The organism is Acidimangrovimonas sediminis (assembly GCF_002871005.1).
Classification (GTDB): Bacteria; Pseudomonadota; Alphaproteobacteria; order Rhodobacterales; family Rhodobacteraceae; genus Acidimangrovimonas; species Acidimangrovimonas sediminis.
Window position 1 is genome coordinate 171,079 of record NZ_PHSN01000010.1, and the last position, 57,671, is coordinate 228,749.

The window sequence follows — 57,671 nt, forward strand, 5'->3', positions numbered from 1 at the left end:
ACCCGTATCGCGGGCGAGTTCCGGCTGATGTCGGACCTCGTGCTGAACCATTGCTCCAGCCAGTCGTCCTGGTTCAGCTCCTACCGCCAGGGCCATGCGCCCTATGACAAATTCTTCCGCGAGGCCGACCCGAACGCCGACCTGAGCGAGGTCGTCCGCCCCCGCGCCCATGCGCTTTTGCGCGAAGTGCAGACGGCGAACGGCCCGCGGCACGTCTGGTGCACCTTCAGTCACGACCAGGTGGATTTCGACTTCGCCAATCCCGAGGTGCTGATCGAGTTCCTCAAGGTGCTGCGCTTTCACGTCGACATGGGCGTGCGCACGGTCCGCCTCGACGCCGTGGCCTATGTCTGGAAGCAGGAGGGCACCAGCTGCATCCACCTGCCCCAGACCCATGCGATCGTGCGCCTCTTGCGCCTGATCGCTGACCACGATGTGACGCCGATTGTCCTTATTACGGAAACAAATGTCCCGAACGCCGAGAACCTTTCCTATTTCGGCAACCGGAACGAGGCGCACGTCGTCTACAATTTCTCGCTGCCGCCGCTGATCCTGCATGCCCTCCTGAACGGTACGTCGCGGGCCCTGCGCAAATGGCAGATGGCGATGCCGCCGGCACAGCTTGGCTGTGCCTACCTGAATTTCACCGCCTCGCATGACGGCATCGGCCTGCGCCCGGCTGAAGGCGTGATCCCGCCCGATGAGCTCGCTACCATGGTGAAGACGGTGCAAGGCTTTGGCGGCCTGTTGTCGATGCGGCGGATGTCGGACGGGTCCGAGAAACCCTATGAGTTGAACGTCGCGCTCTTCGACGCGCTCAAGGGCACAGTGGCGGGCGAGGACGATCTGCAGATCCCGCGGTTCCTTTGCAGCCAGGCGGTCGCCATGGCGCTCGAGGGGATCCCAGCCTTCTACATCCATTCGCTGATCGCGACGGGCAACGACACCCAGGGCGTCGAAAAGCAGGGCTACAACCGTGCGATCAATCGGAAACGCTGGGATTACGGCGAGTTGCGGGCCCTTCTTGATAACCCCGAAACGCCGAACCACAAGGTCCTGAAAGAGATGATGCGGATGATCCGCATCCGCTCGTCCCAGCCCGCGTTCCACCCGAACGCGACACAGTTCACGCTGCAACTCGGCGACGAGATCTTTGGCTTCTGGCGCCAGAGCCTCGACCGCGCGCAATCCATCTTCGTCCTCGCGAACGTCACCGACCGCGAGGTCACGATCCCCGCGCTGTCGCTCAACCTGATCGACGGGCGCGACTGGTCCGACCTTCTGACAGGCGACAAGATCCACGAGACCCGGGGCGAGATCACCCTTGCCCCGTACCAGTCGCGCTGGATCTCCAACGGGTCGGCCTGATGCGGCTTGCGGTCTTCACAGATCTCGACGGCACCCTCCTGGATCACGAGACCTACGATTGGCAGCCCGCCGCCGGGGTACTGGCGCGGCTGGTCGGGATGGCGGTTCCGGTGATCCTCGCCTCCTCCAAGACCGCGGCAGAGATCGCGCCCCTGCGCAGCGCCATGGGCCTTGGCGCATTTCCCGCCATCGTCGAGAACGGCGCGGGGGTGCTGCCCGGCGGGGCCGACCGGCCCGACACCGCCCGCACCCATCCCGCGCTGATGGCGTCGCTGGCCGACGCACCGCCCGGCTTCCAGGGTTTCACCCTCTGGGGCGCCGAGGAGATCGCCCGCCGCACCGGCCTCCCGCCCGAGGCCGCGGCCCGGGCGGCGGAGCGCGACTTTTCCGAACCGGGGGTCTTCGAAGGGCCGGAAGAGGACCTGAAGAAATTTCTCCAATATCTTGAAACAAAAGGCATAAAAGCGACGCGCGGCGGGCGTTTCCTGACCCTTTCCCTCGGCGGAACCAAGGCCGACCGCATGGCCGAGATCGCCGCGGCCCTTGGCACCGACACCACGGTCGCCCTGGGGGACGCACCGAACGACATACCCATGTTGCAGGCGGCGGATTATGCTGTCGTCATCCCGAACCCCGCGCATGCGGGCCCGTGGGAGGGGCTGGGACAAGGCCCCGACGGCACCCGCCTGCGCGCAGCCCCGGACCCCGGCCCCAAGGGTTGGGCTTCGGCCCTCGACGGTCTACTCTCGGACCTCGACATCTGAAAGGACAGGCCTTGGCGGATTACCACCAGACCGGCAGCGTGGCCACGCTGCACAATCTTCACCAGCGCCCGATCGAGGATCTGGAACGGCGACTGAACCTGTTCGCCGCCCATCGCAAGATCACCCTGATCCTGCCCTCGCTGTTCTCCGAGCTGGAGACAGACGCACTGGCCGGCATCGTCGAGGAGCTGAAGGGCGCAAGCTACATCAACCACATCGTCATCGGCCTCGACCGCGCCGACGCCGACCAGTTCGCCTATGCGAAGGACTTCTTCTCGGCCCTGCCGCAGCAGCATGACATCCTGTGGAACGACGGGCCGCGGCTGACCGGCATCCAAGACATGCTCCGCGCCGAGAAGCTGGCGCCGGAGGAACCCGGCAAGGGCCGCAACGTCTGGTACTGCATGGGCTACACCCTTGCCTCGGCCAATTCCGACGTGGTCGCGCTGCACGATTGCGACATCGTCACCTACAAGCGCGAGATGCTGACCCGCCTGGTCTACCCGGTCGCGAACCCCGAATTTCCCTATTCCTTCTGCAAGGGCTATTACCCCCGCGTAGCGGCACACAAGCTCAACGGCCGGGTCACGCGTCTCTTGGTCACGCCGCTCCTTCTGACGCTGCAAAAATGTTGCGGGCCATCGGATTACATCGAATACCTCAAGTCGTTCCGCTACCCGCTCGCGGGCGAGTTCGCCTTCCGCACCTCGATGCTGCCGGACATGCGGATCCCCTCCGACTGGGGGCTGGAGATCGGCGTGCTGTCCGAGGTGTTCCGCAATCTCTCGCGCCACGCCGTGTGCCAGGCCGACATCGCCGATGTCTACGACCACAAGCACCAGCCGCTGAGCGAGGAGGACGCCACCACCGGCCTGTCGCGCATGTCGATGGACATCTGCAAGTCGCTCTTCCGCAAGCTGGCCACCGACGGTGTCACCTTCTCGACCGAGCTGTTCCGCACGATCAAGGCGACCTATTACCGGACTGCCCTGGACCTTGTTGAGATGTATTACAACGACGCCAAGATGAACGGCCTCTCCGTCGACCGCCACACCGAGGAGAAATCGGTCGAGCTGTTCGCCGCCAACATCGTCGAGGCGGGCAACGTCTTCCTCGAGAACCCGATGGAAACCCCCTTCATCTCGAACTGGTCGCGGGTGCAATCGGCCAACCCCGACATCCTGCGCATGATGCGCGAAGCGGTGCGGCGCGACAACGAGGGCTGATCGCCCTTTCATTGTTCCGCAAATACGCAAGCAACGCCCGCCGCCCGCGCACCCGGGTCCGAGTGCCGGGTGTGCGTGCCGGGTGTGCGTGCCGGCACCGGGGGGGGCGTTGCGCCGCCGCCCTTGCCTGCGTACGCCGCCCTAGCGATCAGTTCACCCCGCCCGGCGCAGTCTGCGGGCCCGCGACGCCGCGCCCTGCGGCCCGCGCGCCCCGAGGATCAAGCGCAGGGAGATCACGCGCATGGAAAACTCCACCAACCTGGGCCTGCCGTACCTGCAGCCGAGCCAGGCCCAGAAGCATGTCACGATGAACGAGGCGCTGCGCCTGCTCGACGCATTGGTGCAGCTGGGCGTTGCCAGCCGCACCGAAGCCACGCCGCCCGCCAACCCCGCTGAAGGCGCGCGCTCGATCGTTGCGGCGGGCGGCACCGGCGACTGGGCGGGCCACGACGCGGCCGTGGCCGAATACGTCGAGGGCAGCTGGACCTTTCTCACCCCCCGGCCCGGCTGGATCGCCTGGGTCGCGGACGAGGGCCAGCTCGTCACCTTCAACGGCACCGCCTGGGGCACGGCGGTCAGCGGGCAGACTTCCTCGGCCGTCTTCGGCGTCAACACGGAGGCCGATGCGACCAACCGGTTGTCGGTGAAGTCGGATGCCGTGCTGATCAGCCATGACGACGTGACCCCGGGGACCGGGAACGCGCGGATCGTGGTCAACAAATCGGGCGCCTCGGACACCGCCTCGGTCCTGTTCCAGACGAATTACGCGGGCCGGGCCGAGTTCGGGCTGACCGGCGACGACGACTGGCGAGTGAAGGTCTCTCCCGACGGGTCGGCCTGGATCGACGCGCTGCTGGTCGATGGGACGAACGGCTACGTGGGGCTGGGCGTCCCCGCGCCCTCGGTGCCGCTGGAAGTGGCGGGACCGGTCCGCGTGGGGCAATACGCGGTGGCGGACCTGCCGAATGCCACGACTGCGGGCGCGGGCGCGGTGATCTTCGTCACGGATGCGGCGGGCGGGTCGGTGCTGGCCTATTCGGACGGGGCGGCCTGGCGGCGGAGCACCGACCGGACGCTGGTGGCGTAAGGCAGGCAGGGGGGCGCTGCCCCCCTGCACCCCCCGGGATATTTCCGCTCAGAAGAAGATCAGGCGTCGCGGTGGAGGAGGCTCACCCCGTTCGCGAAGAGGTGGATCTTGGCGGGATCGGCAGTGATCTTGAGGCTGCGGCCGCGCAAGCCGGTGTGGATGCCGGGGAGTTTCGCGATCACCGGGTCGGCCTCGGGCGTGCCCCGGCGGAAATAGAGCTGGGTCACCTCGCCCAGGGCCTCGACGATCTCCACCTCGCCCTGGTAGGCGAAGGTGGCGTCTTCGGTGGGGCGCATGTCCTCGGGGCGGATGCCAACCTTGACCTGAAGCCCCTTGTCCTCGGGGCGGGTCGGGATCTTCGTGGCCAGCGTACCGGCCCCTTCGGGCAGGCACACCACCGTCTCGGGGCCGGTCTCGATCACCTCACCGGCCATCAGGTTCATCGCGGGCGAGCCGATGAACTGGGCCACGAATTCGTTGCGCGGGGTCTCGTAAAGCTCGAGCGGCGTGCCGACCTGGGCGATGCCCTTGTTCGCCAGCACGACGATGCGGGAGGCGAGGGTCATCGCCTCGACCTGGTCATGGGTGACGTAGATCATCGTCGAGTTCGGCATCGCCTCCTTCAGCTGCGCGATCTCGATCCGGGTCGCGACCCTGAGCGCGGCATCGAGGTTCGAGAGCGGCTCGTCGAAGAGGTAGACCTTGGGGTCGCGCACGATCGCGCGGCCGATCGCCACGCGCTGGCGCTGACCGCCCGAGAGCGCCTTGGGCAGGCGGTCGAGATAGTCCTCGAGCTGGAGCACTTTTGCCGCCCGGGTCACGGCCGCGTCGATCTCGGCGCGCGACTTCTTGGCGATCTTCAGTGCGAAGGCCATGTTGTCGCGCACCGACATGTGGGGGTAGAGCGCATAGCTCTGGAACACCATGGCGATGCCGCGCTGCGAGGGCGGCACGTCGTTCATCCTGACGCCGTCGATCGTCAGCGTGCCGCCGGTGATCTTTTCCAGCCCCGCGATCATCCGCAAGAGCGTGGACTTGCCACAGCCCGAGGGGCCGACGAAGACGATCAGCTCGCCTTCGGCAATGTCGAGGTCGATGTCGCGCAGGACATTGATCGGCCCGTAGGACTTCGCGACGTCGTTGAGCTTCAGCTCTGCCATGATCTCCCCCTCAGACGGCCTTCAGCATGAGTACGCATTGCCACGGACCGAGCGCGGCATGCCCATCCTGCCCGGCGGTGGCGTTCAGTTCGGACCCGATGGCGTGCCAACTGCCCTCGGGCAGCGCGACCTCGGCCGGGTCCGCGCCGAGGTTGAAGGCGCAGAAGATCTCTTCGCCCTCGTGCAGACGACGGAAGCGGATCACGCTGCCCTCGACCGTCAGATCCTCCATCGTCCCCTTCATGAGCGCGCGATGGCTGTGGCGGAAGCCGATGGCGCGGCGGTAATGGTGCAGGAGAGAGCCGGGCACATGCTCGGCCTCGGCCACCGCCAGCGGCAGATGTTCGCGCGCGACCGGCAACCAGGGCATGCCTTCCGAGAATCCGGCGTTCGGCTGCTCGGCATCCCAGACCATCGGCGTGCGGCAACCGTCGCGGCCCTTGAACTCGGGCCAGAACTCGATCCCGTAGGGGTCCTGCAGATCCTCATAGGCGACCTCGGCCTCGGGCAGGCCCAGTTCCTCGCCCTGGTAGAGGCAGACCGAGCCCTTGAGACAGAGCATCAGGGTGACATAGGCGCGAAGCGCAGCGGGCGGCAGGTCCCAGCGGGTGGCGTGGCGCACCACGTCGTGGTTCGAGAACGCCCAGCAGGCCCAGCCGTCCTTTGCCACCCTGGCGACGCGGGCCATCACTTCGCCCACCCTCTCGGCGTCGGGCAGGGTCTTCGACAGGAACTCGAAGGCATAGCACATTTGCACGTACTCGCCGTCCCTGGTGTATTCGCCGAGGATCTCGAGCCCGCGCTGTGCGTCGCCCACCTCGCCCACCGCGGCGATCGCGGGGTATTCGTCCATCACCGCGCGGAAGCGGTGGAGGAAGGCAAGGTTCTCGGGCCGGTTCTTGGAATAGAGGTGGTTCTGCCAGTTGTAGGGGTTCACCTTGGGCGCGATGTTGTCGTTGCGCTCCTCCACCGGCAGGGCCGGGTTGTTGCGGAATTCCTTGTCGTGGACGTAGAAGTTGATCGTATCGAGACGGAAGCCGTCGACCCCCCGGTCCAGCCAGAAGCGTTCCACGCCCAGAAGCGCATCCTGCACCTCTTCACAGTGGAAGTTCAGGTCGGGCTGCGAGGCGAGGAAGTTGTGCAGGTAGTATTGCTCGCGCTTGGCGTCCCATTGCCAGGCCGAGCCGCCGAAGATCGACAGCCAGTTGTTGGGCGGCGTGCCGTCGGGTTTCGCATCGGCCCAGACGTACCAGTCGGCACGCGCGTTGTCGCGGCTCGACCGGCTTTCGGTGAACCACGGATGTTCGATCGAGGAATGCGACAGCACGAGGTCGATCATCACCTTGAGGCCGAGGTGATGGGCGCTCTCGATCAGCACGTCGAAATCCGCGAGCGTGCCGAACATCGGGTCGACGTCGCAATAATCGCTGACGTCATAGCCGAAATCCTTCATCGGCGAGGTGAAGAAGGGCGAGATCCAGATCGCATCGACGCCCAGCGAGGCGATGTAGGGCAGTCGCCCGACGATGCCCAGAAGGTCCCCCACCCCGTCACCGTTGGAATCCTGGAAGCTGCGCGGGTAGATCTGGTAGATCACCGCGCCGCGCCACCAGTCCCGGTCGGCGGTCTTCGTGTCGGCCATCGGCATCGTGTGGCTCTTCGTCGTGTGTATGTTCATGCGTGTCCTATTTGACCGATCCGGCCAGCAGCCCCCTGACGAGGTAACGCTGGGCCGAGAAGAAAACGAGGAGCGGCACGGCGATCGACACGAACGCCGCCGCCGCCAGCACCCCCCAGTCGCCGCCACGCGATCCAAGAAGGTCGTCGGCGATCTTCACCGTCATCACCTTGGTACCGGTGTTGGCAGGTAGGAAAACCTTGGCAACCAGCAGATCGTTCCATGTCCAGAGGAACTGGAAGATCGCGAAGCTCGCGAGTGCCGGAAAACTGAGCGGAAGGACGATCTTGGTGAAGACCTGGAAATCGGTCGCCCCGTCCACCTTGCAGCTTTCGATGATGTCGCGTGGCAGTCCGGCCATGTAGTTCCTGAGAAGATAGATCGCGAGGGGCAGGCCAAAGGCGGTGTGCGCCAGCCAGATGCCGAGGAAGCTTTGCCCGATGCCCACGTCCTGGTGCAGGCGCAGAAGCGGCACCAGTGCCAGTTGCAGCGGCACGACCAGAAGGCCCACGATCCCCGCGATCAGCAGGCCGCGGCCCGGAAACTGCATCCACGCCAGGGCGTAGGCGGCGAAGGCCGCGACGAGGATCGGGATAACGGTGGCCGGGATCGTCACCGTCAGCGTGTTGAAGAAAGCCTGCTGCATGCCGTCGGCGAACAGCACCTCGCGGTAATTCTGCAAGGTCATCTTCGGGGGCGTCTTCGCCTGATAGTAGATGCGCGGGGCGTAGTCGGGCTTTTCGTTGAAGGTGACGGTGTAATCGCCGTTCGGCATCACCTTCATCGTGCCCTGATCGCCCCGCATCTGACCGGTCGTTCCCGCCTTGAACTGCGCAGGCTTCATCCCGATCACCCCGAAGGCCGAGATCGCCCCGCCGCCGTTCTTCAGCAGGTTCCCGGTCAGGACGTATTTCCCGCCCTCCTCCTTCATGCCGTCGAGGGGGGCCTGCCCCCGGTAGGATTGCGCGACCGGGAAGGCCGCGTCCCACCAGCCCGACCGCGCGATCTGGTCGGGCGTGCGGAACGAGCTTACCAGCAGGCCCAGCGTCGGCACCAGCCAGATCACGACAAGCGCGACGACGGTGATGTTGACGGCCCATGTCAGGGCGCTGCGGCGTCCGGCGATGCCTTCCATCAGTCCAGCTCCTTCCGCGCCTGGCGGATGTTGTAGATCATTACCGGCAACACCACGATCATGATGACGATGGCGATGGCCGTCGCGCGCCCGTCGTCGCGGAACATGTATTGCATCATGTAGCTGGGCAGGATCTGGGTGCCGAAATTGCCGCCCGTCGAGGCATAGACGATGTCGAAGATCTTCAGCGTGAGGATGGTGATCGTGGTCCAGACCACCATGATCGTCGGCCAGATCTGCGGCACCATGATCCGAAAGAAGATCTGGAACGGGTTCGCGCCGTCCAGCACCGCGGCCTCGACCGTCTCCTCGGGGATGCCGCGCAGCGCCGCCGACAGGATCACCATGGCGAAACCGGTCTGGATCCAGATCAGGATGACCATCAGGAAGAAGTTGTTCCAGAACGGTATCTGCAACGGGTCGATCGGGCTGGTGGCGCCGAAGAAGGCCCGGATCGCGTTCAGAAGGCCGATCTGGGCGTTGTTGGCATAGACGAACTTCCAGATCAGCGAGGCGCCGACGAAGCTGATCGCCATCGGCATGAAGATGATCGACTTGGCAATCGCGCCCCATTTGAGCCGGTCGGTCAGCTGCGCCACGATCAGCCCGAAGAAGGTGGCCCCCGCCGGCACCACGAGCACCCAGAGAAAGTTGTTCAGAAGCGCGGTGCGGAACCCGTCGTCACCCCAGAGCGCCCGGTAATTGCCGAACCCCAGGAAGACGTCGCCGTCGCGGTTGTAGAGCGATCGGATGAACGACCCCACCACCGGATAGACGAGGTACAGCGTGACCGAGAACAGCGCCGGGAACAGGAAGAGCCACGGGCGCACCATGTTCGCCCGCGCGATGTTGCGCCCCGGGTCGCGGCCGCGGGCGGGAAAGATCACCCGGTCGAGGACAAGGTTCGAGACCCAGAAATAGGCCACGCACCCGCCCACGCCGAGGCAGATGGTGATCAGGCCCTGCAGGAACGGCGACATCTCTCCCCCCTTCTCTCGCCTCGAGGCGCCCGGGGACCGGACGCCCGCAAGATCAAGTGCTTACTTGATGGCGTTCCAGCGGTCCTGGATGTCCTTGGCGACCTCCTCGGCGGACTTGTCGCCGGTGGTGAAGGCGACCATGCCCTTCCAGAACGCATCGGTGCCGATCTCGCCCGGCATCTGGTCCGACGCGTCGAACCGGAACGAGGTGGCGTCGGTCAGGATCTTGCCCTCGTGGCGCAGCACGTCGTCGGCATAGGCCGCGGGCTTGACCTGCTTGTCAGGCGTCAGGAACCCGCCGTCGGCCATCCAGACCTCCTGCGCGATCGGCGTCTTCAGCCACTGGATGAAGACCTCGGCCGCCTTGTTGTCCTTGGTGATGCCAAAGAGCGTCCCCGCCCCCTCGACCGGCTTGCCGAGGTCGGGCTTGTCGCCATAGGGCGGGAAGTAGAAGAAGTTCACATCCTTGCCGACATTCGTGCCCTTCGGAAAGAAGGTGGTGATGAAGGAGGCCTGTTTCATCATGTAGCACTTGGGCGGATAGGTGAAGAGCCCCTTGGGCGCGTCGCGGAAGTCGGTCGTGGCGGCCGCCTGCGGCCCACCGGCCACGAACTTCGGGTTCTTCGCGAACCAGCCGTAGGTCTTGATCGCCTCGACGATCTTGGGATCGGTGAACTTCACCTTGTTGGTCACCCAGTCGTCATAGACCGAGGGCGGCTGCTGGCGCAGCAGGATATCCTCGACCCAGTCGGTCGCGGGCCAGCCTGTGGCGGCCCCCGACCCCAGGCCGATGCACCAGGGCGTGCCGCCGTCCTTGACGATCTGTTCGGTCAGCTTCTTGAGGTCCTCGAAGGTCTTGGGCACCTCGTAGCCCATCTCGCGGAAATTCTCGGGCACGTACCAGACCATCGACTTGAGGTCGGCCTTGTAGGGGAAGGTGAAGAGGTGGTCCTTGCCGTCCTTGCCCTTGTGGGTGGACAGGTCGGCCCAGCTCTGCCCGGCCGCGTAGTTCTTCTTCAGCCAGGCGGTGTCGGCATCGGGCAGCGGCGTCAGGTATCCCTGCCGCGCCATGTCGGCGGCAAGACCCGGCTGCGGAAATACCGCGACGTTGGGCGCAGTGCCGGCCTTGGCCGAGATCACGATATCGCTCTCGAAGCTTTCCGAACCGGAATAGCTGACCTTCGCCCCCGTCGCCTCGCGGAAGTAGTTCAGCATCATCTCCACATGGTCCTTGTCGCCACCGGTCCAGGGACCGGTGATCGTCAGCGACTGACCCTTGAGGTCGTGATCCTTCGCGAAGTCCTTGTAGCTTTGCCAGTCGAAGCGGTCGGGCTGGCTGCCCACGGGGTATTTCAGATCGGCGGCATTCGCCGCCCCGGCGATGCCTGCCACGGCCAGCGCCATCGCGCCCGCATACAAGACCTTCTTCATGCTTTCCTCCCTTTCACCAGCCGCCAGGATCTTTGCCCAAAGCGCTTTGGCTTTCCAGCCTCGCCTATCGCGTGTGTCGGGTCAATTCCGCAACCGGCGTTTCGCGGCGGTCGCGAAAGTTTTACCGGCACTTGGCCCGAAAACTTCGCCGCCGGACCTTTGACTTCGCCGTGATCGTCACACTATCGTCCCCCGGCGGTAGCGCCCGTGTCAAAGCGCTTTGACGGATCCTGAGTAATGAATCTGAAACAACTGGCCGATCTACTGGAGCTGTCGCCGACGACCGTCAGCCGGGCCTTGAACGGCTATCCCGAAGTGTCCGAGGACACCCGCCGCCGCGTCCTTGCCGCGGCAGAGGCGCATCACTACAGCCCCAATCTGCGTGCCCGGTCGCTGGCGACGGGCCGGGCGATGGCGATCGGCCACGTGATTCCGGTCTCGACCAGCCACGAGATCATGAACCCGGTGTTCGCCGATTTCATCGCCGGCGCCTCCGAGGCCTATGGCAAGGCGGGCTATGACCTGCACCTGACGCTGATCCCCGATGCCGACCAGGCCCGGATCTACCGCGAGCTCGGCTCCCGCCGCGCGGTGGACGGGGTGATCGTCCATTCGCCGGGGCGCGGCGACGCGCGGATCGCGATGCTGCGCGCCTCGGGCCTGCCCTTCGTCGTGCATGGCCGCGCCACCGGAGAGGCCGCGCCCTATTCCTGGGTCGACGTGAACAACCGGCGCGCCTTCGAACGGGCCGCAGGACACCTGTGCGACCTCGGCCACCGCCGGATCGCGCTGGTCAACGGCCTCGAGACGCTGGATTTCGCCCGCCGCCGGCGCGAGGGCTTCGCAGTCGCGCTGGCGGCACACGACGTTGCGCCCGACCCCGCGCTGATGTCCTCGGACGAGATGACCGAGACCAACGGCTACCGCGCCGCCCGCGCCATGCTGGACGAGGCCGATCCGCCCACCGCCTTCCTCGTCTCCTCGATCATCTCCGGCACTGGCGTGCGCCGCGCGGTCGAGGAACGCGGCCTTGTCACGGGGCGCGACGTGTCGATCGTGATCCATGACGACGACCTGAGCTACTTTCGCAACAGCGACCCCGCGGGCGAGGCGCTGTTCACCGCGACCCGCTCGTCTGTCCGGCTGGCCGGGCGGCTGGCGGCCGAGATGTTGCTGCAGCTGATCGCCCGCCCCGAGAGCGGCCCGCTCACCCGCCTGCTGGAGGCCGAGCTGATCGTCGGCCGCACCACCTGCGCCCCGCGAAACCCCCAGAAGATCGGTTCAAGATGATCCCCCAACGCCAAGATTTCCCTAATGGTTTCCTGTTCGGTGCCGCGACTTCCTCCTACCAGATCGAGGGCCATGCCTTCGGCGGCGCCGGGCGCACACACTGGGACGATTTCGCCGCCACCCCGGGCAACACGGCGGGGGCCGAGGACGGCGCCGTCGCCTGCGATCATTATCACCGCTGGGAAGAGGATCTCGACCTTGTCGCGGGGCTGGGGGCGGACGTCTACCGCTTCTCGACCTCCTGGGCGCGGGTCCTGCCCGAGGGGCGCGGAACGCCGAATCCCGAGGGTCTCGACTTCTACGACCGGCTGGTCGACGGCATGCTGGCGCGCGGGCTGAAACCTGCGGCCACGCTCTACCACTGGGAACTGCCCTCGCCGCTGGCCGATCTGGGTGGCTGGCGCAATCGCGACATCGCCAAGTGGTTCGCCGAATTCGCCGACGTGCTCTGCGCCCGGATCGGCGACCGCCTGTGGTCGGTCGCGCCGATCAACGAGCCCTGGTGCGTCGGCTGGCTCAGCCATTTCGAGGGCCACCACGCCCCCGGCCTGCGCGACATCCGCGCCACCGCCCGGGCGATGCACCACGTCCTCCTCGCCCATGGCACCGCGTTGCAGGCGATGCGCGCGCGGGGCATGGAAAACCTTGGCGCCGTGTGCAATTTCGAGCTTGCCCTGCCCGCCACCGACAGCCCAGAAGACGAAGCAGCGTCAAGGCGTTACGATGCGATCTTCAACCGCTTCTTCATCGAGGGCATGACCCGCGGCGGCTATCCCGCCGAGGTCCTGGAGGGCTTTGCCCCGCATCTGCCGCAGGGCTGGGAGGAGGATTTCACCACCATCGGGCAAAAGCTCGACTGGTTCGGCCTCAACTACTACACATGCAAGCGGATCGCAGCGCGCCCCGGCCCCTGGCCCGGCTACGCCGAGGTGCCCGGCCCCCTGCCCAAGACGGACATGGGGTGGGAGATCTGCCCTGAGGGCCTGCACGATTTCCTCGCCCGTGTGGCGCGCGACTATACCGGGGCGCTGCCGCTTTACGTCACCGAAAACGGCATGGCCTCGACCAGCGGTGTGCAGGATGACGACCGCATCGCCTATCTCGCCGCACACCTGGCAGAGGTCCGCCGTGCCGCCGACGAAGGCGTGCCGGTGAAGGGGTATTTCACCTGGTCGCTGATGGACAATTACGAATGGGCGCTGGGATATGCCAAACGCTTCGGCCTGGTCGCCGTCGACCGCGACAGCCAGGCACGGCAACCCAAGGCCTCGTACCATGCGCTGGCGAAGGCCTGGGCCCGCTGAGGGCCGGGCCAACGCCGTCAGACACTACCAGCGCCGCTGCGCCCGTCCGCCGCCGCGCACCAGCCGCCAGACGCCCATGAACAGCATGAAGGTCACCCCCGAGACGGCGGCCAGCGCAATCGCCGCATGGGGCTCTATCCCCGTGCTGCGTTCCGCACCGAAGGTGAGCGCCGCGAACAATACCGGGCCGACGGCGAAATTCGCCGCGCCGGGAGCCTGTCGAGCCATGAATCTTCCCCAAGAATCGAGCCTGTCCCTCCGGCATAGACGAGGGCCCCGTCTCCATTCAACTGCCGCGTCGCGGATCGGCAATCACCCGCCGCCACAGCCGCGTGAGGCCCCCGCGCCCGCGGTTTCCAAGACGCCGGAAGATCGTGCCGCCGGGCCCCATGAAAGGGCTGGAACACACCGCGCACCGCGCTAGATACTGCACGGGTAAAGGAAAAGACGGGATACGGGCGCAAATGCGCGACACTCAGGACAAGGCGGCCCCGACGGCCGGGGATCGCACGACCACGAGCCGCGCAGACCAGATCGTGCACGAAGACGGCCTGCCAAGCCCCCGGCGCCAGTTCGCCTGGCTCGCCATCATGCTGGGCCTCACGCTGGCCGTGCTGGACGGCACCATCGCCAACGTCGCCCTGCCCACCATCGCCGAGCAGTTCAACGCCCAGCCCTCGATCTCGATCTGGATCGTAAACGGCTACCAGCTGGCCATCGTGATGACGCTGATGCCGCTGGCATCGCTGGGCGAGATCTACGGCTACCGGCGGATCTATCTGGGCGGCATCACGCTGTTCACCATCGCCTCGGTCGGCTGCGTCATGGCGGATTCGCTGACCACCCTGACCATCGCGCGGGTGCTGCAGGGCCTGGGCGCCGCGGGGCTGATGAGCGTGAACACCGCCGTGCTGCGCTACACCGTGCCCAAGGCGAAGTTCGGCACCGCGCTGGGGTACAACGCGCTGATCGTCGCGGTCGCGGCCACCGCGGGCCCGGCCTTCGCCGGCGCCATGCTGTCGCATCTGAGCTGGCCCTGGCTCTTTGCCATCAATATCCCGCTCGGCCTGCTGACCATTGCCGTGGGGCTGCGCAGCCTGCCCCATTCCGACCGCGCCCGCCATCCGTTCGACTGGCAGAGCGCGGTACTCAGCGCGCTGTCGCTGGGGCTTGCGATCAGCATCGTCGACCTGTCAGGGCATGACCTGGCGTGGTACGAGATCGTGCCGTTGGCGGCCCTCTGCGCCCTTGGGTTCTGGCTGCTGGTGCGCCGCAACAAGCGGTCGAGCCATCCGCTCCTGCCGCTCGACCTGCTCAGCATCCCGATCTTCTCGCTGTCGCTGGCGGCCTCCGTCTCGGCCTTCACGACGCAGCTGGTGGCCTTCGTGGCCCTGCCCTTCGTGTTCCAGACCGATATGGGCTTTGCCCCCGCGATGGTGGGCGCGCTGATGATGCCCTGGCCGTTGGCCACCGGGATCGTGGCGCCGATCGCCGGCCGGCTGTCGGACAACCGCTCTCCCGCCATGATCGGCGGCGCGGGCATGGCCATGCTGGCCGCGGGCATGATCGCGCTCGCGCTGCTGCCCGCGCACCCCTCGATCTGGGACATCGCCTGGCGGATGGCGCTTGCCGGGGCCGGGTTCGGCCTGTTCCAGGCGCCAAACAACCGCACCATCGTCGGCACAGCGCCGCGCCACCGTTCGGGCGCGGCGAGCGGCATGCTGGGTACCGCCCGGCTGACCGGGCAGTCGACCGGGGCGGCGCTGGTCGCGCTGATGCTCGGATGGTTCGGGATCGCGGGCGCCAACCATGCGCTCTACCTCGGCGCAGGGGCCGCGGCGCTGGCGGGCCTTCTCAGCCTCTCACGTCGCTCACTGTGGCGCGCGCCGTCCTGATCGGGCGCGCGTCGGGTTCCAGCGCCCGGCGGTAGAGGTGCCAGCTGGCATGGCCCAGCACCGGCAACACCACGAAGAGCCCGAGGAACCCCGGGATCATCCCCAGAAAGAGCAGCCCGGCGCAAAGCGCGCCCCAGGATAACAGCGTGCCCGGATTGGCCACCACGCAGGACAGGCTGGTCACCATCGCGGTGACGAAATCCACCTCGCGGTCCAGCAGCAGCGGCAGGCTGATCACGCTGAGCGAGAAGAGCACGGCCGCGAAGACCGCGCCGACTGCCAGTTCTACCGCGATCATGGTCAGGCCGTTCGGGGTCAGGAACACCTCCCACGACGAGGAGACGTTGACCATCGCCGAAACCCCCAAGAACAAAGCAAAAATCATGTGGGCGAGGAAGTTCCAGAACAGGAAGCAGAACACCAGCACCGCCGCCATCGACGGGATCTGACGATCCTTCTGCCGGAAGACCGTGGCAAGGATCTCGGGCATCTCGGCCGTACGTCCCCGCTCGCGCTGGCGGCTGACTTCGTAGAGGCCGACCGCGGCGAAGGGGCCCAGGATGGGAAAGCCCGCGGCCGCCGGTACGGCAAGCCAGAGCTGCCCCAGCTGCGCCAGAACCCAGATCAGGGCAAGGCCCCCGACGACGAAAACCGCCGAGACGCCCAGCCCGCAGCGCGGCGCCGCGAGAAAATCCTTGAACCCCATGCGAAGTGCCCAGGTCAGGTCGTGAACGCCGATCAGCCGGACCACGGGCACGTCCGACGCGGGCGCGAAGGCCAGTCGTTCGGTCATGCACTCCTCCCTTTCACATCAGGGTAAATCACGGCGCGGCATTCGGCAAGCGGGGGCATGCGTCGGGGCAACCCTCCGGCGGGCGGCGCAGGATGAGGGGGGGCGTATTTGGGGAACAATGAAAGGGGGGCATGGGCTTGGTTCCGGGGCGCGCGCGCCCGGTGGGCGGGGCGGCATGGGGCCCCGCCCCGGCCGTGCGTCAGGCTTCGCCGCGCGCGGTACGGATCGTGCCGCGCACGCGGTCGGCCTGCAGGCGGCGCAGATCGGGGAGCGACAGGCCATCGGCCAGGAGCGCCTCGATCAGGTCGATATGCACTGCGACCAGAAGCGTGTGCGCCGTGTAGATCGCGCCCTGCCCGGCCATCGCCGGCGCCGCGGCCTGCAGGGTGTCGCGGACGACCCCGTGCATCCAGCGGTAATGCGCGCTTTGCAGCACGCCGCCGCCCGCCTCGCGCGCGCGGATCAGTTGCCGGTTCTCGAGCTTGAAGCTCAGCAGCGCATCGAGGAAGGCCACGAGGCGCGCAACTGCCGCCTCCTGCGCGTCATCGGGCGCGCCCTCCGTGGCGGGAGGCGGGCCGAGCGGCGGCGCCCCCTCCTCCACCGCGAAGCGCAGATCCTCGAGCCGGGCCGCCCATAGCGCGTCCAGAAGGCCCTCGCGGCTGCCGAAGGCGCGAAACAGCGTGCCCTTGCCCACCCCCGCCTCTGCGGCGACGGCCTCCATCGTCACCGCGCCGGGGTTGTCTGCCGCGGCGAACAGGCGCCCCGCGGCCTCCAGCACGCGCGCAGGCGGCACGGCGGGCCTGCCGCGCCGGGAAACGTGATTTGCGGACTCATGGTCCGAAATGTATCTGCCATTATGGACCATGAGTCCGAAACCCTCAGGAGACCCCGATGACCTATTCGACCAAGCTTCCCGACTGGCTGCAAGACGCAATGGAGGCGCTCGGGCGCGGAGATATCGACGGCTGGATGCAGATCTACGCCCCCGACGCCGTGCACGAATTCCCCTTCGCGCCCGAGGGCATGCCGACACGGGTGGAGGGGAAGGCGGCGATCGCGGCCTACATGGGGAAGCTGCCCGGCCTCATCCGCTTCGGCGAGATGCGCGACATCCGGGTACGCACCGCGGGCGACGAGGTGATCGGCGAAGCGACGGGCCATCACTGGCGCCTGCCCGACGAGACACCGGTCGAGATCGGCTATGTCTGGTTCATCACGGTGACGGACGGCAAGGTCACGCACTTCCGCGACTACATGAACCTGACACAGATGGTGCAGGGCTGAGCGCGCCGCCGGCCCTGGGCGTCGCCGGTCCGCCCCCTTCGCGTCGGGGTGCCCTCAGCCCTCGGACCGAGCCTCGGCGCGGCTCTTGCCCGAGACGTCCATCGCCAGCGTCGCCGCCATGAACGGATCGAGCGCGCCATCCAGAACCCCCTGCGTGTCCGAGGTCTCGTGGTTCGTGCGCAAGTCCTTGACCATCTGGTAGGGCTGGAGGACGTAGCTGCGGATCTGGTTGCCCCAGCCCGCGCTCCCCTTGTTCTCGTGCGCCTCGTTGATCGCGGCGTTCCGCTTGTCGAGCTCCATCTGGTAGAGCCGCGATTTCAGCGCGTTCATCGCGATCTCGCGGTTCTGGTGCTGCGACTTCATCGAGGAGGTCACGACGATGCCGGTGGGCATGTGGGTGATCCGCACGGCCGAGTCGGTGGTGTTGACGTGCTGGCCGCCGGCGCCCGAAGAGCGGTAGGTGTCGATCCGGATGTCGGAGGGGTTCACCTCGATCTCGATGTTCTCGTCGACAACGGGGTAAACCCAGACGGAGGCGAAGGAGGTTTCGCGCGTGCCCTTGCCGAAGGGCGAGATGCGCACGAGGCGGTGCACACCCGATTCCGATTTCAGCCAGCCATAGGCGTTGTGGCCGGAAATCTTGTAGGCGCAGGACTTGATGCCGGCTTCGGCGCCCGCTTCCTCGGATTGAAGCTCCACCTTGTAGCCGCGCTTTTCCGCCCAGCGGACATACATCCGCTGCAGCATCTGCGCCCAGTCGCAGGCCTCGGTGCCGCCGGCGCCGGCGTTGATCTCGAGGAAGGTGTCGTTCGAATCCGCCTCGCCGTCCAGGAGCGCCTCGAGCTCCTTCTCGGCGGCCTTGGCCTTGAGCGCGCGCAGCGCGTCCTCGGCCTCCTTGACGACCTCCTGGTCGTCCTCTGCCTCGCCCAACTCGATCAGGTCTACATTGTCGTTGAGCTCGCGGCGGATCTCGTCATGGGTGGCCAGCGCATCCATCAGCGCCTGACGCTCGCGCATCAGCTTCTGCGCGCGGGCGGGATCGTTCCACAGATCGCCATCCTCGATCAGCGCGTTGAATTCCTCGAGCCGGTGCGGCGCCGTCTCGATGTCGAGGCGGCGGCCCAGCAGGTCCAGCGTCTTCTCGACCTCGGTGACGATGGATTGGATTTCGGCGCGCATCGGCAGGCCCTTCCCGGCTTTCGGTGGTGTCTCGGGCGCCGCGGGCATGGGGCCCCGGCGCGAGGCCCGGTGATAACGCCAAGACGCGGGCGCGGCAAGGTGGGGCAGCCTCTTCCGCGCCGCCGGCGCCGCATCGGCCGAGGTGCAGCGCAGCGCACGAGGAGGCCACGCGCCGCCAGCCGCACCAGGAAGCCGCGTGCGCCTGGCGCACCAGCAGGTCACGCGCCGCTAGTACAGCCCGCCCGAGTTGACGGTGCCGAAGTTCGCCTTGCCCGGCAGCACCTTCTGCTGACCCGACGAGGTGGTCACGGTGGTCGACCCGCTCTCACCCTGGGTGTCGTTCTCGCCCTGCGCGAAGAGCGGCAGGTTCGCGCCCATGGCAAAGCCGCCGTCGACCACGCCCATGCCCATGCCCGCTTGGGCGCCGTCGCGGAAGTAGATCGGCACCACGTCGGAGCCCGAGGCGCCCGGGCCCGCCGGCTGGCCGGTGTAGCGGTTGACGTTCATCCAGTGGCCGCCCGGAGGCACCGGAAACTGGGTGCCGCCGTATTTCTTCACCGCGGTCTGCATGAAGGCGTTGAACACTGGCGCGCACATCGACCCGCCATAGGCGCCGCGGCCCAGCGACCGGGGCTGGTCATAGCCCATGTAGCAGCCAGCCACGATGTTGGTGGTGAAGCCGATGAACCAGACGTCCTTGGAATCGTTCGTGGTGCCGGTCTTCCCCGCCACCGGCACCGGCAGATTGACCCGGCCGGCCGCAGTGCCCGAGGTCACGACGCCCTTCATCATGTTGATCAGCTCATAATCCGCGATCGGGTCGAGCACCCGCTGCCGGTTCGATTCGATCGTCGGCGACTGCCCCGGCGGCAGGTTCGGGTCGGTACAATCGGTACAGATCCGCTGGTCATGCCGGTAGACGGTATTGCCGAAGCGGTCCTGCACCCGGTCCACCAGCGACGGCGTCACCCGCTCGCCGCCGTTGGCGATCATCGAATAGGCGCCGATCAGCTTGAACAGCGTCGTCACCTGGCTGCCGAGGGCGTTGGCCAGGAAGTGGTGCATCGGATCGTAGACCCCGAAGCGCTCGGCGTAATTGGCAACCGTGTCCATGCCGATCTGCTCGGCGATCCGGATCGTCATCAGGTTGCGCGAGTGGATCAGGCCGGTGCGCATCGGCGTCGGCCCGTAATACTTGTTCTCGGCGTTCTTCGGGCGCCACAGGCCCTGCGGCGTGTTCACCTCGATCGGCGCGTCGATCACGATCGTTGCCGGGGTGAAACCGCTGTCGAGCGCGGCGCCGTAGATGATCGGCTTGAACGAGGATCCCGGCTGGCGGTTGGCCTGGGTCGCGCGGTTGAAGCTCGAATGCTGGTACGAGAACCCGCCCTGCATCGCCAGCACCCGGCCGGTCTTGGGGTCCATCGCCATGAAGGCCCCTTCGATCCGCGGCACCTGGCGCAGCGACCATTGCTGGAACTCGCCCTTCGAATCGTCGATGCGCTTGACCAGCACCACCTCGCCCGGCTTCAGCAGGTCGCCCACGTTGCGTGCGCGCACCAGCTTGCCGTCGCGCTGCAGAAGCCGCGTCCAGGTCAGGTTCTTGTCGGTCAGCTCATGCCCCTCGGGAGCGTTCGTCGGCACGCCCTCGATGCCCAGGTCGGCGCGCGACTTGTCGACCGACAGCACCACCGCCGGGTACCAGCCCGGCACGTCGCGCGACACGTCGGTCGAAGCCAGCGCGGCGCGCCACTTGGTCTCGGATTTCAGGTCGGCCTCGGGGATCGTCTTGTGCGTGCCGCGGTAGATGCCGGTGCCGCGGTCGTACTTCTCCAAGCCCTCGCGCAGCGCCTTCGCCGCCGCCGCCTGCATCTCGGGATCGACCGTGGCGCGGATCGTCAGGCCGCCACCGAAGAATTCCTGCCTGCCGAAGGTATCCGACAACTCGCGCCGGATCTCGTCGGTGAAGTAGTTGCGCGGCGGCAGGTTCTCGCGGAAGGCCGGGATGTCGCCGCCCTGGACCGTCTGCAGCGGCGATGCCTCGGAATCGTCCGCCGTCTTCTTGGACAGGTAGCCGTTGAGGTACATCTGCCCAAGCACGTAGTTGCGCCGCGCCACCGCGGCGTCGTGGTCGCGCACCGGGTTGAGGTTCGACGGCTCCTTCGGCAGGCCCGCAAGATAGGCGGCCTCGGCCGGGGTCAGCTGGCTCAGCGTCTTGTTGAAATAGGTCTGGGCCGCGGCGGCGACGCCGTAGGAATTGGCGCCGAGGTAGATCTCGTTGAGGTAGAGCTCAAGGATGTGCTGCTTCGAGAACGCCTGGCTCATGCGGTAGGAGAGGATCAGCTCCTTCACCTTCCGCTCGATCGTCTTGTTGCCCGACAGCAGGAAGTTCTTGGCCACCTGCTGGGTGATGGTCGAGCCACCGCGCACGCGCTTGCCGCGCGATTCCACGATATCGACCATGGCGCCGACGATGCCTTTCACGTCGTAACCCGGGTCGGTGTAGAAGCTCTTGTTCTCGGCCGAGATGAAGGCGTCGCGGACCAGCGGCGGAATGTCCCGGATCGGGGTGTAGATCCGCCGCTCATGGGCGAATTCGTCGATGATCTGGCCTTCGCCGTTGTAGATCCGGCTGATCGTCGGCGGGGTGTACTGCGCCAGCAGGTCATAGCTGGGCAGATCGCGGGAATACATCCAGAACATCCCGCCCGCGGTGATGGCGCCGAATATCAGCGCCATGAACACGAACGAGTAGATACCGCCGAAAAAGGAAAGGATTGCCCGGATCAAGGATCGCCCCACGTAAATGCGCCCCCCATATAGGCCCTCGGTCCCCCGGGGTCAAAAGGAGAGCGCCGCCCCCAGCGGCGTTTTGCGCCGCTCCGGCGGAACCGAACGTCACATGCGCGTCAGGGTTCCGTCAGCGGCCCCTCGGCGGAGGAAGATTTCACGCTCCCCTCCGCCCTGGAGAAGCACGGGCCCGCCGCCGCGCCGCTCAGCGCGACACCAGCACGGCCGCGGGCACCGATACCCCGTTCCGCCGCCGGTCGACACTTTATCGTGTCACACCCGTCCAGCGCCCGCACCGGAGAGGACGCCCCCATGTGTGTGCGGGGGGCAGCCCCGGAACTGGCCGCACCCTGCCCGCCTCACTGGCGGAGCAGCGCGGCCTGGGCCGCGTCGGTCTTCACCCAGGCCCGGATCCCCGCGACGATCGCGGCAACCATCCGGTCCTGCCACGCCGGATCCACCAGCTGCTTGCGATCGGTGGCCGAGGACAGGAACCCCAGTTCCAGCAGCGCCGAGGGGATGTCGGGCGATTTCAGCACCGAGAAATCGGCCTCCTGGTGCGGGCGAACGTGCATCCTGAGGTCCTCGCCCTTGATCGCCGTGACCAGCGCCGCCGCCAGGGCCTCGGAGCGGGGCATCGTCTCGTCGCGCGCAAGGTCCATCAGCACGCCGGCGACGATGTCGTCCGTCCCGCTCAGGTCGACGCCCGACAGCAGGTCGTCACGGTCGTGACGCGCCGCCAGCTTGGCCGAGGCCTCGTCGGTCGCCTTCTTGGCCAGCGTGTAGATGGTGGCGCCGCTGGCGACCCCCTCGGCGATGGAATCGGCATGCAGCGCAAGGAACAGGTCGGCGCCGGCCTCGCGCGCGACCGACACCCGGGTCTCCAGCGGCACGAAGACGTCCGAGTCGCGCGTCATCACCACGTCGAACCCGCCCGCCCGCAACAGCGCCTCTCGCAGCTTGCGGGCCACGGCCAGAACGATGTCGGCCTCATGCAGCTTGCCATGCACCGCGCCCGGGTCGATGCCCCCATGGCCCGGGTCGATCACCACCATCACCTTGCGGTCACCGGTCTGGCGGCGCTTGGCATAGCCCACGTCGGCCGGGCGCGGCAGGGTCCAGCCCGGGGGATCGGGCACCGCCGCAGCGCCGGCAAACGCGGCCGCGCTTTCGGGGCGCAGCACCAGCCGCACCTCGGCCCGCCCGCCCTCGGGATCGGTGCGCATCTCGGCGGTCTTCACCCCGTAGGGACCGTCGAGTTCCAGGACGAGGCGCGACCAGCCAGGACGCAGCGGCCCGGCCCGCAGATCGCGCACGTGGGACGAGGTCGACAGCGCCGCGTTCTCGATGTCGCCGAAATCCACCTCGCGGAAGTCGAGGACGAGGCGCGCCGGGTCGTCGAGCACCCGCACCCGCCACGGCACCGGCTGGCTGATCGCGAGGTCGAGCGCGATGCCGTCGCCCGCGTCGCGGATCGCGGAGCCCCGCGGCTCGAACCGCGCCAGCGCCGTCAGCCCCTTGGCCCCCGTCGCCGGGGCGGCAGGCTGTGTGGGGACGGGCTGTGTTGGGGCGGGCGGAGGCGCCGGGCTTTGCGTGGGCGCGGTCTGGGCCATGGCCAACGGCGCCGCCCAGAACGACATCAGAAACGACGTCAGCAGCCAGGCCAGGAGGGCCAGCCGCGAAAGGACCGATCTGGAAAGGAGAAAATACCTGCTCATGTCCACTCGCATCCGGGAAACCGGTCCGGCCCTCGTTCATCGGGGCCGTTATCGGCACCCTACCCCGGAACATGCCGCCGGGGAACCGGTGCCAGGCGCGCATCGGACGGAATTCGGCACCCGGAGCCGGGGGCGCCCGCAGGCAGGACAGGACCCACGAAGCGAAGGTCGCACCGGAGGCGCGAAACAGTCACCGCTCATCCTCCCAGCCGGTCGACCTGCGCCGCCAGCCGTTGCGCGGAATGCTCGATATGCAGCAGCCGCCGGCGCAGCGCGGTCAGCGCAGAGGGGTCGTGCAGCTCGAACCAGCCGCGCCGGCGCAGCGTCTCGGTCGGCGGCCGCGGCCCGGCGGAGGACAGGCTTCTGACCACCCCCTCGCGGACCTCCTCGAGCAGCGGAGTGGCGGCAGCGGGATCCAGCTCCTCGCCCCGCGCCTGGATCATCGCGTGGACCGAGGCGAGGTCGGAGGCCAGCAGGTAATCCGCGGCCAGCAGCTCGTTCAGCGCGACGAAGCGGCGGTTTTCACGGTCCGGTTCACTCGACAGCCGCCGCACCGTGGTGGCCAGTGCGGTGAACCGGTCTAGCGCGGCCTTCCGGGCAAGGCGATAGGTCTGGTCCTCAGGGGCAAGCCGCAGCGCCTGGTCGGCAAAGGTGCGGTCGGCCTCGGCCAGTTGGGTGACGAGGCGGGGAATGTCGTTGCGCTCCCAGCTGGGCAGCACCCGGGCGAAGGTCATGGACAAACCCGCCCCGATCAGCGTGTCGAGCAGGCGCTCGGCCACGAAATAGGTCTGCGGCTCGAGGTATTGCAGAAGCATCAGCGCCAGAAGCGACGCCGCGAAGGAGGCGACGCGATAATTCGTCGTGGCAAAGGCGTTGACGATGCCGAGACCCAGGATCACCACCCCGACCGTCGCCCAGTGCGGCAGGACAGGGATCAGCACCGCCGCCGCGGCACAGCCCAGCAGGGTGCCGACCAGCCGGTCATTGCGGCGCTGGCGGGTAACGGCGTAGCTTGCGCGCATGATCAGTGCGACGGTCAGCAGGATCCATCCCCCGTGCACGTAGCCCGGCAGCGCCACCGTGATGGCGTAGCCCGTCATCATCGCCAGCGTCAGCCGGATCGCGTAGCGCCCTGAAGGCGAGCGCGGCGCGAGGTGGCCGCGAAGCGTCTCGCGCCACGAGAACGGCGGCTGCACGAAGGCGGCCAGCGCCACGTCCGGCAGGTCGGGTGTCTGCCCGGGAGGCAGGCGCAGCGCCTCGGCCAGCCGCTCGGCCCGGCGCAGCGCACGGGCCATCTTGGTTCGCGTGGGGGCCAGCGTCGCGGCGCCCTCGGCCTGCCCGTCCTCCTTCATCCGCGCCAGCGCCGCGTCCAGCGCCGCCATCAGATCGGGATGCCGGAGTGCGGCGCCCTCGGGTTCGTCCGCGGCCGGGGCGGCGATCGACAGCCCCAGCTCCTCCACGTCGTCGGCCAGCGCCCGGCTCAGCGCCGAAAGCTGCGACAACGCCCGGGTATCCGGCGCCTCGCGCAGCGTTTCCCAGTCGCTGTCCGACGACAGCACCGCCTCGTAAAGGTCGAGCGCGGCAAGCATGGCGTGGATCCAGCGCCGGCGATGCGCGGTCGGGCGCCCGGTGAAGATCAGGTCGCGCGCGGTCTGCAGCCGCTCCATCAGGGCGCCGTGGCGTTCGATCACACCGGCCAGCGCCTTCTGCCGTTTGACCCCCGGATCGTAGAGATCGGCGCGCGCCCGAAGGTACCCAGCCAGTGCAAGCAGCACCTCGTTCAGCGCCATGGCGCGCACCCGGTCGCCGAGGATCAGGCCGGTCGCCAGCGCCAGCGCCGCGTAGGTCAGCCCGCCCGACAGGAACAGGCCGCAACGCTCGAACGCGGTGGCGGGATCCGGGGCGGGGATCGCCATGGTGATGATCATCGCCAGGATCCCCGAGACCCCCAGCGTGATCATCTGCCGCCCGAAGGCCAGCGCCAGCGCGAAGTAGAGGCTGACGCCCAGAACGACCGCCCCGAGCGCCGCCGCGTTGCCCGACGACAGGCCCACCAGAAGCATGATCGTACCGCCCGCGGCGATACCGGCCACGAGCACGCGGATCCGGCTGGCCAGCGCGATCGGCTGATCGGCGACCGACAGGCAGAGCGCGCCGATCGCGGCATAGACTGCCAGGGCCTCGCCCAGGACCAGCCAGGCCGCGAACACCACCAGCGCCATCCGCGCCGACACCAGCGCGCCGTTCTCCAAATGATGGCGAAAGATCAGCCGGGCCGTCCTGCGGGGCAGAGTGCGGATCTCGGAAGGTGCGGACATCGGTGACGGGCCTCGCTGTGGGGCTCTCAAGTTGCACTGCCCGTGCTGCGGATCAAGCCCCCGCACGTCCGCTTGCCTTTCCCGAGGCCTGCCCCCTGCCCTTCCCGGCGACGCCTGCGGAGGACCGGCGGCAGCCCCTGCGTCAGCCGGCCCTGCCTCGGAACGACCTGCCTCGGAACGACCTGCCTCAGCCCGCCCCGCCCGGGGACCGCGCCGCCATGTAGGCGGCGAGCCGGCGCAGGCCTTCCTCGATATCCGCGGTCGCCCGGGCGTAGGAGAACCGCAGGGTCCGCGCGCCCCGGCCCGGGTCGAAATCGAGGCCGGGCGTCACCGCCACGCCGGTCTCGCGCAGGATCTCGCCCGCGAAGGCAAGCGAATCCGAGGTGAATTCCGACACGTCCGCATAGACGTAGAAGGCCCCGTCCGGCGGCGCGATCCGGGTAAAGCCCGCCTTCGGCAGCCCCTCCAGCATCAGCTGGCGGTTCTTCGCATAGACGGCGAGGTTGGCCTCCAGCTCGTCCACCGCGTCAAGCGCCCCCAGCGCCGCGACCTGGCTGGCATGCGGCGGGCAGATGAACATGTTCTGCGCCAGCCGCTCCACCGCGCGGACATGATCCTCGGGGACCACCATCCAGCCAATCCGCCATCCGGTCATGCTGAAATACTTCGAGAAGGAGTTGATGACGCAGACGTCGTCCGACACCTCCAGCGCCGATACCGCCCGGGCGCCGTACTGGATGCCGTGGTAGATCTCGTCCGACACGAAGGAGATGCCGCGCCCGGCGCAATGCCCGATCAGCGCCTCGAGCGCCGGCCGGTCGAGCATGGTGCCCGAGGGATTGCCCGGCGAGGCCACGATCATGCCGTCCAGCGCGCCGCCCGCCGCCTCGGCCGCCGCGATGTCGGCGGGGACCGGCTGATAGCGGTTCTGCTCCGAGGCCGGGATGCCCACGGGCGTCAGCGACAGCGCCTTGAGGATCTGCCGGTACGAGGGGTAGCCCGGCTCGCCCAGGCCGACCCGCGCCCCGGCGTCGAAAAGCTGCGTGAAAGCCAGCAGAAACGCCGAGGACGAGCCCGAGGTGACGACGACGCGGCCGGGGTCAAGCTCGATCCCGTACCAGCGGCGGTAGAGCGCGGCGATGCCCCGGCGCAGCTCGGGCAGGCCGAGGGCGACGGTATACCCCAGCGCGCCCTCCTCCATCGCCCGGGCCAGCCGCGCGCGGGCGGCGGCGGGGGCCGGCGTGCCGGGCTGGCCCACCTCCATGTGGACGATGTCGCGCCCCGCCTCTTCGGCCGCGCGGGCCTGCTCCATCACGTCCATCACGATGAACGGGTCCACCGCGCCCCGCGTCGACATCTTCATCCGCATTCTCCTGCTTTGGCCCCTTCTCGCGGCGCGGACGGCGAAGGTCAACCATGGGCCCGCGCACCATGTGCCTCCATCCGGCCCCGCCCCCGCGGTAAACCATGCGTCGACCCCGGCGCTTGCCCTTCGCAGCCGATCTGCCATTGTGGCGCGCGACCCGATCAGGAGACTTTCGATGACTCGTCCCGCCCGTCGCCCGTCCGCCCCGCGGCCGCGCCTTCTTCTTGCCGCGACGCTCGGCCTTGCGCTGGCCGGCGCGGGCGCCCTGCCCCGCAGCGCGGCGGCCGAAGGGTTCGATCTGTCGCAGATGACCCCGGATCAGAAGGCGGCCTTCGGCAAGGCCGTGCACGATTACCTGATGGAACATCCCGAGGTGCTGGTCGAGGCCTATTCCAAGCTGCAGGAGCAGCAGGCCCAGCAGCAGGCCGCCGACGACGAGAGCCTCGTCAAGGCAAATGCCAATGCGCTGTTCCACGACCCGAATTCCTGGGTCGGCGGCAACCCGAAGGGCGACATCACGCTGGTCGAGTTCATGGATTACCGCTGCGGCTACTGCAAGAAGGCGATGCCCGAGGTCGCGAAGCTGCTCAAGACCGACGGCAAGATCCGCTACATCGTCAAGGAATTCCCGATCCTGACCGAGCAATCGGTGATCGGCGCCCGCTTCGCCATCGCCACGCGGCAGGTCGCGGGCGACGCGGCCTATGCCAAGGTGCACGACGCGCTGATGGCGATGCGCGGCCCGATCAACGAAGCCTCGCTCAAGGCGCTCGCCGACACGCTGGACCTCGACTACGACGCGATCTCCGCCAGGACCGACAGCGCCTCGGTCAACAAGGTGATCGCCGAGAACCACGCGCTGGCCGCGCGGCTGAAGATCAACGGCACGCCGACCTTCGTGCTGGGTGGCGACATGCTGCGGGGCTACGTCCCCTACGACCAGCTCAAGGAGATCGTGGCCGAGATCCGCACCGACCGCAACGCCGCCCCGACCAGCACCAGCGGCGCATCCAGCACCCCGCCCGCCACCGGCGACAACGGCTGATCGCCAGCCCCCGCCGCCGGCTTCGGACGCTTCGGATCGGGGGGCTTCGGACGGCGCCCATCGCGAAGAGACCGGCACCGTTCGGCGGCGACGGCCCGTTCCGTCTCCCGACGCCCGCGCATGCGAAGGGGCCCGATCACCGGGCCCCCTGCGGTTTCCACATCGCGGCTGCGGATCAGTTCACGACCTTCACGATGGTGCGGTTGTGCGGGTTCACCACCACCGGCTGACCGTCGGCATAGAAATACGACAGCTTCGAATGCGGTACCGGGGTCAGCGCCACGCTGTCGGGCACCACGACGCCGGTGCGGATGTCGCCACGGTACTGCACCGGGGCCACCGGGTGGGCGGTGACGTAGGTCGTCACCTCCTTGTCGGGGCCGGTCGCGATCAGGCCGCTCGCCGCGCCGACCACGGCGCCCGCCGCGGCGCCCACCGGACCACCGACCGCGGCCCCGGTCGCGGCACCGGCCAGAAGGCCCGCGCTGGCGTTACGGGTCTGCTTTTCCTTGTCGTAATGCAGCGTCTGAATCCGCATCGTCTCGGGCGCCTGCGCCACGGCATAGGCCTGGTTGCCCTGCATCACCTGGATGTCCCGGGCCGAGATCCAGCCGGTCTTGCCGCCATAATTCACCTGGCACCAGTCGTTCGAGGCGAGGCAGCCGTCGAGCGCGATGGTGGTGTTCTGCGGCACCTGCTCGACCGTCTCGTAACGCGTGCCCGGGCCGGTCATCACCGTCCCGCGCGAGACGACCATCGCCTGGGTGCGGGTGGTGGTCACGCTTCCGTCGCCGTTCACCGTGGTCTGGGTGGTGGTCGCGGCGGGCGCCGGCGCGGGGGCGGGTGCGCTCGGCGTGGTGATGACGGTGGTGTCGGCGAAGGCCGTCCCGGCGGCAGCGATCGCGAGGGCCGAAGCGGCGGCGATGATGCGGGTCTTGGACATCTGTCTTTCTCCGTATGCTGAGTGGCGCCCGGTTCATCCGGCGCCCGATGCGAGAGAAACGACGGCCCGGGACGCCCAGGTCCGGGGCAGGATCGCCATGTTACAGCCCCTGGCCCTTTTCGGCGCGCGGGAACCGGCGAAATGGCAGCTTTCCGCCGCGGAACCCGCGCCCCGGTTCGCTGTGGAACTTTCGCCCATCATCCGCAACGGCTTTGCCCCGGATCCCCCCAGAGGTTCACCCCCCACGCCGGGCGCGTCGCTGTGTTCCTGCGCCGAAAAGATCCCCTCGACTGCGGGCATGGAGCCCCCGGCTCGGCGGCGGAAGTCGCGAGGTCGTCGGCTGAGATGGACGAAGGATAAGGACCCGAGAGGGTGATGGATGCGAGGCAACCGCCTTCGCCTCGAAAGCGCCCCCGGATCGGGCCTGCACGTCGGCTGCAAGGGCAGACATCCCCCGAGCGCCCGCCTTGCCCCACATCGCTTCCGAAGATTTGCCCCGCCGCGGCCCCGCCCCTTGCCGCCCCGCAAAGCGCCACAACATGCGAAAACGCCCCCGCAGCGAAGTGCGGGGGCGTTCGAATGTCCGGCGGCGATCAGGCGCCGCGGGTCCGGGTCAGACGGTCCGGATCAGTTCACGACCTGGACGACCGTGCGGTCCGACGGGTTCACGATCACCGGCTTGTTGTCCGAGTAGAAGTAGGCGTAATCGGAATTCGGCACCGGCGTCAGCGACACGGTCTTGGGGATAACCACGCCCTGCTTGATGTTGCCCTCGACCTTCACCGTCGGCGTCGGGTTGTTGATCGTGTAGGTCGTCACGGTCTTGGTCGGCGCCTTCATCGAGCCGTTGACGGCCCCGACGGCGGCACCGACGACAGCCCCGGCGGCGGCACCGGCCGGCCCACCGATCGTCGCCCCGGTCGCAGCCCCGATCGACGCGGTCGAGGCGGCATCCACCCCGTCGGCGTTCTTGTGGTATTCGACCGTGTTCACGTTCTTGGAGCCCTGGGCATCGGCAAGGCTGTAGGTCTGACCGTTGGCGTCGACCGTGATGTCCTTGGCGGGCATCCAGCCTTCCTTGCCGTCGACGTCGACCTTGCACCAGTCATGCGTCTCGAGGCAGCCGGTGACGTTCATCCGGGTCTTGGCCGGCACCTGCTTCATCGAGGTATAGCCGGTGCCCGGACCTGTCATGATCGTGGTCGGTACCGAGATATAGGCCTCGGTCGTGGTGGTGGTCACCGTGCCATCCTTGTTGATCGTCTTGGTAACGGTCTTGCCGTTCCCGTCCTGCACCACCTTGGTGTGGACCTCAGGCTTGGTGATCTTCTCGTTGTTGGCGTTCTGATCGGCATAGGCCGCGCTGAAAGAGGTCAGGGCGAAGACCGAGACGGCGGCGGTAGCGGCAATGAACTTATTCGTGGACATGTTCTATCCTCCAGTTCTGCGGGGCGCGGATCACCCGCGCCGTGATGGCGGAAGAACAGCCGAGGCGGCGGCAGGGTCCGCCCCCCGGTGTGGGGATCGGATTTTCGGCGAAAATCCGCTCAGACGCAGTTCGGCGCAAAGCAGGTTCCCGCCAAAGCCGAAAAGATAGTGACTCAGCCCGCGGTTCCTTCGGGAACCTTTCCCGGGGCGCTGCCCGCGTCGGCCTCTTCGCGCGCCTTCTCGGCCTCGATCTCGGCTGCGCGGGTCTCGACCAGGCCAACGATATGGTCGATCATCTGGTCGTTCGACATCTTGTGACTCTGCTTGCCGGCCATGTAGACCATGCCGCTGCCCGCGCCGCCGCCGGTGAAGCCCACGTCGGTCATCAGCGCCTCGCCCGGGCCGTTCACCACGCAGCCGATGATGGACAGGCTCATCGAGGTGGTGACATGGGCCAGCCGGTCCTCCAGCTTCTCGACCGTCTTGATCACGTCGAAGCCCTGCCGCGCACAGGACGGGCACGAGATGATGGTGACGCCGCGATGCCTGAGGCCCAGCGACTTCAGGATCTCGTAGCCCACCTTCACCTCCTCGACCGGATCGGCCGAGAGCGAGACGCGGATCGTGTCGCCGATCCCCATCCACAGCAGGTTGCCAAGGCCGATCGCCGATTTCACCGTGCCCGAGACCAGTCCCCCCGCCTCGGTGATCCCGAGGTGGATCGGCGCGTCGGTCGCATCGGCCAGCTGCTGGTATGCGGCGGCGGCAAGGAACACGTCCGAAGCCTTCACCGAGATCTTGAATTCGTGGAAGTCGTTGTCCTGCAGGATGCGGATGTGGTCGAGGCCGCTTTCCACCATCGCCTCGGGGCACGGCTCGCCGTATTTCTCCAGCAGGTGCCGCTCCAGGCTGCCGGCGTTCACCCCGATGCGGATGGAACAGCCGTGGTCGCGTGCGGCCTTGATGACCTCCCTCACGCGGCCCGCGTCGCCGATGTTGCCCGGGTTGATGCGCAGGCAGGCGGCGCCCGCCTCGGCGGCCTCGATCGCGCGCTTGTAGTGGAAGTGGATGTCAGCGACGATCGGCACCGGGCTTTCCGCCACGATCTCGCGCAGCGCGCGGGTCGAGGCCTCGTCCGGGGTCGAGACGCGCACGATGTCGGCGCCCGCGGCGGCGCAGCGCTGCACCTGTTCGATCGTGGCCTTCACATCCGACGTGTCGGTGTTTGTCATCGTCTGGACCGAGATCGGGGCATCGCCGCCGACGGCGACGTTGCCGACCATGATCTGGCGCGACTTGCGGCGCGCGATGTCGCGCCACGGACGGACGGGATTGTGGGACATGGGGCGCGGCTCCTGACCTTGCAGTTCCGCCCCCAGATAGCCCGGGACGGCGGGGTCATCAACAGCGCAGCCATCCGGCACGTGGCATCGGCAGCGATCCGCGGCCCCTGCGGGTCCCCGCAGAAGGCCATCTTGCCGGGCTCACCGGCACCATGTCACCGGCACCATATCGCCGGGGCAGGATCACCGGGTCAGCGGTTTACCGGATCACTGGGTCGGCAGTTTCTGTGGCTGGGCCTGGGCCACCGCCACCGCGCCGGCGAGGTCGGGGTTCCGCGCGAGGTCGGCCACCTGGTACTTCTGCTCGAGGTCCGAGGGTGTCAGCGTGAGGTTCTTCACCACCTGCGCCCCCGGGGCGGCAGGGCCATAGGCCTTGCCGTTGACCATGAAGTAGACCGAGCCGGAATTGCCCGCACGAAGGGTGGCCGGTTCCGCGCCCTGCGGCACGGTATAGCGTTCACCTGCGTCGAGGATCTTCTCGAACAGCACGGTCCCGTCGGCGGCACGCACCCGCACCCAGGCCGGGCGCACGGCAAGCACCTGCACCGCCGGGGCCGCGTCTGCCGTCACCTTGATCTGGCCATCGCCTCCGACGCCGGGTGCCGCGCCGAGGGTCTGCCCCAGCGCCGCCGCAACCGCGGAATTCGCCGCCGCCGACACGGCGTCGGGTGAGGACCCGTTCCCCGCCGCCGGAAGCGCGCTGCCGCCGTCGGCGCTGGCCATGGCGCTGTCGTCGGCCTGCGCCGAGAGCGCCCCGAGCGAGCCCGGCTTGATCGCCGCGATCGGCCCGTCGCGCGCCACCATCACCGGCACGTCAAGCGCCTGCGGACGGTAGAGCCGCGCCATCTTGTCATCCGACGGCGTGGTCACGCCCGCTTCCTTGTCCTTGTCGGGAAGCGCCGCGACATTGGCCAGCGGGTCGAGATCGGCCACCGCGCCGGGGGCCTGGTCGACCGGAGCCAGTTGCACGCGCTGCACCTGCTGCAGCACCGACCAGCCGCCGTAACCGATACCGCCGATCAGCGCGATCAGCACGACGAGGGACCCGATCGCGCGCGGTTCGAACCCAGTGAACATCGCCGGAGCGCGCGGCACGAAGGTGGCGTTCGGGTTGGCCAGCGGATCGCGGAAGCCCGGCTTTGCCGTGCCGGCCGCCGGCCGGGATGCCACCTTGCCGCGCGTCTTCTGCAGCGCGCCGATACCAATGCCGCCGAAGGTGCTGCCCAGCCCGATCTTGCCAGACCCGATCTTGCCGGAACCCGCCTTGCCCGATCCGGACCGGTCGGTCTCCGCCGCGCTGCCCTGGCCGAAGCCCTGCCCGGCGAAGCTGCGCGATCCCGATTTGCCCTGCTGACCCGCGCCGGGGGCCTGCCCCTTGCCGCCGGCGATGCCCGACAGCCCGTGCGAGACCGAGAAATCGGCTTCCTGGCAGAACCGGCCATAGGCCCATTCAGGATCCATCCCGAGATAGCGCGCGTAAGAGCGCACGTAGCCCGCGACGAAACCCGGCGTCTCGAAGGCAGAGACGTCGCAATTCTCGATCGCCGCGACATAGGTCGCCTTGATCTTGAGTTCGCGCTGAACGTCGAGAAGCGACTTGCCAAGCGTGGCCCGTTCGCCCCGCATGACATCGCCGAGACGGAGCTCGAAATCATCGAACCCCTTCGGCTTATCCTCGTCGCCCGTCGAAGGACGTCCCCTTCGCCCGATCATTGAAACTGCCCCATGCCTGCCCTGCACGCTTGTTAGAAGCCGCCCGATTTTACCGGAACCGTCCGATCTTCCCCAAGAATCGACTCAACCCCGGTCGAGCTATTGTGATTAACTTTATCACAGAGGGACGGCAATGACACCCGGCGAAGGGGTCAGGCGGGCATCTCGGCGCGATTTAGCGCACACCGTGCCCAAAGTCTGTCCATCGCCTTCACGAGGTGGTCGATCTGCTTCGGATCGTGCACCGGCGACGGCGTGAACCGCAGCCGTTCGGTGCCCCGCGGCACGGTCGGGAAGTTGATCGGCTGGACGTAGACGCCGAATTCCTCGAGCAGCATGTCGGACAGCATCTTGCAATGCACCGGGTGGCCGACATGGACCGGCACGATGTGGCTGCCGTGGTCGATGATCGGCATCCCCAGCCCCTTCAGGCGCATCTTCAGGATCTTCGCGTGCAGCTGTTGCGCGTCGCGCAGCTTCTGCCCCTCGGCCGTCTTCAGGAAGGCGATCGAGGCCGCCGCCCCGGCGGCCACCGCCGGCGGCAAAGAGGTGGTGAAGATGAAGCCCGGCGCGTAGGAGCGCACGGCGTCAACCATCTTGGCGCTGGCCGCGATGTAGCCGCCGAACACGCCATAGGCCTTGCCCAGCGTGCCGTTGATGATGTCGATCCGACCGGCGAGGTTGTCACGCTCCGACACGCCGCCGCCGCGCGGGCCGTACATGCCGACCGCGTGCACCTCGTCGAGATAGGTGAGCGCGCCGAATTCCTCGGCCAGGTCGCAGAAGCCTTCCAGCGGACCGAAATCGCCATCCATCGAATAGATCGACTCGAAGGCGATCAGCTTCGGCGCGGCCGGGTCGTCGGCCGCGAGCTTGGCGCGCAAATCGGCAAGGTCGTTGTGCTTGAAGATCCGCTTGGCCCCGCCGTTGCGGCGGATGCCCTCGATCATCGAGGCGTGGTTGAGCTCGTCCGAATAGATGATCAGGCCCGGGAACAGCTTGGGCAGGGTCGACAGCGTGGCGTCATTGGCGATGTAGGCGGAGGAGAAGACCAGCGCGGCCTCCTTCCCGTGCAGATCCGCCAGCTCCGCCTCGAGCCGCTTGTGATAGACGGTGGTGCCCGAAATGTTGCGCGTGCCCCCCGATCCGGCGCCGGTGGCGTCCAGCGCCTCGTGCATCGCGGCCAGCACCGCCGGGTGCTGCCCCATGCCGAGATAGTCGTTGCCGCACCAGATGGTGATTTCCTTGCGGGCGCCGTCGGGCCGGGTCCAGTCCGCCTTGGGAAACGCCCCCTTCTCACGCTCGATATCGATGAAGACGCGGTAGCGCCCTTCGTCGTGCAGGCGAGTCAGTGCTGCGTCGAGTGCTTCGGAATAGTTCATCGTCGTCTCCCTTGCCCTGTGCGGCTGGGTACGGGCCTACCGGTCCTGTTCACATGTGGCCTTGATATTAATCAAATCGCAACAAGGCCAGTGCGCAAAATGACGCTTTCCCGTGAACGGCCGGTAAAAACCCTTATTCGGCGATGATCACGGCGCAGTCTGCGGCATTCTGTCCCTGCTGGGCCTTGGCGCGACATGCCTGGACCGCCTTCTTCTCGGCTCCTGCCCCGAGGCCCAGCCCGAACAGCCCCGACGACCGCGAGATCGCCAGCGCCTTGGGTGCCCTCGCCGAGAGGTATTTCTCGTCGAACACCTGCGTCGCGTCGGCCGAAAGCTGCAGCGCACGGCCCGGGCGGTAGCCCTTGGGCAGGATGCGGGCGGCGACGACGCAGCGGGCCTTGGCGCTCTTGCGCGCATCGCAGGCGGCCAGCGCGGCGCGCTCGGCGGGTTCGATCGAATGGTAATTTGCGGCAGCGACGGTGGCCTCGTTCAGCAGCCCGTCGCCGGGCGACACGGCGATCGCGCCGTAATACTTCTGGCTGGCGCCGACGGTGCGCAGCACCTCGGTTTCCTTGCGGCCGAAGCCCGGCACCTTCATCACCTGAACCTCGGCGCCCTTGGCGGGATAGAGCATGCCTTTGGCCTGGGCACCTTGAAGCGGCGCGGCCTGCGCCGCCACGGCGGGGATGAGAAGCGCGGCGGTGAGCGCGGCCGCTGCGGCCATGGGCGCACGGCTGAGAATCCGGTGGGTCATGCGTGTCTCCGTCTTCGTTGCGGGGCGCACCCTACTGCGCGGGGCGGGCAGACGACAGCCCCCGCGCGGGGCGCCGGTCGGCAGGGAAACGCCGCCCGGGCCGCCCCCGGTTCCCTGCCCCCCCGTACGTGCGCGCCCGAAGCGCCCGCCAGTGGGCCCGCCGGGGTGTCAGTCGCGCAGGACGAGGCGGCACGCCTGCGCGCCGGGACCGAAGGCGCAGGTCGCGCCCGCCTCGGTGTCGTGGCAGTCGAATTCCGTATCCGACGCCGCCCGCGCGCCCTTCCGGCAGGCCGCGAGGGCGCGGGGCGCCGCGTCCTGCCCCAGAGCCAGCGCGGCGCCGGTGCCGCCCGGGGCGATCGCCATCGCGGCGGGGCCGCCCTCGGGCATGTAGCGTTCCTGGTACATCAGCGTGGCGCGGGCGCTGAGCTGAAGCACCCGGCCCTTGACCCAACCCGGCGGCAGGACATGGGCGATCACGACGCAATCGCTCGCCTGCGCCTTGGCGTTGCAGCGCGCCCGCGCCGCCGCGCCCGCCGCCTCGGGCGAATGGAACCCCGCGGCCATCGCATAGCCGATCCGGTGCCGCCCCACCTTGCGCGCGGCAACCGCGCCGTAGAACGGAAGATCCGCCGCCGCGTCACGTATCTGCTTCAACGCCGGACCGGTGACACCGAGGTCAGGCACGAAGCGCAGCTCCGCCTGGTCATAGGGATAAAGCAACGCCTGCGCCTTGGCATCGTCGACCGGCAGGTCCGTCGGCGTTGCTGTGCCTGGCGCGGGGGCATCCGCGGCGGGCCCGGCGGTCGTCGCGGGCGCCACCCCCTGCGCCGAAGCCATACTCGACACCAGCAGTGCGGCAAGTGCCACGCCCGCCGCGCCCCCCGCCGTCAGCCCAAACCCCGGACCAAGATCCGCCCGTCCCGCCATGCGCCTCTCTCCCCTCTCCTCGGTCGCGGGCAGCCTATCGCCGTGCGCCCGCTCTGGACAGTGCCTAGCCGGGTGCTAGGCTCCGCCCGACCGAAACACCAGGTGCCGGCTCCGCGCCGGCCCGCCACAGGAGACCCCGCATGAGTTCCAAAGCCCCGATCGAAAAGGTCCTTTCCCGGATCGACGCAGATATCGATACCTCGGTCGAGCGGCTGATGGAGCTGATGCGGATCCCGTCGATCTCGACCGACCCGGCCTACAAGGACGATACCGCGAAGGCCGCCGACTGGCTGGTGAAGGAACTCACCGAACTGGGCTTCGACGCCAGCGTTCGCCCCACCAAGGGCCACCCGATGGTCGTGGCCCACCACCGTGCCGAAGGGCCGCACATCCTGTTCTACGGCCATTACGACGTGCAGCCGGTCGACCCGCTGAAACTGTGGGACCGCGACCCGTTCGATCCCGCGATCGAGGACACCGCGGCGGGCAAGGTGATCCGCGGCCGGGGCGCGGCCGACGACAAGGGCCAGCTGATGACCTTCATCGAGGCCTGCCGCGCCTACAAGGCCGAGACCGGCACCCTGCCCGGCAACCTCACCCTGTTCTTCGAGGGCGAGGAGGAATCAGGTTCGCCCTCGATGATCCCCTATCTCGAGGCGCACGGCGACGAGCTGAAATGCGATCTCGCGCTGATCTGCGACACCGGCCTGTTCGAATCGCGCACCCCCGCGATCACCACCATGCTGCGCGGGCTGGCCAAGGTGGAATTCACCGTGAAGGCGGCCAAGCGCGACCTGCACTCGGGGATGTACGGCGGCCTTGCGCAGAACCCGATCCGGGTGCTGACGCGGATCCTCGGCGGGCTCTTCGACGCGCACGGCGCCTGCGTCGTGCCCGGCTTCTACGACGACGTGGACGAACTGCCCGACGAGGTGCGCGCGCAATGGCAGGCGCTGGCCTTCGACCACGCGTCCTTCCTAGGCGATGTCGGCCTCTCGGTGCCGGCGGGCGAAGAGGGCCGCACCCCGCTGGAGATGATCTGGTCGCGGCCCACGGCCGAGATCAACGGCATCTGGGGCGGCTACACCGGCGCCGGTTTCAAGACCGTGCTGCCGTCCGAGGCCTCGGCCAAGGTGTCGTTCCGGCTGGTGTCGCGCCAGGATCCGAAGAAGATCCTCAGCGCCTTCCACGACTGGATCGCGGCGCAACTCCCCGAGGATTGCGAACTGGTCTGGTCGGAGCCCGAGGGCAGCGCCGCCTCGACCATGGCAATCTCCAACCCCGCCTTCGAGGCCGCGCGCCAGGCGCTGACCGAGGAATGGGGCGTGCCCGCGGCCTACGTCGGCTGCGGGGGCTCGATCCCGATCGCGGGCTTCTTCCAGAACCTCCTGGGCATGGACACGATGCTGATCGGCTTCGGCCGCGACGACGACCAGATCCATTCGCCGAACGAGAAATACGACCTGGCCTGCTATCATCACGGCATCCGCAGCTGGGCCCGGATCCTCGACCGCATCGGCGGCTGACAGGCGGCGGCTGACAGGCGGCGGATGCGGCGGGCCCGCCCCCCGCACCCGCCGCTTCCGCGGGGGTTTCACACCCCCGCACCCCCCGATTTCGCGGGGGTTTCACACCCCCGCACCCCCCGATTCCGCGGGGGTTTCACACCCCCGCACCCCCGTGGGATATTTCTACTCAAAAGAAAGGCGGGCCCTCGTCTTCTTCTGAGTCCAAATATCCCGGGGGTGCAGGGGGCAGCGCCCCCGCCGGCCGAACATCTCCATCCCGCGCCGACGTCGGGTTCCGGAGTTTCCCCGCTTCAGCGCGCCAGAACCAGCTCCGCCTTCAGACCGCCGAGGTGACTTTCGCCGAGGTTCAGCCGCCCGCCGTGGCTGCGTGCGGTGTCGGCGGCAATCGACAGGCCCAGGCCCACGCCGCCACCGCGGTTCGGGTCGCGCGCGGAATCGAGCCGGGTGAACGGGCGCAGCGCCTCGTCGCGCCGGGCGGCGGGAATGCCGGGCCCATCGTCCTCGACCACGATATGCACATGGCCCGCCCCGAGCAGAAGGCTCACCTCGGCCCGCTTGCCGTAGCGCACGCCGTTGACCACGAGGTTCTCGACCGCGCGGCCCACCGCCTGCGGTCGCAGCTTGACGCGCAGCCCCTCGGGCGCGTCGATCCGTGCCAGCGTCACGTCCTGTCCCGCGCGGCGCGCGTTCTCGACCACCCGCTGCACCAGCTCTGCCACGTCGACCTCCTCCGGCTCCTCCATCGCGTCGCCCCGGGCGAAGGACAGGAAGGCCTCGAGCAGCCGCTCCATGTCCTCGACATCGCGCGTCAGCGCGGCGGCCTCCTCCTCCGGCTCCATCATCGACAGGCCGAGGCGCAGCCGGGTCAGCGGCGTGCGCAGGTCGTGGCTCACCCCCGAGAGCATCAGCGTGCGCTGCTCGATCTGCCGCTCGATCCGGGCGCGCATGTCGAGGAAGGCGCGCCCCGCCGCCCTCACCTCGATCGCGCCGCGCGGGCGGTAGGGCACGGTCCGGCCCTTGCCGAACTCCTTGGCCGCCGCCGCGAGCCGGGTGATCGGCCTCAGCTGGTTGCGCAGGAAGAGGTAGGAGACCAGCGTCATCAGGAGTGAGGTGAAGAGCATCAGCACCAGGAGCTGGTGCGGGTTCGAGGCCGACACCCGGTCGCGCGAGAACACGACCTCCATCGGGCCCCAGTCGGTCGCCATCGACAGCCGCACCTCGCGCGAGTTGGAGGCGAGGTCCACGCCCTGGACCCGTGCCAGCTTGCTGTCGAGGGTCGAGATCACGCTGCGCCCCGACAGGTCGTAGAATTCCTTGCGGTCCTCGATCGGGCCGTCGGTCGGCAGCGTCACGTCCATCGACAGTGCGTCGCCCAGGCTGACCGCGCGGCTCTCGGCCTCGGTCATGGACGGCGCGTCATTGACCTCGCGCTCCAGATAGGCCACCTCAATGGCGATGTTGTTGGTCATCTGCCGGGTGACGCCTTCGAAGTGCCGCTGGATGAAGACCACCGACACGACCAGCTGAATCGCGATCACCGGGACGATCAGGATCAGCGCGGCCCGGCCCTGCAGGCCGCGCGGGAGGAGAGGTTTGAGGAAGGCCGGTTTCATGCCGGCACCGTACCCGGCCGCCGCGCCAAGAGAAAGCCGCGTCACGAGAGACCCGCGCAGATCGAGCAGCGCAGACCGAGCCGTGCCACCAGAAAGGACGCCCACCGTGACCAAGCCGCCTTCCCGGGATGCCGCCACGACATCCGCCATAACCTCCGGCCGCCCCCCCGCGCCGGCCTTTTCCGGCCTCCCCCCCGAGATCGCCGCCTTCGATCCCCGACCCGGCGTGGTCGAGCAGCTGGCCCCCGGGATCCGCCGGGTGCTGGCCCCCAACCCCTCGGCAATGACCTTCCGCGGCACCAACAGCTACCTGGTGGGCACCGGCACGGTCGCGGTGATCGACCCGGGGCCCGCGCTGCCCGCCCACCGCGACGCGCTGCTGGCCGCTCTCGCCCCGGGCGAGAGGATCAGCCACATCCTCGTCACCCATTCCCATGTCGACCACTCGCCGCTCGCGCCAGAGCTCTCACGCCTGACCGGCGCCCCGGTTCTGGCCTTCGGCGACAGCCGCACCGGCATGAGCCCGGCGATGCGGCACCTCGCCGCCGAGGGCGGGCTTGGCGGCGGTGAGGGCATCGACGCGGCGTTCGCGCCCGACGTCACGCTGGCCGACGACGAGACGATCAGCGGCAGCGACTGGGAGCTGCGCGCGATCTGGACGCCGGGACATCTGTCGAACCACCTGAGTTTCGCGATGGGCGACGCGGTCTTCACTGGCGACGTGGTGATGGGCTGGGCGTCGTCGCTGATCTCCCCGCCCGAAGGGGATCTGGGCGCCTACATGACCTCGCTCGCGCGGCTCCGGACCCTTGGGGCGCGCAGGCTCCACCCGGGCCACGGTGCCCCGGTCGACGATCCCGACGCGCGGCTCTCGGCGCTGATCGCCCACCGCCTCGGGCGCGAGGCGGAAATCCTTGCGGCGCTCTCTGCAGGGCCGGCCACGATCGAGGCCCTGACCCGCGCGATCTATACCGATGTCCCCACGGCGCTCCTGCCCGCCGCTGCCCGGAACGTCTTTGCGCATATCGTTGATCTCATTGAAAGAAACGAGATAGAGGCCAAGGGAACCCCGCTCGTCACCGCGCAGTTTCGCAGGTCCTGAGACGGGTTTTTGAACGCCGCGAACTTTTTGTCAAAAACCCTCTGGACGCCCCCCGGAACGCTTGCTACATAGCCCCCGTGTTCCGGCGTAGCTCAGCGGTAGAGCAGTTGACTGTTAATCAATTGGTCGTAGGTTCGATCCCTACCGCCGGAGCCAAATAAAACAAGAAGTTAGCGGGCGCCCTTCGGGGCGCCTTCTTCGTTTCTGCAACATCTCTGCAACATTTGGCGCACCCCGTTTAAACGGTCGGCTGACTCGCTCGATATTGCCCAGATCACGCCAAAGTTGTGCCCCAAGCGCGCGTTACGCCGTTCCCTAGAAAGGGGCGGCAATGCTTCACTACGCGTCTGGTACACCGAAGAACGACGCCTTTCAGGCGATTGAGAACCAGCTGTGCTCGCAGCGGCTGCTTTCGATGTACCGCGACTACCAGCCGAATGTCTTTCGCTGGCTCAAGGACGTGAAGACAGGCATCAGGAAATTCGACGATTGGCTCGCTTCTAACCGCGATGCTGAACGACTCTTAGACCAGCGGGACCGCTCAGCGCGCCAAATGTTCGAGGAACGCGGCCTGAAAGTCGAATGGCCCGGGTATGCCGCTGCAATGCAGGAGGCGAGCAATCGCCTTCCCGGCGATCCGCCGCAAAAGATCATCCTCGATTCCGGCGCATTCACAGCGTGGAACAAGCCAGCGGACAAGCGAGTCCCGGTCTCCCTTGAAGATCTGATTCCGGCCTACGAGCGTTTCCTGAGCGAGGGCGACAGCCTGTTTGATGAGGTCTGGTTGGTCAACCTCGACGTGATTCCGGGCGAGCCAGGAAGAGACGCGACGCCTGACGAGATCGCGCACGCGACTGCTTGCTCAGACGCAAATCTTAAGCGGCTTCGCTGCGAGTTCGGAGACAAGGTCTTGCCTGTCTTCCACCAAGGCGAAGGAACGGAGCGGTTGCTTGAGGTAATCGACCAAGCGCAAGGCTACCTGTGTCTTTCGCCCACAAACAAGATTCCCGAAGATCGGCGCTGGCAGTGGGCCACCATCGCCCGTTGCGCGCTGTCCGATCTGGACTGCGATGTGCGCACCCACGGGCTTGCGACAACCGGCAACGACATGATCCGCCACGCGACGCTCTTTTCCGGAGACTCGGAGGCATGGCAAAAACACGCAGGCTTCGGGAAAGTCGATCTGATCGACGACGAGACAATTATCGCGGAGCACCCTGTCACCCGATACGCGGGCGACGTGATGGTCGATCAATACACTCGGGTTGAGGAGAAAACCCGCTCGCGCTACCGCGCCTTCCACATTGGGATTGAACGCAACGACTGGGACCGTGGGACCGAGGAGCGGCTGATCGAACAGGTGGACCACATCTCGTTGATCAGCACCGAAAAACAACGGTCGGTTCGCTCTGAGGTCGGAAAGATCATCGCCTTCCCCTTGGCACAAGTCGAGATGCGAGCACGCAGCCTTGTGAATTTGGCGACGTTCCAGAAGCACGCGGCATCTTTTTCATGGAAGGCTCCGACTGGTCCGAGCATCACGGTCAAAGACGGAAATGGGAACGAACTCGACCCGGAGCCGTACTACGGCAAGAAGGTCGAAGTGCGGGCCTATCCAACCCCTGATGCGAGGCAGCGCTTCCTCGCCATGAGCCGGGGGTATCCGGGCCTATGAAGTTTGAAGTGAACCCCGGCCTCGATGCCCAGCCTATGGAGGCGCCGACCGCGACGGTCGATGTGCCGGAAGGTTTCCTCCGCGCGCTGCGTTGGGCAAAGAGGTTCGTCGGCACGCATGAAAAGAGCTTCCCAGCTGGCACCTTCGTCCACATCGCGGGAGACAAGCTCTACGCGACGAACAACCACCATCTTGTCGAGTTGGAGGTTGGGTCTGATCTAGGCTCGGCGCGCTTGTCGGGACGCGACATTGCGGTGCTCACTTCAATCGAGGACGAGCCCAACAAGCTGCGCATTTCGGACACTGAAGTCACCTTCACTTGGTCAGATGGAAGGTGGGTAACATTCCAGACGGAGCCTGTTGCGTTCGACTGGCCGGCAGAGTTCAGAAAGCGCATTGATGCATACTGGACTGAAAGGCAACCAACGGTCTCTCCCGATCCGAAATCGGTCAACCTGCTTGTAGACCGCTCGCGAAAGGAACCGACTGCGTTCGACCTCCCGCTAGGGGAAAGCGGACGACTCGGTCGTGTCGTCGTGTTCCCGAGCGGCGTCTTCTTTCGCAAGGGCAAGTCGAGCATTTCTGATCTGATCGGCGACGGAAATTTTGACCCCCGGTTGGACGACGTGTTCGCAGAAGCAATCAAGGAAACGAAAGTCGCGCAAGAGGCGAAAGCCAAGCAGGTAGAACGCTTGATCTCCCGGATCGACGCAATCCAGAGGCAGATCGAAAACCTTACCGCCGAAAGCGAGGCCTTAGACCAGAAACTCAGGGACCAGCATACTGCTGTCGCAAAGTATCAGAGCGGCGACGACCTAGACGATACCGAACGCGCAATCCTTACCCCGCGCTGCGAGCAACTGAGTTCCCAGAACCGGCGTGACGAAGTCGAGCGAGAATTCGACCGACATGTAGATGCTATCCCGGAAGGGTGGGAAGTCACGGACAAGCGGCTCAAGGACGACTTCATATACATCACGATCCGCCGCGAACGAGTGACGCGGAAGACTCCCGACGACGCGGCTCTAAAGAAAATTCAAAAGGCTGTTTCTCGCCTGTTCACTCCAACATTCGACCGCGCCATTCGTGCGCGCCAAGATCGCCTCGGAACACTTAGTCCAATAAATCCGGGGGCAGGATGAAGATCGAACTGAATGACGAGAATGACCTCTGGCGACTGTTTGGTGGCGATGATCCCGAAACGCCCGGACGCTGGCAGCGGTCATTCAAGAGTCTGCGTCAATACCTCTACGACACCGAACCGTACCACAAGCGCGAGACCACCTTCGGCAAGTTGAAGCAGCGCTTCCCGCTTTCGGATCCTAATCGCCAGTACCTGCTGCTTGGCGAACAGACGCGCGTGCGCGTCGACCAGCAACGGCTGTTGACTGTCGCACGAGCGATGGGAGAGTATGGGCTGATGGTTCAGTATGCTGGTGTCAAACTTGATAAGGACAAAAACCCATCTCGACCATGAGCGGTTGCCACGCTACTCTGTCCGGAAATCACCGCGGAGTAACAATGAAGGTATTCTTGGGCTACGCATCAGAGCATCTTGATGCGGCACGCGAAATTTACACGTTTCTTAAAGAATTCATCGAAGATGTTTGGTTTGATAAGGAGTCACTGACTGGCGGCGATGACTGGGATCGCGAGCGTTCAGAAGCACAGCGGACAGCCGATTTTATAATTCACCTCATCTCCGAAGAGGTTTTTTCTCGTGCCGGAGTAGTAAATCGTGAAATCCGGCAGACTCTGAAGCAAGTCGAGGACCAACCAATTGGCGCGAGTTATGCGCTATTTGTTCGCCTTGACGATCTGAGAATGCCAGCGGAACTTATTCGATTTCAGTATGTTGATCATTTTCGCCTCAACTGGCGTGAACAATTGAGCAAGGCTCTCTCGAAGCGAGCCGAACAACTCAATCCAGCAGAACATAGATCGCAATCACAATCTTCTATTATGACAGAGAGGACTGAGAAGGCATTAGGGCGAGAGCCTTCTCAGGTAAAAAACTCTTTTATCAATGACTTCTACGAGTTGAACTCCACGTATTTGCAGTACGGCGAAGAAGGATTGTACTGGCAGCTTGTAAACACAAAAATTGCCTCAGAAACCCTATCAGGATTCATAAGATATTCCGGAATTTTTAGCCAATTGGATGAAGATGATAAAAATAGGATCCGAGAGTATGGAACGCCATACGTCTGGGAAACAAACATGCAAGAATTTTTTCACCAACGAGATTTACTATCTATCAGATCTTCATATTTCTGGCACATGGGCGGGGCGCACCCTAACCATGGAATAACTACGCTCAATTTTCTTGGGCAAAAATATGGCTTCTGCACAATAAAGGACATTTTGGGACACAGAGAGGAGTGCGCCTACAAGCTTCTTGACTACTGCGAAAAAGTTCTTGCGGCGATGCTAGAAGCGGAAAACGCTACGGAGTACATGTCGAATGCTTTCAAAGAACGCCGGTACACATGGCAACTTGTTTCTCAGTATAACTTTGACCAGCGGGGAATAACGATAAATTTCAGCCCCTATGACGTCTTGCCTTACGCGTTTGGATCACACGAGGTTTTCGTCCCGTGGCGAGTGGTTACGCCGCTGTTGGCTGATCCGTACCAAAATCTTGAACAAGAAGTTGGTAGCTGAGAACTGTGCTGGGCTCCGCTTGCCCTCCCCCCTTCACCAAAACCCCCGCAGACGCGTCTCCCCGATATGGGCGCCGACCGTTCGGTGATCGGACAGCCAGTAGGCCATGGCAGCGGCCATTGCGATGTCCGCGTGCCCGAAGGCCGTGCCGCCCTCGATCCGCATCCGCCCGGCCTCGGTGATCGAGGTGTCGAAGGATTCAAGCTCCACCCGTAGGTCGTCGCGCATCGGGAAGTTGCCGATCTTCAGGTCGCCGACGTGCATCGCCGAGTTGATGGTGGACAGTAGGCGGTTCTTGCCCACGTTGTTGAACGTCGTGCCGCGCTCTCGCGTCTCCCCCTCGTTCTCGCCTCCGACGATCTGCATCCGCGTATGCTGCACATTCTTCATGTTCAGCAGGTCGCAGAAGGCGCGACCGGGGCCACCGGCATCGACGACGAGGTGCGCCCGGCCCGTGATCGCGGCGTCCAGCATCAGATTGCGCGTGACGATGGCAAGCTGGGTATAGGACATCTGCGGCACCCTCTCCGCCCGAACGATCTCGCGGCGGCGCGGCGACAGTTCCTGACGCCCGTTCTCGTCGTAGAACGGCACGCGCTCGTCGAGGATGATCGCGAAGGCGTTCTGGTCAATGCTCTGCGCGATGTCGAGGCCGACGAGGAAGCGGCGGTAGCCCGGTTTGATGATGATGGCGGGGTCCGGGTTCGGCAGGATCAGCGCCTCGCCGCGCGTGACGATGTTAGAGTCCAGCATAGATGTCTCCCAAGGCAAGGGCTGGGGTGTCCGTATAGGCGTTCGAGATGGTCTCGGGGTCGAAGAAAGGGGTGCCGCGGCCCATCCAAGAGAGGCCATGTTCAACCTTGAATTCCAGCGGCGACATGTTGCGGCGCGCCCGCTCGACCGTCTTCGCCATGCGCGGCAGATCGAGGGAGCAGGCCCGGATGCGCTCGACCTCGGGGAAGTCGTCGAGGTTCGACCACATGTCATAGGCACGGCCCGATTTGCCGCCGGGCGTGGTGATCAGGATCGTCTTCGCGTCGTCTTCGGCAATCGCGAGGGTCGAACCGAACACCTTGTCCGGGATGAACGCGGCCTCGTCGTAGATCAGCGCGCCGCGCTTGATGCCGTGGCCCCGGGCACTCGTCCCCTCCTGGCCTGCGGGCACACAGCGCGCGACCGAGCCGTTTTCGAGGTGGAGTTCGAGGAGCGTGCGGCGCTTGTCCGCGATGGGCAGGCCAATCAGGTCCCAAGTGAAGGCGATCTTGGCGAAGAGAAGCTGGGACTGCGCGAGCGAGGGACAGATGATAATCACCTCGTGGCGCGGCTGCGCGAGTTCCTGCGCGGCCATCACGCCGACCGTCGTCGATTTGCCGATCCGCCGCGAGGCGAGCACCATGATGGTGTCCGAGGTCGAGGTCAGAAGCTGGCGCTGCCATGCGTCAGGCTCCCCCTCGACGACACGGGCGAGCAGCTTCGTCGGGTCGAGGCGTTCGTCGAGCGTCCGCAGGAAGAGGGCAACGTCACGCGACATCCAAGGTGATCCGTTTCGCCTGCATGATCTCGCGGAAGCGCAGGCCAGCCGCCGGGTTCTCGGTGAAGAGCAGGAACAGCGCGTCGAGCAGAGGGGCGGCATCCGGGTGCTCGTTGAGCGACACCATGACGGTCGTCTTGTCCTTGAGAAGCGAGTACGTTTTCAGCATCGCCTCGTGGGTCTTGGTCTGGTCGCGGAGCAATTGCGCGAGGCCGGGCAACAGGTCTTCGAGGTCGCGCCCCTCCTCCTCGACCTTGGCCTTGAGCGCGCGGTAGAGCGCCTTCTGCTCGTTGATGATCCCGAGGATGCCCTTCGACACGTCGTCCTGCGCCTCGTTGATCACGCTGTCCACGGCCCGCCGTTCCGTCAGCGTGGCCTCCGCCCGCACGACCTTCTCGACCTCGGGCGTGATGTAGTTCTTGCGGAACGTCGCAAGGGTCTCGATGTCCACGGCGCAGCGCTTCGCGATGTCCGCGAACTGACGGCGGCGGAGGACGCAATCCACCACCACCTCAGCCACGTCGGGACGCAGCCGGATCACCGACTTCCGCCCGGGACCGGGCGGAGGTGCGGGGATCGCGGCTTTGATGCGCTCGAAGTTCATGGGACCGCAACCATCGGGGCGAGAAACTCCGCGAAGTACGGTGTGAGGCGGCGCCCACCGAAGTGTTTTTCCAACCACCGCATCCCAGCCCGGTAGCTTCGGTGATGTGGCGCCTCCAGAAGGATTTCCATCTTGCCGCTGGGCGAACTGGCGATGCATTCGAGCAGGCACAGCGACAGCAAGGTGATCCTCAGGCGGTCTTCCCCGGCGACCTCCTTGCGGTCGAGGTAGGGCACCGCCCATTTGTCCACGGTGATGCGGTCGCGCGCGATCCCCTTGACGCCGAGAACGGCGTAGGCCGCGATGAGACGAGCATGGCGCTTCTCTTCGGCGTCAGTCATTGACGATCTCCACCGTGGTGCCGGTTTTCTCGGCCTGCGCCTTCGCGCGGCGGTAGAGCTGTGGGTCGCGCGCCTGCACGCGGGTCAGCCGGATCGGATCGGGCGTCAGCGCCGCGTTGATGTCCGCAGGATTGGACCGCTGGCTCAGCAGCGCGCGGAACTGGTCGGCCTCGCCCTTGTCCTTCGCGACCTGTTCGGCGGCTGCGCGCTTCTGGTCCTTGATCTCGTCGAGCATCTTCTGGCTGGCCTGTTTCAGGCCGCCGATCTGCTCTTCGATCTTCTCTGCGAGCGAGGCCTGCATGGCTTCGAGCAGCTTCGGGGTCGCCTTCTCGATGAACTGCGCCATCAGGCGGTCGTTGTTGTCGTCCTCAGACATATGCGTCTCCTTGGGTAAAAAATGAGGCGGGCCTGCACGGGACCCGCCTCTCGTTTCCAAAGGAGAAGCACGCACCCCCAGTCCGCATAACGACAATCGGTGCCAGCGCGGGATCCGCTCAACCGGGGAAAGAAGGTGTCGTTGACCTAAAGAAGGTGACGCTCACGCAGCCGTCGCAGGCAGGCGGAACAGCTTGCCGTCCCGCTCGGCGTCTAGGATGTCGAGCGCCCGGCTGATCGCATCGGGGGCGTGGTCGCCGTCGAGCGCGAAGAACAACTCGCGGGCCGTCTTCGGGCCGGTCGCAAGTTCCGCGATGACCTTCTCGACGCAGGCCGCGAGCGCGGTTTTCGGGCCGCGGACCTGACGGTTCAGCACGGCGTCAACATGGTGGCGGTTGGCCTCGACGGCAGCCGCTGTCTCAGCATCACGGCGGCGCGCCTTGATCGCGTCGGACGCCGCCCGCAGCCGTCGCGCATGACGGGCATCGACGGCATTCCGGTATGTCCGTGCCCGCGTGTCGCTCTCGGCCTTCAGACGCGCCCACAGCGCCCGTGCCGTATCGACGCCCTCGGGCACCTTCATGACGCGGCCATGGGGCAGCATGGGCGTGGCCTCGCCGTCGAGCCAGGAGATCACCGTGCGGCGCACCATGCCCGGGTCGATGCCGACCTCAAGGCACAGCGCCTCACGCGACTGCGCCCATGAACCCGTCTCGTCGGTCAGGAAGGACAGCGCCTCACGGCGTGCGGCCTCCTCGCTCGGCGCACCCACGATCACCGTGACGAAGAGATCGCGGACGGCCTGTGCGATGACGGCGGCAATCAGGGCACGCTCGGGCGAAGTCGGGTCGCCACCGAACATGGGTCAGTTCGATTTGACGAGGGAGACAGGCAGGGTCAGGTCGCCCCCTTCCTCCTCCACCATGTCCTTCTCGTCGGCCCACGACCGATCCGACCGCGCGATCTCGCCCTTCTGCAGGTTCTCGTAGAGGGTCGCGCGGGAGATCATGCCGCTCTGCCACAGCTTCAATTGCGCCTCGACCATCTTCGGGTCCATGGCGATCTCGATGAAGTCGCGCGACAGGTTCACGGAGGCCTCGTCCGCAGGCGCGCCGACCCACTCGGCCGCGAGGTGCAGCAGCCGGTTCAGCGCAGCCTCGACCGAGACGACGACGCCATGCAGCAGCGCGAGTTCCGACCGCGTGCGCTGGGTCGCCGTGTCGATGGTCTCGTTGCGGTTCATGGTGACGGACAACATGCGCGCGCCGAGCGTCGCCATCGTGTCCACCTTCTCCTGCATCAGCTCCTTCTGGGCCGCGACACCCGCGCCCGTGAACTCGAGCATTCCGACCTGACAGCCCTCGGGCAGCGTCCACACCGTGCCCGAACCGATGGTCGAGGGCACGCGATCCTCCGGGATACTGCCCGAGATCCACGGGGTCGGGCTGGCCGTGAGGAAGATTGCATGTTCGCGGTCGCAGGAATTCTTGAAGTGCGAGAGCGCGACCTGACAGAGCGCGAGGAAGGGCGGCGTGACGTTCTCGGGCCTCAGCCCCTCCTGCGACACGAGCAGGAACGGGATGTAGTTCAGCGCCCGCCCGTTCACGGTCGGGATCACCTCGTCGCCGACATCTTCGCGGCGCTGATGCTGGTCGCGGATGAAGCGGCGGAACTTGTAGATCGAGTCGTCGAGGATCAGTTCGTAATAGACGGCGGCCTCCTCCCACGTCTCGTCCGAGGCGAGCCAGACGCGCGTCAGCACCTTGCGCCCGTCCACATAGGCCGTGTCGAAGTCCTCGATCGCTTCGGCCTTGAACGTCGCGATATGGGGCACCGTGTTCGCCGTCGCGCCGGTCGCCGGGAAGTCGAGCAGCACGCCGTAGCGACCCATCGCCATCACCTCGCGCACCATGTCCTCGATCAGCACGGACATCGGGGCGTTCTCGTCGGTCGCGTTCAGGCGCATCGGTTCGAGGCGGGCGGGCAGCTTGATCACGGGGTCTTTGCGCAGCGCGAGACCCGTCAGCGCGCGGAGGGTCATCGCGGGGGCGCCGTAGAAGCACCCCCGGTCGAGGTAGTGGACGTAATTGCCCGGGGTCATGCCTTCGGGCTTCGGGGTATAGAGTTGGCCCGCGGCCTTCACGGCATCTTCGCCTTCGAGGCAGTTGCGGATCAGACCGTATTGCTCGTGCAGGCGGTCGAAGGGGATCATGGCGGTGGCTCCTGTCTGGGGTCGGGCGGTGGACCAGTCAGGATCATGCACGCGCCCACCGCCCGGAACTCCCCGCGTGCAGCGTCACAATGCGATGGAACCAAGGGAGAACAAACCGGAGACGAAGGTAATCGGGCCGGAGAAGAAGGTGTTGCTGGGCGGGGAAAGGTTTGGATGGTTTGAGAAATTTCCGAAGGTGGGACCGGGGGTCCAGCAGCAGAACAGGGGTCCCCTTCGAGGGGTGCGGAATACCCGACCACTGGCAGGTAATCACCCGCTATCTATGTCACCGTCCATGACGTATTTCTTCCCGTGCGAATGCTATGTTGTAGAGATCGCGAGCTCTGCAACAGCGCACCCGCCAATCCGCTTTCAGCGCAAGCGGTTACGCCTCGATAGCAATCCAATCATCATCAATTGGTCATCGCGGGCAGAAGGTGAAGCTGTGCAAGCAGGCGGAGTGAGCCGGGCGAGATCGGGAGTTCTGTGCACGAATGGCATGAACATGTGGCAGGCGCATTGCGGCAAGCGCGAACATGGTGCGCATGGTGCACCCATGGTGCAGGCCTTTTGCGCTTACAGATCAAGCGTTTGACACCATGTGCACCATTGACACCATCATTCTAATGCACGCGCGAGACGAACAGGATGGACCATTTCCTGCAACATCAGCAAAAGAGCACAGATCCAATGGTGCACATGGTGCAAACGGTGTCACCGCCTTGAAATCTAAGCAGTTCTACCCTGCACCATGCCCGCACCATCGACACCATCAGGCCGCGTCACGGCGTTCGACGAACCAGTAAGTGCCCCTGCTGTTGGTGCACATCGTCAGGGTGAGCGCGATGCGGCGACCCGAGTCAGCCTCGAACACGAAGACCCGCCCCTTATACCTCTTCAGGAACTCGGCGATCTTCTTACGCGCATCCCCGAACCCGAAGTCGAAGTCGACGTTGGTCGCGTTGACGAGATCGACGACATCACCTGCCCGCACAGGCTTCGACCAATCGGTACGGGCGACAGGATTGCCGTAGCCATCCCGATCCCCCGAAGGATCGACCCGCCCCTTGTGGGCCTTGTCCATCATGATGAACAGGTCTTTGGCGATCTCCTCCTCGGGATCCTCGGGACGGCGGCTCGTAGGCGTTTCGAGGAACCCCCGAACACCGATGCAGTCGAACAACCCCGACATTTTCGCAGACCATTCCTCGTAGGAGGCCTTTGACCCCGCGCCCTCGGGCATCCCCTGATTGATCCAATACTGGATAATCGTGCAGGCCGCGCGCACCTGCTCTGCGTGATTTTGAATGGTCCACGCCTTTAGGTTCTTAATACGGAACTGCGATACGTCGCGGTCCTCGGGATTCGACATCTTCGCGTCCATGCGAATATCGACTGTCCGCCGATAAAGCTCACCCGACAGTTCAGTGTTGTTGCCCGAGCCGACCCACTGAACCTTCACGGGCACGCGCAGCATCTTGGACACCCCGAGGATGCGGGCCGAATAGATTTCCGCCGTCAGCGCGGAGGCGAAGGATGCGGAGTTGAGCATGTTCGCGTTGTCGAAGTAGACGCACCTGACACCCTCGACGAAGCACGCGGTAAGGGTCTTCTTCATCTCCTCGTCCGAGCGCGGCGGCGTCTGCGCATCGGGCCAAGTTCCGAGCGTCGGATACAGGGACGTTTCGATGAACAGCGAAGCACCCGTGCCTGCGGCAGGCTTATTGATGAAGTAGAGCGGCGTCGGCCCGAACATGTCGCGCATGTAGGGTTCGAGGATCATGGCGAGGGCGTGAACCTTGTCGGACCTCTCCTCGAACGGGAATTGCGATATTGGCCGCCACAACTGGCGTAGCGCGGCCCGAACATCGGCCCGTGTCGGCTGTCGCGGGACATCGACAGACACCTTCAGGTCGAGGAAGATGCCCGAGTCCTCGTCGAACCCGTTTTCGTTCAGCAGACGGCCATCACGGGTGAACGTCGGCACGATAGATACCTGCTTGAGTTCCGGGACCGTGACGTCGCAGCGACGCGCGGACAGCATGTCCTCCACCACGTTCGATGGCGCGGAGACGGGCTTCCACTTGCTGTCATCTTTCGCGAGCCAGGTCGTGCAGCGATTAAGTTCATGCTTCAGGCCCGATCCGTCGAGAAGCTGCATTCGGCCCGCATCGACGCGCGCAAGCGCTTCTCCATAGGCGTAGACACCTGGATCACCGTGGATCTGATAGTCGGCCAAGGCGTCCCACGCCTGCTTCGATACCTCGGCGACCTGCGCAGACAGGAACACAGCACCGCCTTCGCCCTTCGGATTGCGGCGCCGCCAACCGAGCCATACCGCGATCTCCTGCATCCACTCGACGGGGATGCCCATGAGCGCGGCAGCTTTCGGGATGCCTGCAACCTTCCGGCCAGCCTCAAGGCGTTTCAGCGTTCGGCGCGCCTTGCTCGCGCGCATCTTGATCTCGTCATCGCCGACGGCTTGGCAGAGACGGACCATGAAGGTCGAGATTTGCTCTTCTTGCCATCCTGCGCGCACCATGCAGCCCGTGAGCGCGAGGGCGAAGTCGTCGCGCGTTCCCTCACCGGGATAGAACCGCGTCAGGACGGCAACAGCCGCGAGGAGGCCTGCTTCCGCAACCAGCACATCCGGGTCAATCTCCTTGGGCAGCACGGGGTTCAGCCATTCCAACTGATCGCCGTCAGGATGACGACTCTCAGGGATCATCGCCTGATAGGCCTCGCCGCTCGAAGATGTGCGTATCTCAAGAACTGTGTATGCGTGCGCGCCTTCCAGTTTCGGCGCGCCGCTGACACTGGGGAGCCTGAACGCGACTGGGGCGTCGAGATTGCAACGGAAAACACTGTGGGTGACTTTGCCATGCCTGCCCCACGCGAGTGTCGGCGACGATCTTCCTGCGAGCGCGCGCGTCTCGGGCCAGTCGAGATCGAGATCGACCATCCCGGGTTCGATCACGAGGCCGACCTGTTTCCCGAGATCGTCGAGGCTGTACTTGTTCTCGCCCCAACTATTGTCGCGGGGGCGCTTTTGGCCATCCACGAGCGGGATCAGCCTGTATCCCGCTTCTATCAACTCTTCTTTCATTGTCCGTCTCCTGACGGAGCACGGCCAAGACCTCGAACTTTGGTGGGCACGCAGGCGCAAACCGAATATATTTCGGCTATCCCAAATATTGCCTGACGACTGACCGGAGCGAGGACTCGACCCTTGCTCCGGTTACCTCACCTCGTGGGACTTCGCCCACGCGATCACGTCATCCCGATCATACAGGATCGAGCGCGACGACATGTGGAGGTAGGGCGGACCCTGACGCTCGCGCCGCCATTCATAGAGGCGGTCGGGCGATTTCCCGAGGAACGCCGCGCATTGCGCCGTGTTCATCAGTTTCGGGGCGGTTGCATTTTCAAGGCGCTCGGCCAAGGCTTTCACCTCTTCGCGCAGCGCATGTATTTCCTGAGCAAGTTCCACGGTGACACCCTCCTATCCTGCTCGACAAAGAGGCGGGGGTGTTTCTTGCTGGCTTCCCCTCACACGGGCTCGCCACCAGCGATGCGGTCCCGTGATATGCTCCAATATCATCGTCATAAGTCAGGGCGTTTGATCCGCTCAAGAACAGAAGCAGGTGACGCACCGCACTCTTTAAGGATGCGCGCGGCGATCTTGTTCACGTCGGCATGGTTGGCCGAGCCTTGGTCATAGATGTCCTGAACCTTCTTGGGCGTGTCGCCGCGAAGTTCGTCGATGATGTACTCGGGCAAACGCGCGCGGCGCGCGGCGGTCGTGAAAAGTCGGCGGCAATCATGCTGACGCAGCACCTTGACCTTGTGCGCATCATCCCTCTCGCCCACCGTGACCGTGCGGGCCATGAGCTGGTCGATATGACCCGTCTTTGAGTCAGCGGGGAACACATACCCCTGACGGTGAGGAAGCGCCTTCAGCGCCTCAATCAGCACGTCTGCGACGGGGAACGTGCGGGACAGGCCGTTCTTCATCTCGTCGAGCGTGATCGTCTTCCGCTGGAGGTCAACCTGCTCCCAATCGAGGGCGCGGACGTTGAGGGAGCGGAAGCCCGTGAAAAGCATCGTCAGCCACGCCGTGCGGGTGATCATGCTGCGCGAGGCGAGGATCAGGTCGAGGGCCGGCCACGCATCCGCCGCATCGAACAGCACGGATGACGATACGCGGTGCTTCTGCGGCGGCTTGAGGTCCGCCGACACGTCGAAGCACCGGCGGATGATGGAGGCACGACGGAAGGCCATCTTGATGATCTGCACAAGGTGCTTCGCCGTCGAGGGCGTTTTGCCTTTGATCGCATTCTCCAGCATCGGCAACGTGATTTGCTCGATGGGCTGGGCGAACAGGTCGGACAGATGGTTCTTGATCTGCAAGCGGTAGGTGTCGATGGTCGCCTCTTTCGCGTGCGACCGCGCGACATGGGAGTCGAAGGCATCCATCAAGGTCACGACCTTCGTCGAGGCAGCATCCGTGCCGGTGACGAGTTCTGCGATCTTCTTCTTGGCGATCTCCTCCGCCGCACCGCCGTTCGCGACCTCAGGCCACTCTCCGAGCTTCACCGAGCGGACCTTGCCGTTGATCCGTTTTGTCAGGATCCATGACTTTGTGCGGGCACCGACAGCGAGGCGGATACCGCGCAGCGCATCGCCGTCATGGGAGTAAAACTCCGTGCCGGTTTCGGGGTGTTTGATCTTCGCGATCTCGGGGCGGGATGTCAGCTTGATGGCGGGCACAGCAGTCCTCTGCAACATTCTCTGCAACATTTCGTCCCGATATAGTACGATCTAACCCGAAACTGACCAACTTGTTTTTTGTTGCAGAACTCATAAACACCTTATTTTCTTTACTTTTTCCAGATCAATCCCGATCAATCCAGATCGACGGCAGTCCTCTGTTAATCAATTGGTCGTAGGTTCGATCCCTACCGCCGGAGCCAACTTCCCCTCTAGGGTGTTGATTTAGCTACAAAAAGCCTTTCATGGCTTCGTAGGTGTGGCATACGGGTGTTCCATCACCCGAGTTTTGCGTGGGTCCGTCCGAAACAAGGGCGACGCAAGACCATGCACGGCCAACCTCATCTCTCCCGTCGCGGCACCGCCTATCAATGGCGCCGTCGGATCCGGGTGTTTTCCACAAAATTCGTCGACCTGAAGCTCTCCCTGGGGACGACGGATCGCCGTGTTGCGATTATCTTAGCCCGTAAGATTAGTGCGGAGAGCGACACATTTATGGATGGCATCATCAGGACCGAGATCTCGCCTCAGGAGGCGCGCGCCTGGCTGGCGGATGTAATCAAGCGCGAGCGGGCGAAGATCGAAAAGCTGCAATTGCTGCGCCGGTTCGACTCCCTCGATCCGCTCGATGATTTGCGCCAAGACGAGGCCGCGCGAGACGCTTGGGCATATCTGGCACGGTCGGGATTGAATGCTGAGGCACCCGAAGGTGCTTCTGAACTTTTGAACTCGACGATCGACCTGTATCGCCGCGACCTTGCCAGCGATAGCCGCAGGCGTATCATCGCAAGGGAGTTTCAGGATCTGACCGGGCGTCCGGCAAGTTCTGCCTTTGAGGTGGTGACCCTCATGAGCCTACTGATTTCTGGCAAGCGGGCCGCGTGGGCCGGCAAGGATACAGCTCTCGAGCCGATCGAGGCCCTGGCCGATGACTTGGCCGTCCAGACACCGTCCGACCTGCTGGGCCGCGAAGCGTCAAGCCCGGCGCCTAATTTCTCACCGGACCATACGGCGCGAACACCAGCTGTCGTGCCGCCGCCCGCTCAGGGTCCTGCTCTTGATCCCGCGCTCAACGCTGTGATCGACCGGCTGATCGCGATGAAACGCGAAGAAGGTATCGAAGAGAAGACGCTGCGCCAATATCGTAGTTTTGGCGATTTGTTTACGCTTCTCACCGGGATCACGGATATCCGGCGGGTCCGACAGGCTGATGCGACCGCCTTCCGTGCCGCGCTCTTGAAAATTCCGAAAAGCTGGGGGAAGAGCCCGAAGGATCGCACCGCGACCCGCGACGAGGCTATGGCGCGTGCTGCCACCCTGCCCGCCGATCAGGTTGGCCTCTCGACCGGCACGATCAATCGGCACCTCGATCATCTCGGTCAGGTCGCGACCTGGGCCGGCGATGAGGGCTTCTTGATCGACCCACGCCTCGATCCGAGCAAGTTGCGCCGTAAGGAAACTGTGCGCGAAAGCGAAAAGAAGGATGCTTTCACCCTGCCGCAACTCGAGGCGCTGTTCCAAAACCCGGTCTGGACGGGCTCTGAGACAGAATACTACCAAACACGTCCGGGCAAAACGATCTATCGCAACGGCATCTACTGGTGCCCTCTGATCGGCGCGGCAACCGGGGCACGGCGCGAAGAGATCGCAGGCTTGTCGCCCGAGGACGTCATCGAGGTCGACGGCATCTCTTGCATTTCAATCCGTGAAACCGAGCAGCGCCGTGTCAAGACGCTCTCCTCTTGTCGTATCGTGCCGATCCATGCGCGGCTGATCGAGCTCGGGTTTCTCGACCATGTCGCGAAAATGAAGCGTGCCGGGCACCCTGATCTGTTTCCGGACCTTCGGGAGCCGAAGAGTGGCAAGCACGGCAAGAAACTCGGGCGTCGGATGCGACAGATCGTCGATGATACGCTGGGTGCCGATGGCGCGGCGCTATCTTTCCACAGCTTCCGCCATTACGTGCAGAACGCGCTCGAACACGCAGCAATCGACGATAAAATCATTCGCGACATTGTGGGCCATGAAGGGCGCGATATCCACGAGAAGACTTACCACAAGCCGACCCCACCCAACCTGATGCGCCCGGCAATCGATGTTCTGCCACTTTGGGTGTGACGGGGAAGTGTCAGGCGTTTTTGGGCGGAAAGTGTGCGTTCGCTGCGTTATGCGCCAGCGGCGGCTATGAGAAGTGCGAGGAAAGCAGAGCTTGCGCAAGCAATCAGCGCTGGTTAGCATTCGGATGTTCCTTAAATCCGGTGCATAAGTTGGACAAAGCAGAATTCGACAAGGCAAAGAACGCTATCGACTTAGCGACTGCACGGGTTATCGAGAAAGGCAGCGATGATGTGTTCAAGCCGCCAATCTTCTCGCAATCACTGGAAAGCGCTGTCCTGACCACAAATCATGCCGAGTTTGCAAAGAAAGCAAAGACGGATACGCTAAGATTTCTGCAAGCAGCAAACCTCCAGAGGGAGCGAATTGGGCCAACCAGACGCGGATTGGTCACGAAAGATCAACACACATTCAGACAAGTAGCTTGGCTCGATCCATTTGACGCCGTAAAATATCTGGCAGCGTCATTGATGGTGTTCTCTGAAATAGAAGCGGAGAGAATTCCGAAAGCTGAGGGGTGGGTGCATTCGCATCGGCGGGCGGACCTGGATACAGAAATATTCGACCCCAGTTTCGGGTATGATAGTTTCCGCGAAAAGTCCTCTAATATTTCGAAGGACAGAGTGGGAGAGTGGAAGGTTGTTACAGATATTTCAAATTTTTTCGACAGGATTGGGAACCATACCTTAGAAAATCACCTACTGAACATTGGGTGTGACAAGAAGTATGTGACGCTGCTACGAGAAATGCTGCTGTTTTGGGCGGGGGATCGAAGAAGCTTTGGTGTTCCAGTCGGATCTGATGCCAGTCGGATTTTGTCGGAAGCTATATTACTAAAT

General features: G+C 65.7%; 48 protein-coding genes and 1 tRNA gene (2 of these 49 only partly in view). 18 read left to right on the forward strand and 31 right to left on the reverse strand.

Annotation, left to right across the window (positions count from 1 at the left end; translation table 11 throughout):
* The 4 genes from CVV76_RS10805 to CVV76_RS10820 all read left to right on the forward strand — a co-directional run.
* Positions 1–1,368 carry the 3' portion of an alpha-amylase family glycosyl hydrolase gene (locus CVV76_RS10805; RefSeq protein ID WP_102224648.1) on the forward strand. Its footprint begins 459 nt before the window's first position, so only the last 1,368 of its 1,827 coding nucleotides appear in the window; the start codon falls outside the window, past its left edge; it ends in the stop codon at positions 1,366–1,368.
* On the forward strand, positions 1,368–2,132 hold the full coding sequence (locus CVV76_RS10810) for an HAD-IIB family hydrolase (protein ID WP_102224649.1): 765 nt from the start codon (positions 1,368–1,370) through the stop codon (positions 2,130–2,132). The genes CVV76_RS10805 and CVV76_RS10810 overlap by 1 nt, the downstream gene beginning before the upstream one ends.
* A gap of 11 nt (positions 2,133–2,143) precedes the next feature.
* Positions 2,144–3,358, forward strand: a complete 1,215-nt coding sequence (locus CVV76_RS10815; RefSeq protein WP_102224650.1) for a glycosyltransferase family protein — start codon at positions 2,144–2,146, stop codon at positions 3,356–3,358.
* Between the two features lie 241 nt (positions 3,359–3,599).
* Positions 3,600–4,445 (forward strand): DUF2793 domain-containing protein, encoded by an 846-nt coding sequence (locus CVV76_RS10820; protein ID WP_102224651.1) that lies wholly within the window; start codon positions 3,600–3,602, stop codon positions 4,443–4,445.
* Positions 4,446–4,504: 59 nt separating this feature from the next.
* Here the strand turns inward: CVV76_RS10820 and CVV76_RS10825 are convergent, their stop codons facing one another.
* The 5 genes from CVV76_RS10825 to CVV76_RS10845 are packed head-to-tail and all read right to left on the reverse strand — an operon-like array spanning position 4,505 to position 10,829.
* Entirely contained in the window at positions 4,505–5,605 is a 1,101-nt protein-coding gene (locus tag CVV76_RS10825; protein ID WP_102224652.1) for an ABC transporter ATP-binding protein, read from the reverse strand.
* 10 nt (positions 5,606–5,615) lie between these two features.
* The gene (locus tag CVV76_RS10830) at positions 5,616–7,283 is read right to left on the reverse strand and encodes an alpha-amylase family glycosyl hydrolase (protein WP_408607883.1); all 1,668 of its coding nucleotides are present in this window, start codon (positions 7,281–7,283) and stop codon (positions 5,616–5,618) included.
* A 7-nt stretch (positions 7,284–7,290) separates the two neighbouring features.
* Positions 7,291–8,418 carry a carbohydrate ABC transporter permease gene (locus CVV76_RS10835; RefSeq protein WP_102224653.1) on the reverse strand — a complete coding sequence of 376 codons (1,128 nt, stop codon included), beginning with the start codon at positions 8,416–8,418 and terminating at the stop codon, positions 7,291–7,293.
* Positions 8,418–9,398 carry a carbohydrate ABC transporter permease gene (locus CVV76_RS10840; RefSeq protein WP_102224654.1) on the reverse strand — a complete coding sequence of 327 codons (981 nt, stop codon included), beginning with the start codon at positions 9,396–9,398 and terminating at the stop codon, positions 8,418–8,420. The genes CVV76_RS10835 and CVV76_RS10840 overlap by 1 nt, the downstream gene beginning before the upstream one ends.
* A gap of 60 nt (positions 9,399–9,458) precedes the next feature.
* Complete coding sequence (locus CVV76_RS10845; protein WP_102224655.1) at positions 9,459–10,829, reverse strand: ABC transporter substrate-binding protein; 1,371 nt, start codon at positions 10,827–10,829, stop codon at positions 9,459–9,461.
* Positions 10,830–11,066: 237 nt separating this feature from the next.
* On the opposite strand from CVV76_RS10845, the gene CVV76_RS10850 reads away from it, so the two are divergent.
* Positions 11,067–12,119: a substrate-binding domain-containing protein gene (locus CVV76_RS10850; protein ID WP_102224656.1), complete on the forward strand. Its 1,053-nt coding sequence runs from the start codon at positions 11,067–11,069 to the stop codon at positions 12,117–12,119.
* A complete protein-coding gene (locus CVV76_RS10855) occupies positions 12,116–13,423 on the forward strand; it encodes a GH1 family beta-glucosidase (protein ID WP_102224657.1) in 1,308 nt (435 codons plus the stop codon). The genes CVV76_RS10850 and CVV76_RS10855 overlap by 4 nt, the downstream gene beginning before the upstream one ends.
* Positions 13,424–13,447: 24 nt before the next feature.
* Here CVV76_RS10855 and CVV76_RS10860 read toward each other — a convergent pair whose 3' ends face one another.
* Positions 13,448–13,651 carry a hypothetical protein gene (locus CVV76_RS10860; protein ID WP_102224658.1) on the reverse strand — a complete coding sequence of 68 codons (204 nt, stop codon included), beginning with the start codon at positions 13,649–13,651 and terminating at the stop codon, positions 13,448–13,450.
* 236 nt (positions 13,652–13,887) lie between these two features.
* Between CVV76_RS10860 and CVV76_RS10865 the strand changes: the two genes are divergently transcribed.
* Entirely contained in the window at positions 13,888–15,318 is a 1,431-nt protein-coding gene (locus tag CVV76_RS10865; RefSeq protein ID WP_199178566.1) for an MFS transporter, read from the forward strand.
* Here the strand turns inward: CVV76_RS10865 and CVV76_RS10870 are convergent.
* Both CVV76_RS10870 and CVV76_RS10875 read right to left on the reverse strand, forming a co-directional pair.
* Entirely contained in the window at positions 15,278–16,111 is an 834-nt protein-coding gene (locus CVV76_RS10870) for a DUF2189 domain-containing protein (RefSeq protein ID WP_102224659.1), read from the reverse strand. The two genes, CVV76_RS10865 and CVV76_RS10870, sit on opposite strands and share 41 nt — an antisense overlap.
* Positions 16,112–16,310: 199 nt before the next feature.
* Positions 16,311–16,904, reverse strand: a complete 594-nt coding sequence (locus CVV76_RS10875; protein ID WP_199178567.1) for a TetR/AcrR family transcriptional regulator — start codon at positions 16,902–16,904, stop codon at positions 16,311–16,313.
* Between the two features lie 98 nt (positions 16,905–17,002).
* Here CVV76_RS10875 and CVV76_RS10880 point away from each other — a divergent pair, with 98 nt between their 5' ends.
* Positions 17,003–17,395: a nuclear transport factor 2 family protein gene (locus CVV76_RS10880; RefSeq protein ID WP_102224661.1), complete on the forward strand. Its 393-nt coding sequence runs from the start codon at positions 17,003–17,005 to the stop codon at positions 17,393–17,395.
* Between the two features lie 54 nt (positions 17,396–17,449).
* Here the strand turns inward: CVV76_RS10880 and prfB are convergent, their stop codons facing one another.
* From prfB to CVV76_RS10905, 5 genes are all read right to left on the reverse strand, one after another.
* The gene (gene prfB / locus CVV76_RS10885) at positions 17,450–18,574 is read right to left on the reverse strand and encodes a peptide chain release factor 2 (RefSeq protein ID WP_102224662.1); all 1,125 of its coding nucleotides are present in this window, start codon (positions 18,572–18,574) and stop codon (positions 17,450–17,452) included.
* A 228-nt stretch (positions 18,575–18,802) separates the two neighbouring features.
* Complete coding sequence (locus CVV76_RS10890) at positions 18,803–21,364, reverse strand: penicillin-binding protein 1A (RefSeq protein WP_102224663.1); 2,562 nt, start codon at positions 21,362–21,364, stop codon at positions 18,803–18,805.
* Between the two features lie 359 nt (positions 21,365–21,723).
* Complete coding sequence (locus tag CVV76_RS10895; RefSeq protein WP_233192809.1) at positions 21,724–23,082, reverse strand: N-acetylmuramoyl-L-alanine amidase; 1,359 nt, start codon at positions 23,080–23,082, stop codon at positions 21,724–21,726.
* Positions 23,083–23,279: 197 nt separating this feature from the next.
* A complete protein-coding gene (locus CVV76_RS10900) occupies positions 23,280–25,400 on the reverse strand; it encodes an FUSC family protein (RefSeq protein WP_102224664.1) in 2,121 nt (706 codons plus the stop codon).
* A gap of 187 nt (positions 25,401–25,587) precedes the next feature.
* On the reverse strand, positions 25,588–26,763 hold the full coding sequence (locus CVV76_RS10905; RefSeq protein ID WP_102224665.1) for a pyridoxal phosphate-dependent aminotransferase: 1,176 nt from the start codon (positions 26,761–26,763) through the stop codon (positions 25,588–25,590).
* Between the two features lie 178 nt (positions 26,764–26,941).
* Here CVV76_RS10905 and CVV76_RS10910 point away from each other — a divergent pair, with 178 nt between their 5' ends.
* On the forward strand, positions 26,942–27,811 hold the full coding sequence (locus CVV76_RS10910; protein ID WP_102224666.1) for a DsbA family protein: 870 nt from the start codon (positions 26,942–26,944) through the stop codon (positions 27,809–27,811).
* A 175-nt stretch (positions 27,812–27,986) separates the two neighbouring features.
* Here the strand turns inward: CVV76_RS10910 and CVV76_RS10915 are convergent, their stop codons facing one another.
* The 7 genes from CVV76_RS10915 to CVV76_RS10945 all read right to left on the reverse strand — a co-directional run bounded on the left by CVV76_RS10915 (position 27,987) and on the right by CVV76_RS10945 (position 36,301).
* Positions 27,987–28,754: a DUF1236 domain-containing protein gene (locus CVV76_RS10915; RefSeq protein ID WP_102224667.1), complete on the reverse strand. Its 768-nt coding sequence runs from the start codon at positions 28,752–28,754 to the stop codon at positions 27,987–27,989.
* A 627-nt stretch (positions 28,755–29,381) separates the two neighbouring features.
* Complete coding sequence (locus tag CVV76_RS10920) at positions 29,382–30,182, reverse strand: DUF1236 domain-containing protein (protein WP_102224668.1); 801 nt, start codon at positions 30,180–30,182, stop codon at positions 29,382–29,384.
* Between the two features lie 173 nt (positions 30,183–30,355).
* Positions 30,356–31,525, reverse strand: a complete 1,170-nt coding sequence (gene ispG, locus CVV76_RS10925) for a flavodoxin-dependent (E)-4-hydroxy-3-methylbut-2-enyl-diphosphate synthase (RefSeq protein ID WP_102224669.1) — start codon at positions 31,523–31,525, stop codon at positions 30,356–30,358.
* Between the two features lie 207 nt (positions 31,526–31,732).
* Entirely contained in the window at positions 31,733–33,238 is a 1,506-nt protein-coding gene (locus CVV76_RS10930) for a helix-turn-helix domain-containing protein (protein ID WP_233192810.1), read from the reverse strand.
* A 152-nt stretch (positions 33,239–33,390) separates the two neighbouring features.
* Positions 33,391–34,620, reverse strand: a complete 1,230-nt coding sequence (hemA, locus tag CVV76_RS10935; RefSeq protein ID WP_102224670.1) for a 5-aminolevulinate synthase — start codon at positions 34,618–34,620, stop codon at positions 33,391–33,393.
* Between the two features lie 133 nt (positions 34,621–34,753).
* On the reverse strand, positions 34,754–35,374 hold the full coding sequence (locus tag CVV76_RS10940; protein ID WP_102224671.1) for a 5-aminolevulic acid synthase: 621 nt from the start codon (positions 35,372–35,374) through the stop codon (positions 34,754–34,756).
* A gap of 168 nt (positions 35,375–35,542) precedes the next feature.
* On the reverse strand, positions 35,543–36,301 hold the full coding sequence (locus CVV76_RS10945; protein WP_102224672.1) for a hypothetical protein: 759 nt from the start codon (positions 36,299–36,301) through the stop codon (positions 35,543–35,545).
* A 140-nt stretch (positions 36,302–36,441) separates the two neighbouring features.
* Between CVV76_RS10945 and CVV76_RS10950 the strand changes: the two genes are divergently transcribed.
* Entirely contained in the window at positions 36,442–37,827 is a 1,386-nt protein-coding gene (locus CVV76_RS10950) for a M20/M25/M40 family metallo-hydrolase (RefSeq protein WP_102224673.1), read from the forward strand.
* Between the two features lie 293 nt (positions 37,828–38,120).
* On the opposite strand, the gene CVV76_RS10955 is transcribed toward CVV76_RS10950, so the two are convergent.
* Entirely contained in the window at positions 38,121–39,443 is a 1,323-nt protein-coding gene (locus tag CVV76_RS10955; protein ID WP_102224674.1) for an ATP-binding protein, read from the reverse strand.
* A 199-nt stretch (positions 39,444–39,642) separates the two neighbouring features.
* Between CVV76_RS10955 and CVV76_RS10960 the strand changes: the two genes are divergently transcribed.
* The 6 genes from CVV76_RS10960 to CVV76_RS10985 all read left to right on the forward strand — a co-directional run bounded on the left by CVV76_RS10960 (position 39,643) and on the right by CVV76_RS10985 (position 44,884).
* Positions 39,643–40,545, forward strand: a complete 903-nt coding sequence (locus tag CVV76_RS10960; RefSeq protein ID WP_233192814.1) for an MBL fold metallo-hydrolase — start codon at positions 39,643–39,645, stop codon at positions 40,543–40,545.
* 81 nt (positions 40,546–40,626) lie between these two features.
* A tRNA-Asn gene (locus tag CVV76_RS10965) sits at positions 40,627–40,701 on the forward strand.
* Positions 40,702–40,876: 175 nt separating this feature from the next.
* Entirely contained in the window at positions 40,877–42,220 is a 1,344-nt protein-coding gene (locus CVV76_RS10970; protein WP_102224675.1) for a hypothetical protein, read from the forward strand.
* Complete coding sequence (locus tag CVV76_RS10975; RefSeq protein ID WP_102224676.1) at positions 42,217–43,362, forward strand: coiled-coil domain-containing protein; 1,146 nt, start codon at positions 42,217–42,219, stop codon at positions 43,360–43,362. Before CVV76_RS10970 ends, CVV76_RS10975 begins: the two co-directional genes overlap by 4 nt.
* The gene (locus tag CVV76_RS10980; RefSeq protein WP_102224677.1) at positions 43,359–43,697 is read left to right on the forward strand and encodes a hypothetical protein; all 339 of its coding nucleotides are present in this window, start codon (positions 43,359–43,361) and stop codon (positions 43,695–43,697) included. The genes CVV76_RS10975 and CVV76_RS10980 overlap by 4 nt, the downstream gene beginning before the upstream one ends.
* Positions 43,698–43,741: 44 nt before the next feature.
* Positions 43,742–44,884 (forward strand): TIR domain-containing protein, encoded by a 1,143-nt coding sequence (locus CVV76_RS10985; protein ID WP_158243136.1) that lies wholly within the window; start codon positions 43,742–43,744, stop codon positions 44,882–44,884.
* Between the two features lie 33 nt (positions 44,885–44,917).
* Here CVV76_RS10985 and CVV76_RS10990 read toward each other — a convergent pair whose 3' ends face one another.
* The 10 genes from CVV76_RS10990 to CVV76_RS11035 form a co-directional block, all read right to left on the reverse strand.
* The gene (locus tag CVV76_RS10990; protein ID WP_233192811.1) at positions 44,918–45,637 is read right to left on the reverse strand and encodes a hypothetical protein; all 720 of its coding nucleotides are present in this window, start codon (positions 45,635–45,637) and stop codon (positions 44,918–44,920) included.
* Positions 45,624–46,415 carry a terminase large subunit domain-containing protein gene (locus CVV76_RS10995; RefSeq protein WP_102224679.1) on the reverse strand — a complete coding sequence of 264 codons (792 nt, stop codon included), beginning with the start codon at positions 46,413–46,415 and terminating at the stop codon, positions 45,624–45,626. Before CVV76_RS10995 ends, CVV76_RS10990 begins: the two co-directional genes overlap by 14 nt.
* Positions 46,405–47,019, reverse strand: a complete 615-nt coding sequence (locus CVV76_RS11000) for a hypothetical protein (RefSeq protein ID WP_035845455.1) — start codon at positions 47,017–47,019, stop codon at positions 46,405–46,407. Before CVV76_RS11000 ends, CVV76_RS10995 begins: the two co-directional genes overlap by 11 nt.
* Complete coding sequence (locus tag CVV76_RS11005) at positions 47,016–47,360, reverse strand: hypothetical protein (protein WP_102224680.1); 345 nt, start codon at positions 47,358–47,360, stop codon at positions 47,016–47,018. Before CVV76_RS11005 ends, CVV76_RS11000 begins: the two co-directional genes overlap by 4 nt.
* Positions 47,353–47,736, reverse strand: a complete 384-nt coding sequence (locus CVV76_RS11010) for a hypothetical protein (RefSeq protein WP_102224681.1) — start codon at positions 47,734–47,736, stop codon at positions 47,353–47,355. Before CVV76_RS11010 ends, CVV76_RS11005 begins: the two co-directional genes overlap by 8 nt.
* Positions 47,737–47,898: 162 nt before the next feature.
* Positions 47,899–48,597, reverse strand: coding sequence for a hypothetical protein (locus tag CVV76_RS11015; protein ID WP_102224682.1), 699 nt, complete (start codon positions 48,595–48,597; stop codon positions 47,899–47,901).
* A gap of 3 nt (positions 48,598–48,600) precedes the next feature.
* The gene (locus CVV76_RS11020) at positions 48,601–49,947 is read right to left on the reverse strand and encodes a DUF4055 domain-containing protein (protein ID WP_102224683.1); all 1,347 of its coding nucleotides are present in this window, start codon (positions 49,945–49,947) and stop codon (positions 48,601–48,603) included.
* A gap of 772 nt (positions 49,948–50,719) precedes the next feature.
* Positions 50,720–53,053: a bifunctional DNA primase/polymerase gene (locus CVV76_RS11025; protein ID WP_102224684.1), complete on the reverse strand. Its 2,334-nt coding sequence runs from the start codon at positions 53,051–53,053 to the stop codon at positions 50,720–50,722.
* A gap of 132 nt (positions 53,054–53,185) precedes the next feature.
* Entirely contained in the window at positions 53,186–53,437 is a 252-nt protein-coding gene (locus CVV76_RS11030; RefSeq protein WP_102224685.1) for a helix-turn-helix transcriptional regulator, read from the reverse strand.
* A gap of 113 nt (positions 53,438–53,550) precedes the next feature.
* A complete protein-coding gene (locus CVV76_RS11035) occupies positions 53,551–54,717 on the reverse strand; it encodes a tyrosine-type recombinase/integrase (RefSeq protein ID WP_158243137.1) in 1,167 nt (388 codons plus the stop codon).
* Between the two features lie 270 nt (positions 54,718–54,987).
* Between CVV76_RS11035 and CVV76_RS11040 the strand changes: the two genes are divergently transcribed.
* Together CVV76_RS11040 and CVV76_RS11045 are read left to right on the forward strand one after the other, a co-directional pair.
* On the forward strand, positions 54,988–56,835 hold the full coding sequence (locus CVV76_RS11040; protein WP_233192812.1) for a site-specific integrase: 1,848 nt from the start codon (positions 54,988–54,990) through the stop codon (positions 56,833–56,835).
* A gap of 149 nt (positions 56,836–56,984) precedes the next feature.
* Positions 56,985–57,671, forward strand: the start of a protein-coding gene (locus tag CVV76_RS11045) for an RNA-directed DNA polymerase (protein WP_146010285.1). It continues 927 nt past the right edge of the window; 687 of the gene's 1,614 nt are visible here — the first part of the coding sequence; it begins with the start codon at positions 56,985–56,987; its stop codon lies beyond the right edge, outside the window.

Coding starts and splice junctions, on each gene's coding strand:
- CVV76_RS10810 (WP_102224649.1), top strand. CDS start 1,368: ATGCGGCTTGCGGTCTTCACAGATCTCGACGGCACCCTCCTGGATCAC.
- CVV76_RS10820 (WP_102224651.1), top strand. CDS start 3,600: ATGGAAAACTCCACCAACCTGGGCCTGCCGTACCTGCAGCCGAGCCAG.
- CVV76_RS10825 (WP_102224652.1), bottom strand. CDS start 5,605: ATGGCAGAGCTGAAGCTCAACGACGTCGCGAAGTCCTACGGGCCGATC.
- CVV76_RS10830 (WP_408607883.1), bottom strand. CDS start 7,283: ATGAACATACACACGACGAAGAGCCACACGATGCCGATGGCCGACACG.
- CVV76_RS10835 (WP_102224653.1), bottom strand. CDS start 8,418: ATGGAAGGCATCGCCGGACGCCGCAGCGCCCTGACATGGGCCGTCAAC.
- CVV76_RS10840 (WP_102224654.1), bottom strand. CDS start 9,398: ATGTCGCCGTTCCTGCAGGGCCTGATCACCATCTGCCTCGGCGTGGGC.
- CVV76_RS10845 (WP_102224655.1), bottom strand. CDS start 10,829: ATGAAGAAGGTCTTGTATGCGGGCGCGATGGCGCTGGCCGTGGCAGGC.
- CVV76_RS10850 (WP_102224656.1), top strand. CDS start 11,067: ATGAATCTGAAACAACTGGCCGATCTACTGGAGCTGTCGCCGACGACC.
- CVV76_RS10855 (WP_102224657.1), top strand. CDS start 12,116: ATGATCCCCCAACGCCAAGATTTCCCTAATGGTTTCCTGTTCGGTGCC.
- CVV76_RS10860 (WP_102224658.1), bottom strand. CDS start 13,651: ATGGCTCGACAGGCTCCCGGCGCGGCGAATTTCGCCGTCGGCCCGGTA.
- CVV76_RS10865 (WP_199178566.1), top strand. CDS start 13,888: ATGCGCGACACTCAGGACAAGGCGGCCCCGACGGCCGGGGATCGCACG.
- CVV76_RS10870 (WP_102224659.1), bottom strand. CDS start 16,111: ATGACCGAACGACTGGCCTTCGCGCCCGCGTCGGACGTGCCCGTGGTC.
- CVV76_RS10880 (WP_102224661.1), top strand. CDS start 17,003: ATGACCTATTCGACCAAGCTTCCCGACTGGCTGCAAGACGCAATGGAG.
- prfB (WP_102224662.1), bottom strand. CDS start 18,574: ATGCGCGCCGAAATCCAATCCATCGTCACCGAGGTCGAGAAGACGCTG.
- CVV76_RS10895 (WP_233192809.1), bottom strand. CDS start 23,082: ATGAGCAGGTATTTTCTCCTTTCCAGATCGGTCCTTTCGCGGCTGGCC.
- CVV76_RS10900 (WP_102224664.1), bottom strand. CDS start 25,400: ATGTCCGCACCTTCCGAGATCCGCACTCTGCCCCGCAGGACGGCCCGG.
- CVV76_RS10905 (WP_102224665.1), bottom strand. CDS start 26,763: ATGAAGATGTCGACGCGGGGCGCGGTGGACCCGTTCATCGTGATGGAC.
- CVV76_RS10910 (WP_102224666.1), top strand. CDS start 26,942: ATGACTCGTCCCGCCCGTCGCCCGTCCGCCCCGCGGCCGCGCCTTCTT.
- CVV76_RS10915 (WP_102224667.1), bottom strand. CDS start 28,754: ATGTCCAAGACCCGCATCATCGCCGCCGCTTCGGCCCTCGCGATCGCT.
- CVV76_RS10920 (WP_102224668.1), bottom strand. CDS start 30,182: ATGTCCACGAATAAGTTCATTGCCGCTACCGCCGCCGTCTCGGTCTTC.
- ispG (WP_102224669.1), bottom strand. CDS start 31,525: ATGTCCCACAATCCCGTCCGTCCGTGGCGCGACATCGCGCGCCGCAAG.
- CVV76_RS10930 (WP_233192810.1), bottom strand. CDS start 33,238: ATGATCGGGCGAAGGGGACGTCCTTCGACGGGCGACGAGGATAAGCCG.
- hemA (WP_102224670.1), bottom strand. CDS start 34,620: ATGAACTATTCCGAAGCACTCGACGCAGCACTGACTCGCCTGCACGAC.
- CVV76_RS10940 (WP_102224671.1), bottom strand. CDS start 35,374: ATGACCCACCGGATTCTCAGCCGTGCGCCCATGGCCGCAGCGGCCGCG.
- CVV76_RS10945 (WP_102224672.1), bottom strand. CDS start 36,301: ATGGCGGGACGGGCGGATCTTGGTCCGGGGTTTGGGCTGACGGCGGGG.
- CVV76_RS10950 (WP_102224673.1), top strand. CDS start 36,442: ATGAGTTCCAAAGCCCCGATCGAAAAGGTCCTTTCCCGGATCGACGCA.
- CVV76_RS10955 (WP_102224674.1), bottom strand. CDS start 39,443: ATGAAACCGGCCTTCCTCAAACCTCTCCTCCCGCGCGGCCTGCAGGGC.
- CVV76_RS10970 (WP_102224675.1), top strand. CDS start 40,877: ATGCTTCACTACGCGTCTGGTACACCGAAGAACGACGCCTTTCAGGCG.
- CVV76_RS10975 (WP_102224676.1), top strand. CDS start 42,217: ATGAAGTTTGAAGTGAACCCCGGCCTCGATGCCCAGCCTATGGAGGCG.
- CVV76_RS10980 (WP_102224677.1), top strand. CDS start 43,359: ATGAAGATCGAACTGAATGACGAGAATGACCTCTGGCGACTGTTTGGT.
- CVV76_RS10985 (WP_158243136.1), top strand. CDS start 43,742: ATGAAGGTATTCTTGGGCTACGCATCAGAGCATCTTGATGCGGCACGC.
- CVV76_RS10990 (WP_233192811.1), bottom strand. CDS start 45,637: ATGCTGGACTCTAACATCGTCACGCGCGGCGAGGCGCTGATCCTGCCG.
- CVV76_RS10995 (WP_102224679.1), bottom strand. CDS start 46,415: ATGTCGCGTGACGTTGCCCTCTTCCTGCGGACGCTCGACGAACGCCTC.
- CVV76_RS11000 (WP_035845455.1), bottom strand. CDS start 47,019: ATGAACTTCGAGCGCATCAAAGCCGCGATCCCCGCACCTCCGCCCGGT.
- CVV76_RS11005 (WP_102224680.1), bottom strand. CDS start 47,360: ATGACTGACGCCGAAGAGAAGCGCCATGCTCGTCTCATCGCGGCCTAC.
- CVV76_RS11010 (WP_102224681.1), bottom strand. CDS start 47,736: ATGTCTGAGGACGACAACAACGACCGCCTGATGGCGCAGTTCATCGAG.
- CVV76_RS11015 (WP_102224682.1), bottom strand. CDS start 48,597: ATGTTCGGTGGCGACCCGACTTCGCCCGAGCGTGCCCTGATTGCCGCC.
- CVV76_RS11020 (WP_102224683.1), bottom strand. CDS start 49,947: ATGATCCCCTTCGACCGCCTGCACGAGCAATACGGTCTGATCCGCAAC.
- CVV76_RS11025 (WP_102224684.1), bottom strand. CDS start 53,053: ATGAAAGAAGAGTTGATAGAAGCGGGATACAGGCTGATCCCGCTCGTG.